This is a genomic window from Rhodococcus spelaei (genome assembly GCF_006704125.1).
In the GTDB taxonomy this organism is placed as follows: domain Bacteria; phylum Actinomycetota; class Actinomycetes; order Mycobacteriales; family Mycobacteriaceae; genus Rhodococcus_G; species Rhodococcus_G spelaei.
Genome location: NZ_VIGH01000012.1, coordinates 57,672 through 114,314, shown reverse-complemented (window position 1 = coordinate 114,314; position 56,643 = coordinate 57,672). Strand labels below are relative to the sequence as shown.

At 69.2% G+C, this 56,643-nt stretch carries 53 protein-coding genes (1 of these 53 cut by a window edge); 18 read left to right on the top strand and 35 right to left on the bottom strand.

Annotated features, from left to right (window positions below; genetic code table 11):
• Positions 1-385: 385 nt before the first annotated feature.
• Positions 386-1,660, bottom strand: coding sequence for a tyrosine--tRNA ligase (gene tyrS / locus FK531_RS21755; protein WP_142103214.1), 1,275 nt, complete (start codon positions 1,658-1,660; stop codon positions 386-388).
• A gap of 8 nt (positions 1,661-1,668) precedes the next feature.
• A complete protein-coding gene (locus FK531_RS21750; protein ID WP_435531086.1) occupies positions 1,669-2,316 on the bottom strand; it encodes a DNA-3-methyladenine glycosylase in 648 nt (215 codons plus the stop codon).
• Positions 2,317-2,508: 192 nt separating this feature from the next.
• On the opposite strand from FK531_RS21750, the gene FK531_RS21745 reads away from it, so the two are divergent.
• Positions 2,509-2,952 carry a hypothetical protein gene (locus FK531_RS21745; protein WP_142103212.1) on the top strand — a complete coding sequence of 148 codons (444 nt, stop codon included), beginning with the start codon at positions 2,509-2,511 and terminating at the stop codon, positions 2,950-2,952.
• On the opposite strand, the gene FK531_RS21740 is transcribed toward FK531_RS21745, so the two are convergent.
• From FK531_RS21740 to argC, 10 genes are all read right to left on the bottom strand, one after another.
• Positions 2,919-3,134 carry a Trm112 family protein gene (locus tag FK531_RS21740; protein ID WP_142103210.1) on the bottom strand — a complete coding sequence of 72 codons (216 nt, stop codon included), beginning with the start codon at positions 3,132-3,134 and terminating at the stop codon, positions 2,919-2,921. The genes FK531_RS21745 and FK531_RS21740 overlap by 34 nt on opposite strands.
• Positions 3,135-3,182: 48 nt before the next feature.
• Complete coding sequence (locus tag FK531_RS21735) at positions 3,183-6,158, bottom strand: AMP-binding protein (RefSeq protein ID WP_142103209.1); 2,976 nt, start codon at positions 6,156-6,158, stop codon at positions 3,183-3,185.
• Between the two features lie 71 nt (positions 6,159-6,229).
• Positions 6,230-7,681 (bottom strand): argininosuccinate lyase, encoded by a 1,452-nt coding sequence (gene argH / locus FK531_RS21730; RefSeq protein ID WP_142103207.1) that lies wholly within the window; start codon positions 7,679-7,681, stop codon positions 6,230-6,232.
• Between the two features lie 3 nt (positions 7,682-7,684).
• A complete protein-coding gene (locus FK531_RS21725) occupies positions 7,685-8,884 on the bottom strand; it encodes an argininosuccinate synthase (protein WP_142103205.1) in 1,200 nt (399 codons plus the stop codon).
• 89 nt (positions 8,885-8,973) lie between these two features.
• On the bottom strand, positions 8,974-9,525 hold the full coding sequence (locus tag FK531_RS21720) for an arginine repressor (protein WP_142103203.1): 552 nt from the start codon (positions 9,523-9,525) through the stop codon (positions 8,974-8,976).
• The gene (argF, locus tag FK531_RS21715) at positions 9,522-10,502 is read right to left on the bottom strand and encodes an ornithine carbamoyltransferase (protein WP_142103201.1); all 981 of its coding nucleotides are present in this window, start codon (positions 10,500-10,502) and stop codon (positions 9,522-9,524) included. The genes FK531_RS21720 and argF overlap by 4 nt, the downstream gene beginning before the upstream one ends.
• Before the next feature lie 5 nt (positions 10,503-10,507).
• Positions 10,508-11,698, bottom strand: a complete 1,191-nt coding sequence (locus FK531_RS21710) for an acetylornithine transaminase (RefSeq protein WP_142103199.1) — start codon at positions 11,696-11,698, stop codon at positions 10,508-10,510.
• 94 nt (positions 11,699-11,792) lie between these two features.
• Positions 11,793-12,710, bottom strand: coding sequence for an acetylglutamate kinase (argB, locus tag FK531_RS21705; protein WP_142103197.1), 918 nt, complete (start codon positions 12,708-12,710; stop codon positions 11,793-11,795).
• Complete coding sequence (argJ, locus tag FK531_RS21700) at positions 12,707-13,945, bottom strand: bifunctional glutamate N-acetyltransferase/amino-acid acetyltransferase ArgJ (RefSeq protein WP_142103195.1); 1,239 nt, start codon at positions 13,943-13,945, stop codon at positions 12,707-12,709. Before argJ ends, argB begins: the two co-directional genes overlap by 4 nt.
• Positions 13,942-15,012 carry an N-acetyl-gamma-glutamyl-phosphate reductase gene (gene argC / locus FK531_RS21695; RefSeq protein ID WP_142103193.1) on the bottom strand — a complete coding sequence of 357 codons (1,071 nt, stop codon included), beginning with the start codon at positions 15,010-15,012 and terminating at the stop codon, positions 13,942-13,944. The genes argJ and argC overlap by 4 nt, the downstream gene beginning before the upstream one ends.
• A gap of 155 nt (positions 15,013-15,167) precedes the next feature.
• On the opposite strand from argC, the gene FK531_RS21690 reads away from it, so the two are divergent.
• Positions 15,168-15,605 (top strand): nitroreductase/quinone reductase family protein, encoded by a 438-nt coding sequence (locus tag FK531_RS21690; protein WP_142103191.1) that lies wholly within the window; start codon positions 15,168-15,170, stop codon positions 15,603-15,605.
• Positions 15,606-15,681: 76 nt separating this feature from the next.
• On the opposite strand, the gene FK531_RS21685 is transcribed toward FK531_RS21690, so the two are convergent.
• On the bottom strand, positions 15,682-17,211 hold the full coding sequence (locus tag FK531_RS21685) for a class I adenylate-forming enzyme family protein (RefSeq protein WP_142103189.1): 1,530 nt from the start codon (positions 17,209-17,211) through the stop codon (positions 15,682-15,684).
• Between the two features lie 103 nt (positions 17,212-17,314).
• On the opposite strand from FK531_RS21685, the gene FK531_RS21680 reads away from it, so the two are divergent.
• Positions 17,315-17,989: a TetR/AcrR family transcriptional regulator gene (locus FK531_RS21680; RefSeq protein ID WP_142103187.1), complete on the top strand. Its 675-nt coding sequence runs from the start codon at positions 17,315-17,317 to the stop codon at positions 17,987-17,989.
• Complete coding sequence (locus tag FK531_RS21675; protein ID WP_142103185.1) at positions 17,986-19,674, top strand: acyl-CoA dehydrogenase family protein; 1,689 nt, start codon at positions 17,986-17,988, stop codon at positions 19,672-19,674. Before FK531_RS21680 ends, FK531_RS21675 begins: the two co-directional genes overlap by 4 nt.
• 79 nt (positions 19,675-19,753) lie before the next feature.
• On the opposite strand, the gene FK531_RS21670 is transcribed toward FK531_RS21675, so the two are convergent.
• The gene (locus FK531_RS21670) at positions 19,754-19,936 is read right to left on the bottom strand and encodes a hypothetical protein (RefSeq protein ID WP_142103183.1); all 183 of its coding nucleotides are present in this window, start codon (positions 19,934-19,936) and stop codon (positions 19,754-19,756) included.
• Between the two features lie 173 nt (positions 19,937-20,109).
• Between FK531_RS21670 and FK531_RS21665 the strand changes: the two genes are divergently transcribed.
• Complete coding sequence (locus tag FK531_RS21665; protein ID WP_142103181.1) at positions 20,110-21,009, top strand: CHRD domain-containing protein; 900 nt, start codon at positions 20,110-20,112, stop codon at positions 21,007-21,009.
• A 13-nt stretch (positions 21,010-21,022) separates the two neighbouring features.
• Here FK531_RS21665 and FK531_RS21660 read toward each other — a convergent pair whose 3' ends face one another.
• The 7 genes from FK531_RS21660 to infC form a co-directional block, all read right to left on the bottom strand.
• Entirely contained in the window at positions 21,023-21,385 is a 363-nt protein-coding gene (locus tag FK531_RS21660) for a PspA domain-containing protein (RefSeq protein WP_246098312.1), read from the bottom strand.
• A 137-nt stretch (positions 21,386-21,522) separates the two neighbouring features.
• Positions 21,523-24,009: a phenylalanine--tRNA ligase subunit beta gene (pheT, locus tag FK531_RS21655; protein ID WP_142103180.1), complete on the bottom strand. Its 2,487-nt coding sequence runs from the start codon at positions 24,007-24,009 to the stop codon at positions 21,523-21,525.
• A 40-nt stretch (positions 24,010-24,049) separates the two neighbouring features.
• The gene (gene pheS / locus FK531_RS21650) at positions 24,050-25,135 is read right to left on the bottom strand and encodes a phenylalanine--tRNA ligase subunit alpha (protein WP_142103178.1); all 1,086 of its coding nucleotides are present in this window, start codon (positions 25,133-25,135) and stop codon (positions 24,050-24,052) included.
• Positions 25,136-25,187: 52 nt separating this feature from the next.
• Positions 25,188-26,000 (bottom strand): TrmH family RNA methyltransferase, encoded by an 813-nt coding sequence (locus FK531_RS21645; protein WP_142103176.1) that lies wholly within the window; start codon positions 25,998-26,000, stop codon positions 25,188-25,190.
• Between the two features lie 23 nt (positions 26,001-26,023).
• Positions 26,024-26,413, bottom strand: coding sequence for a 50S ribosomal protein L20 (gene rplT / locus FK531_RS21640; RefSeq protein WP_142103174.1), 390 nt, complete (start codon positions 26,411-26,413; stop codon positions 26,024-26,026).
• A 68-nt stretch (positions 26,414-26,481) separates the two neighbouring features.
• The gene (gene rpmI / locus FK531_RS21635) at positions 26,482-26,676 is read right to left on the bottom strand and encodes a 50S ribosomal protein L35 (RefSeq protein ID WP_142103171.1); all 195 of its coding nucleotides are present in this window, start codon (positions 26,674-26,676) and stop codon (positions 26,482-26,484) included.
• A gap of 53 nt (positions 26,677-26,729) precedes the next feature.
• Complete coding sequence (gene infC / locus FK531_RS21630; RefSeq protein ID WP_246098316.1) at positions 26,730-27,473, bottom strand: translation initiation factor IF-3; 744 nt, start codon at positions 27,471-27,473, stop codon at positions 26,730-26,732.
• Between the two features lie 252 nt (positions 27,474-27,725).
• On the opposite strand from infC, the gene FK531_RS21625 reads away from it, so the two are divergent.
• Both FK531_RS21625 and FK531_RS22920 read left to right on the top strand, forming a co-directional pair.
• Complete coding sequence (locus FK531_RS21625) at positions 27,726-28,070, top strand: DUF1844 domain-containing protein (protein ID WP_142103169.1); 345 nt, start codon at positions 27,726-27,728, stop codon at positions 28,068-28,070.
• Between the two features lie 471 nt (positions 28,071-28,541).
• Entirely contained in the window at positions 28,542-28,676 is a 135-nt protein-coding gene (locus tag FK531_RS22920) for a hypothetical protein (RefSeq protein WP_290367644.1), read from the top strand.
• Positions 28,677-28,739: 63 nt separating this feature from the next.
• On the opposite strand, the gene uvrA is transcribed toward FK531_RS22920, so the two are convergent.
• The gene (gene uvrA / locus FK531_RS21615) at positions 28,740-31,682 is read right to left on the bottom strand and encodes an excinuclease ABC subunit UvrA (protein WP_142103167.1); all 2,943 of its coding nucleotides are present in this window, start codon (positions 31,680-31,682) and stop codon (positions 28,740-28,742) included.
• 146 nt (positions 31,683-31,828) lie between these two features.
• On the opposite strand from uvrA, the gene FK531_RS21610 reads away from it, so the two are divergent.
• Together FK531_RS21610 and FK531_RS21605 are read left to right on the top strand one after the other, a co-directional pair.
• Positions 31,829-32,518, top strand: coding sequence for an MBL fold metallo-hydrolase (locus FK531_RS21610; RefSeq protein WP_142103165.1), 690 nt, complete (start codon positions 31,829-31,831; stop codon positions 32,516-32,518).
• Between the two features lie 124 nt (positions 32,519-32,642).
• Positions 32,643-34,928 (top strand): HelD family protein, encoded by a 2,286-nt coding sequence (locus FK531_RS21605; RefSeq protein ID WP_435531085.1) that lies wholly within the window; start codon positions 32,643-32,645, stop codon positions 34,926-34,928.
• A 63-nt stretch (positions 34,929-34,991) separates the two neighbouring features.
• Here the strand turns inward: FK531_RS21605 and FK531_RS21600 are convergent, their stop codons facing one another.
• Positions 34,992-35,444, bottom strand: coding sequence for a universal stress protein (locus tag FK531_RS21600; RefSeq protein WP_142103163.1), 453 nt, complete (start codon positions 35,442-35,444; stop codon positions 34,992-34,994).
• A 182-nt stretch (positions 35,445-35,626) separates the two neighbouring features.
• Between FK531_RS21600 and FK531_RS21595 the strand changes: the two genes are divergently transcribed.
• Positions 35,627-38,431, top strand: a complete 2,805-nt coding sequence (locus FK531_RS21595; RefSeq protein WP_142103161.1) for an alpha/beta fold hydrolase — start codon at positions 35,627-35,629, stop codon at positions 38,429-38,431.
• A complete protein-coding gene (locus tag FK531_RS21590) occupies positions 38,428-39,309 on the top strand; it encodes an ABC transporter permease (RefSeq protein WP_142103159.1) in 882 nt (293 codons plus the stop codon). Before FK531_RS21595 ends, FK531_RS21590 begins: the two co-directional genes overlap by 4 nt.
• Positions 39,310-39,330: 21 nt before the next feature.
• On the opposite strand, the gene FK531_RS21585 is transcribed toward FK531_RS21590, so the two are convergent.
• Positions 39,331-40,197 carry an SCO6745 family protein gene (locus FK531_RS21585; RefSeq protein WP_142103157.1) on the bottom strand — a complete coding sequence of 289 codons (867 nt, stop codon included), beginning with the start codon at positions 40,195-40,197 and terminating at the stop codon, positions 39,331-39,333.
• Between the two features lie 57 nt (positions 40,198-40,254).
• Complete coding sequence (uvrB, locus tag FK531_RS21580) at positions 40,255-42,417, bottom strand: excinuclease ABC subunit UvrB (RefSeq protein WP_142103155.1); 2,163 nt, start codon at positions 42,415-42,417, stop codon at positions 40,255-40,257.
• Between the two features lie 79 nt (positions 42,418-42,496).
• Here uvrB and FK531_RS21575 point away from each other — a divergent pair, with 79 nt between their 5' ends.
• The gene (locus tag FK531_RS21575; protein ID WP_142103153.1) at positions 42,497-43,000 is read left to right on the top strand and encodes a ribonuclease FAU-1 family protein; all 504 of its coding nucleotides are present in this window, start codon (positions 42,497-42,499) and stop codon (positions 42,998-43,000) included.
• 14 nt (positions 43,001-43,014) lie between these two features.
• On the opposite strand, the gene coaE is transcribed toward FK531_RS21575, so the two are convergent.
• Entirely contained in the window at positions 43,015-44,232 is a 1,218-nt protein-coding gene (gene coaE, locus FK531_RS21570; RefSeq protein WP_142103151.1) for a dephospho-CoA kinase, read from the bottom strand.
• A 123-nt stretch (positions 44,233-44,355) separates the two neighbouring features.
• Between coaE and FK531_RS21565 the strand changes: the two genes are divergently transcribed.
• Both FK531_RS21565 and FK531_RS21560 read left to right on the top strand, forming a co-directional pair.
• Positions 44,356-44,574, top strand: a complete 219-nt coding sequence (locus FK531_RS21565) for a hypothetical protein (protein ID WP_142103149.1) — start codon at positions 44,356-44,358, stop codon at positions 44,572-44,574.
• A gap of 107 nt (positions 44,575-44,681) precedes the next feature.
• Positions 44,682-44,927: a hypothetical protein gene (locus FK531_RS21560; protein ID WP_142103147.1), complete on the top strand. Its 246-nt coding sequence runs from the start codon at positions 44,682-44,684 to the stop codon at positions 44,925-44,927.
• Positions 44,928-45,018: 91 nt separating this feature from the next.
• Here the strand turns inward: FK531_RS21560 and rpsA are convergent, their stop codons facing one another.
• The gene (rpsA, locus tag FK531_RS21555) at positions 45,019-46,494 is read right to left on the bottom strand and encodes a 30S ribosomal protein S1 (RefSeq protein ID WP_142103145.1); all 1,476 of its coding nucleotides are present in this window, start codon (positions 46,492-46,494) and stop codon (positions 45,019-45,021) included.
• Between the two features lie 249 nt (positions 46,495-46,743).
• Between rpsA and FK531_RS21550 the strand changes: the two genes are divergently transcribed.
• Positions 46,744-47,721 carry a VWA domain-containing protein gene (locus FK531_RS21550; RefSeq protein ID WP_142103143.1) on the top strand — a complete coding sequence of 326 codons (978 nt, stop codon included), beginning with the start codon at positions 46,744-46,746 and terminating at the stop codon, positions 47,719-47,721.
• Positions 47,722-47,763: 42 nt separating this feature from the next.
• Positions 47,764-48,627 (top strand): class I SAM-dependent methyltransferase, encoded by an 864-nt coding sequence (locus tag FK531_RS21545; RefSeq protein ID WP_142103141.1) that lies wholly within the window; start codon positions 47,764-47,766, stop codon positions 48,625-48,627.
• Positions 48,628-48,708: 81 nt separating this feature from the next.
• Here FK531_RS21545 and FK531_RS22520 read toward each other — a convergent pair whose 3' ends face one another.
• The 6 genes from FK531_RS22520 to FK531_RS21520 form a co-directional block, all read right to left on the bottom strand.
• A complete protein-coding gene (locus FK531_RS22520; protein WP_181763069.1) occupies positions 48,709-48,873 on the bottom strand; it encodes a type II toxin-antitoxin system antitoxin in 165 nt (54 codons plus the stop codon).
• 4 nt (positions 48,874-48,877) lie between these two features.
• Positions 48,878-49,726 carry an SPFH domain-containing protein gene (locus tag FK531_RS21540; protein ID WP_142103140.1) on the bottom strand — a complete coding sequence of 283 codons (849 nt, stop codon included), beginning with the start codon at positions 49,724-49,726 and terminating at the stop codon, positions 48,878-48,880.
• A 94-nt stretch (positions 49,727-49,820) separates the two neighbouring features.
• Complete coding sequence (locus tag FK531_RS21535; RefSeq protein ID WP_142103242.1) at positions 49,821-50,573, bottom strand: amino acid ABC transporter ATP-binding protein; 753 nt, start codon at positions 50,571-50,573, stop codon at positions 49,821-49,823.
• Positions 50,574-50,584: 11 nt separating this feature from the next.
• Positions 50,585-51,547 (bottom strand): amino acid ABC transporter permease, encoded by a 963-nt coding sequence (locus FK531_RS21530; protein ID WP_142103138.1) that lies wholly within the window; start codon positions 51,545-51,547, stop codon positions 50,585-50,587.
• A gap of 30 nt (positions 51,548-51,577) precedes the next feature.
• Positions 51,578-52,468 carry an ABC transporter substrate-binding protein gene (locus tag FK531_RS21525; RefSeq protein ID WP_142103240.1) on the bottom strand — a complete coding sequence of 297 codons (891 nt, stop codon included), beginning with the start codon at positions 52,466-52,468 and terminating at the stop codon, positions 51,578-51,580.
• A 58-nt stretch (positions 52,469-52,526) separates the two neighbouring features.
• Positions 52,527-53,618 carry an isocitrate/isopropylmalate dehydrogenase family protein gene (locus FK531_RS21520; protein WP_142103238.1) on the bottom strand — a complete coding sequence of 364 codons (1,092 nt, stop codon included), beginning with the start codon at positions 53,616-53,618 and terminating at the stop codon, positions 52,527-52,529.
• 24 nt (positions 53,619-53,642) lie between these two features.
• Here FK531_RS21520 and FK531_RS21515 point away from each other — a divergent pair, with 24 nt between their 5' ends.
• Both FK531_RS21515 and trxA read left to right on the top strand, forming a co-directional pair.
• Positions 53,643-54,155, top strand: coding sequence for a 2'-5' RNA ligase family protein (locus FK531_RS21515; protein WP_142103136.1), 513 nt, complete (start codon positions 53,643-53,645; stop codon positions 54,153-54,155).
• A 61-nt stretch (positions 54,156-54,216) separates the two neighbouring features.
• Entirely contained in the window at positions 54,217-54,582 is a 366-nt protein-coding gene (trxA, locus tag FK531_RS21510) for a thioredoxin (protein ID WP_142103134.1), read from the top strand.
• Positions 54,583-54,603: 21 nt separating this feature from the next.
• Here the strand turns inward: trxA and FK531_RS21505 are convergent, their stop codons facing one another.
• Entirely contained in the window at positions 54,604-55,377 is a 774-nt protein-coding gene (locus FK531_RS21505) for a PIG-L family deacetylase (protein WP_142103133.1), read from the bottom strand.
• Between the two features lie 24 nt (positions 55,378-55,401).
• Positions 55,402-56,643 carry the final stretch of a DNA polymerase I gene (gene polA, locus FK531_RS21500; RefSeq protein WP_142103131.1) on the bottom strand. Its footprint extends 1,494 nt past the window's final position, so the window shows 1,242 of its 2,736 coding nt (coding positions 1,495-2,736); its start codon lies off the right edge, out of view — the gene reads right to left on this strand; the stop codon is at positions 55,402-55,404.

The window sequence follows — 56,643 nt, the reverse complement described above, 5'->3', positions numbered from 1 at the left end:
GTACCAAAAACATTTGGCACTGACATTCATCGGCACACTGTTGAGTTCTCAAAGAACACGCACACACCATCAATTCCGAGTCATGCTCGGCCTCTCCGGGGCAACTGTTCCAGCCTAACCCAGTCGTTCATCGGGCGCAAACCCGGGGTCCTTCTGGGCGACTTTCGTCGAGCGGCGCCGCACTCCGTGTCCCGCGCCTCTCGGCCGGGTCGGTGTCCGTGTCGCTCTGACTCGACAAAAGTTACGCGGCGATGAACGCAGAGGCAAATCGCCAGGTGGGACCAAACTGCTGCGGGAAACTCACTGGTCACAGCCCCGCCGGTCGGCCCGGTGGTGCGAATCGACCCGAATTACATCGATGTGACCCGCACCACCGTGCCCTGACTCAGGCCGGCAGCACCTGAATACCTGCGAAGTTCCGCTTTCCACGTCGAACCACCAACCACTGGCCGTGCAGCAGGTCGGTCGCCGCCGGCTCCCAGTCCTCGGACCCGATTCGCGCGTTGTTCACCGAGGCGCCGCCCTCCTTGACCGTGCGACGGGCTGCTCCCTTGCTCTCGCACAGTCCGCTCGCGACCAGCAGGTCGACGATGGTGGTGGCCTCCCCCGGACGAACCTGCGCGACCGAGGCCTCGGTCAACGCCGCGGCGAGAGTCGCCTCGTCGAGATCGGTGAGCTCGGCGCGTCCGAACAGGGCCTGACTGGCGAGTTCGACGGCTGCGGTGTTGTGCGCGCCGTGTACCAGCGTCGTCATCTCCGCGGCCAGGCGCCGCTGCGCGACGCGAGCCTGCGGGCGCTCGGCGGTCTCCGCCTCGAGTTCGGCGAGTTCGGCCTGGTCGAGGAAGGTGAACCAGCGCAGGTACCGGATGACGTCGGCGTCACCGGTGTTCACGAAGTACTGGTACCAGGCGTACGGGCTGGTCATCTCCGGGTCCAGCCAGAGGCTGCCACCACCGGTCGACTTGCCGAACTTCTTGCCGTCCGACGAGGTCACCAGCGGCACCGTCATGGCGTGCACGGACTCGCCGTCCACCCGCCTGTTCAGCTCGACGCCGGCGATGATGTTGCCCCACTGGTCGGAACCGCCGATCTGCAGCGTGCAGCCGCGCTCGCGGCGCAACTGCAGGTAGTCATTGGCCTGCAGAAGCATGTAGCTGAACTCGGTGTACGAGATGCCGTCGGACTCGAGCCGCCGCTTGACAGTGTCACGGGCCAGCATCACGTTCACCGAGAAGTGCTTGCCGATGTCTCGGAGGAAGTCGATCGCGGACAGCTGGCCGGTCCAGTTCATGTTGTTCTCGATCACCGCGGCGTTCGAGCCGTCGAAGTCGACGAAGCGCTCGAGCTGCGCGCGGATCCGCCCGGCCCACTCCGCAACGGTGTCCGCGGAGTTCATGGTCCGCTCCCCCACGTCCCGCGGATCGCCGATCAGTCCGGTGGCGCCACCCGCCAGGACGATCGGCTTGTGCCCGGCCATCTGAAACCGCTTGAGTGCCAACAGCGGAACGAGGTGACCGGCATGCAGGCTCGGTCCGGTCGGATCGAAGCCGGCATAGAGGGTGACCGGACCGCCATCGGCATCCCGGCGCAGGGCGTCGAGGTCGGTGGATTGCGCGATCAGTCCGCGCCAGCTCAGTTCGTCGATAATGTTCACAGTCACGTCCTCGATCATCCCGCACTCGGGATACTCGGTGCACGCGGGCTGCGGCGGTAGGCAGAGACCGCCGGCGACGTCGGATCCCAGAGTCGCCACGGACGATCGGCCGCCCGCGAGATACCCACCCGCGGCCCCGAGACGAACGGCACCGCGGGCCCCGGCTCGAGCGTGATCGACGAAGCCGGGCCGAACAGATCGGTACCGTTGTCCCCCAGCGTGATTCCCAGTGTCTTTCCCAGATTGCCGGGCCCGCGAGCCAAATGGTGTCGGCCTCGGACGGGGCCGCGCCGCGCCCACGCGACGTCCTCACCGGAGACCACTTCGCCGGCCCGCACCAACACAGCACCGGCCGTCCCGTCGGGTGCGCAGGTCACGTTCATGCAGTGGTGCAGGCCGTGGCTGAGGTAGACGTAGAGCATGCCCGCGGGGCCGAACATCACCGCGTTGCGCAGGGTCGGACCCGGATAGGAGTGCGCGGCCGGATCGGGCCACGGGCCGGCCCGGTCACCGCCGTACGCCTCGACCTCGACGATCCGCACACGCACATCGCCCGCGACGAGCACCGCCCCGAGGACGAGCCGTGCCGCCGCGAGCGGGGTGGCGGTAGCCAGCGCCTGCGCGCTCACGCGCGGCGAGCGGGACTTCGACGGTACGGGCACATCCGCGATTGTGCACCGAGTGACTGACCGAAACGACAGGACCGCGAGTTGCCCGGGGCGATGATCGTCGAATCCAGTATCTGACCGGAGACCTCACACAGTCCATGCCGGGTTGGACGGCGCCGACGCGAATTCGGTTCCATGTCAACGATCTCTCCGCACGGCTGCGCCCGATGGCGCACAGTCTCTGCCATGACAACCCACTGGACTCAGCAGCCGCCCCTGGTCACCGCCGACGACGTCACGCGTCGGGTCGAAGAGCTCATCGGCGCGGCCGTCACCGAACAGATCTGGTACCTGATGACGGACGCCGACGGCCTCCAACTCCCCGTGCTCCCGTCGGTCGAGACGATCCCCGAACCCGAACCCGGACTCGTCGGCAACCTCGTGCACATCGTCGACGACATCCTGGACTCGAGCGCACCAGGGGGTCGGGTCGTGTTCGTCCTCGAACGCCCCGGCGCCGTGGTGCCCACCGACCGGGACGTGACCTGGGCCGACGCCCTGCGTCCGGAGTGCCTACGCCAGTCCGTGCATTGCGCCGGGATCTACTCCAGCACGGAGATCGGCGTCCGGCTGATTCCGCCGACCCCGGGTAGGGCTCAGTCTGTGGGACCGGTGCCGCGCGCGAGATAGTCCTCGTGCTCGGCCTCCCCGACGTCACGCGCCTCGTCGACGAGCAGCACCGGGATGCCGTCCTCGATCGGGTAGGCACGGCGCAGCCGCGGGTTGTAGAGCAGTTCGTCGGCGACCAGCAACAGCGGGCCCTTGTCCTGCGGGCAGGCCAGGATGCTCAGCAGGGTGGGATCAAGCGCCACAACGGGTCCTCTCACGGTCGGAACAACGAACTCGGTCAGGCTACCCGGCTAGCTGGTCAGCGCCCGACTGCCCCGCTCCCGCAGCTCGGTCAGCACCGCGCGGGTCAACCGCCGGTAGCCGTCCTTGTCGGGGTCGTAGAACCACGACCGGACGCTCGGCGCGGGCAGTCCCGCGGCGACCAGTTCGGAACGGCGCGGCCGGTACGAGTTGCTGATCGGAATCTCGGGCACGACGTGCACCAGGTCCGGGCGCGCGCCCGGCGCCAGGTCGGCGAAGCTGTCGGCCAGGTCGACCGCGGTGAGCGAGCTGCCGGGACGCAGGGTGATCGCCGCGACCGCGAGCTCCTCGTCCCCTGCCAGGACCCCGTAAACCACTGCCAGGTCGACCTGGTCCAGGCCGCCGAGCGCGTCGACGATCGGCTGCCCGTACACCGGACCGCGCAGCGCCCGGACCACGACGTTCTTGTCGTCCATCAGCCAGAAGTCGCCGTCGCCGTCGCGGCGGAACAGGTGCTCGGTCGGCACCCACGCATCGCCGGCACCGAACACCCCGCGCACGGCCCCGCTGATCGCCTCGCTGCCGGTCGCCTGTCCCAACAGGAGCCCGACCTCGTCGACGCCGCACTCGCGCACCAGCCCGCGTTCGTCCTCGAGGAACGTGCCCGAGATCGGGTCGTAGGCCGCGATCCGGACCGACGTACTGCCCGGCAGCGGCCGGCCCTTCGCACCGGGTTTGGCGCCCGAGACGTTCGCCAGCACGACGGCACCCTCGGTGGAGGCGTAGAACTCGAGCACCTGGGCGGGCTCGAATCGCTTCATGGTGCGCAGCCAGAGTCCCCGTGGCATGCCCGAGCCGACGAACAGTCGGATCGGATGCGAGGCGTCCAGTGCGAAGTCCGGGCTGTCGACCAGTTCCCGCAACATCGTCCAGGTGTAGGCGACGACAGTGACGCCGTAGCGGTGCACCTCGGTCGCGAACCGTTCCGGGTCCAGTCCGCGGGAGAGCGCGATCCGCGAACCGCCGGCGATGGCACCGCCGAGCGTGGCCAGCAGGACCGACGAATGGTAAAGCGGCGCAACGGAGTAGACAGTGTCGCCGCGTCCGAGATTCGCGGCGGTCGCGGTTCCGAAGGCGGACAGCGCCCAGCGGTGGTTGGTGACGTGCTTGGCCTCGACGTGACCGCCGAACCTGCCGAACAGCACGAACGCGAGTTCGTTCGCCCGGCCGGGGTTCGGCCGGTACCACGCGGGCAGGTGCACCCGGGACGGGTCGATCTGCTCGAGGTCGATCGTCTCCGAGCCCGGTTCGATGTCGAGCACGCGGGACTCGCCGCCGCCGAGCACCAGCACCTTGAGGTCCAGTGACTCGGCGGCACGCAGGTTGTCCGGATCGGTGATGACCATTTCCGCCTTGCCCAGGCGCGCCGCGGTGTCCATGTCACCGGTCGGCGGAATCAGCACGACCACCGCCCCGATCCGGGACAGCGCGGCAATTGCGGTCAGGGCGCTCGGTCGGGTCTCCATCAGCACTCCGACTCGCGCCGCGGGGCGCACCCCGGTCGAGATCAGACCCTTGACGACGTTGTCGATGCGGGTGTTGACGGCGTCGTTGGTGTACGCGCGGTCGTCGAACAGGAAGCACTCGGCCTTCGGCGACTTCGCGCCGGCCTCGGCCAGCAGCTTGCCGAGCGAGATGGTCGTGTGCGGCTGGATCTGGCCGAGCCGCACGAGGCGCGGAAGGGCCCGGACGGCCTCCGCGGACAGTTCCCGGCTGCCGCGTACCGCCTGCGTCGTGACGTCGAAGACTCCCTTCGTCACGCCGACGCCGACCTCCGCGATGGACGCGCCTGTGTGCAGCAGGCGGTCGCTCACCGAGACACCGGTCTCGGTGGCCGGTTGTTCCTCGTACGTCATCTCGTCGATGCTCTCCGGCCGCGGCCCGAGTCCGTCGCGCCAACGCACCCACTCACCGGTGATCGGCCATGTCTGCGAGGCCGCCAATGAACCGACCACCAGGCCGAAATGCCCGGCGCGCAGCGTCGTTTCGAAGATCTCGGCCTTCGGTGCGGCCTTGCGGATGCCGCGCACCGCGACCGGCTGACCGATGTCGTCGACCTCGCCGACGAACGCGAGGATCGGGCAGGTCAGTTCCGCGAGGGAAACCAACCGGTCGCCGATCACGAAACCGCCGGACATCATCCGGTTGTGCGCGATGAACTGTTTGAGCACGTCGGCCACGGCGGGCCCGGACCAGGCGACCCACCCGTCGGTGGCCAGGAATCGCCGCTGCTGCTCGCGCGGCAGCAGCGCCTCCCGATCGTGGAGTTGGCGCAGGAAGTCGAGCCGGGACTTGGCCGTCTTGACCGGGTCCAGCAACTGGAAGCCGGTGCGCGCCATCCATCCGGTGACCGCGAGCCGGTTGAACACGTGGTCGGCGAGGAAGTCCGCCGTCCGGGTGGCCACCCCCGCCGGGATTCCGAAGGGCAGCGCCGCGAGGGTGTCCACCGGGGCACCGAAGGTGATCAGCGTGGCGATGTTCTTGCACCGCCGGTAGGCCGCGGCCTGGTACGCGAACATTCCGCCCTGCGAGTACCCGGCGAGGTGCACGTCCCGACCGGTCTGTGCGTGGACCAGGTCGACGATCTCGTCGATCGCGACGATGTGGTCGGCGAGGGTGCGACGCCAGCCGCCGTCCTCCGTTGCGGGCGAACCGAAATCGACCACCCAGGGATCCAGGCCCATGCCGTGCAGCACACCGACCGCACCCTGGTCCTGGGCGACGTCGTAGACGTCGGCGGACATCATCATCGGGGGCACCAGCACCACCGGCGGGCGCGAGGTGTCCGCCGCCGCGTCGGAGAAGTAGCGCCGCAGCCGGTACATCGGCTTGCGCTCGACCACACGAAATTCCGACGGTCGCGCCTCGGTCTCGAGGCCGCCCAACCGGACGACCTCGAGACCGTTCTGTGCGGTCGCGACGACCCGTCGCACCGAACCGTTCAGAACCTCCGGATACCAACTCACTGCAGCGCCCCCATACGGATCAAGCCGGTGTGTACCGGCCACTATATTCCCGCGCTGCCGAGTCGAATCGCTTAGTTGTCGATCCAGTCCTGCAACACGCGCGCCGACTCCCGCACCCCGTCGAGTTGCCGTGCGACCTGTACACCGGCGGTCCCGCCCCTGGCGTTACGGGAGGAGATCGAGCCCTCCACCGTGAGCACCTCCCGAACCGCGGGTGTGAGCGCCGGATCGACCGCCGCGAGTTCCTCGTCGGTCAGGTCCTCGAGGCCCACACCCCTGGCCTCGGCGGCCCGCACACAGCCACCCGCGGCCTCGTGCGCCACACGGAACGGAACCCCCTGCCGCACCATCCATTCGGCGATGTCCGTGGCAAGGGTGAACCCGGCGGGGGCCAGTTCGGCCATCCGCTCGGTATGGAACTCGAGCGTCGCCACGAGCCCGGTGATCGCGGGCAGCAGCAACTCCAACTGGGCGACGGAGTCGAAGACCGGCTCCTTGTCCTCCTGCAGGTCCCGGTTGTACGCGAGCGGCTGAGCCTTGAGCGTCGCGAGCAGACCGGTCAGGTTGCCGATCAGGCGTCCGGACTTGCCGCGGGTGAGCTCGGAGACGTCCGGGTTCTTCTTCTGCGGCATGATCGACGACCCGGTCGACCACGCGTCGGCGAGGGTGATGTAGCCGAATTCCGGTGTGCTCCAGATGATCACCTCTTCGGCCATCCGGGACAGGTCGACCCCGATCATCGCCAGCACGAAGGCCGCCTCGGCGGCGAAGTCGCGCGAGGAGGTGGCGTCGATCGAGTTGTCCGCAGCCGAGTCGAACTTCAACTCGGCTGCGATCGCGTCGGGGTTCAGTCCCAGCGACGATCCCGCCAGTGCACCCGATCCGTACGGCGAGATCGCGGCGCGCCTGTCGAAGTCGACGAGCCGCTGCACGTCCCGCAGCAACGGGTGCGCGTGCGCGAGCAGGTGGTGCGCGAGCAACACCGGCTGCGCGGCCTGCAGGTGGGTCTTGCCGGGCATGACCGCGGCCGGATGGGCCGCCGCCTGCGTGGCGAGCGCGTCCACGACACCCAGCACCCCGGCCGCGACCCGGCGCACCGCATCGCGAAGCCACATCCGGAACAGCGTGGCCACCTGGTCGTTTCGGGACCGTCCGGCGCGCAACCTGCCGCCCACCTCGGGCCCGACCCGCTCGATCAAGCCGCGCTCGAGCGCGCCGTGCACGTCCTCGTCGGAGTCCGCAGGCACGAACGCGCCGCTGGCCACGTCGGCACCGAGACGCTCGAGGCCTTCCAGCATCGTGGCCAGGTCGGCGTCACCGAGCAGGCCGGCCGCGTGCAGCACCTTCGCGTGCGCCTTCGATGCGCGGACGTCGTAGGGAGCGAGCACCCAGTCGAAGTGGGTGGACTTGCTCAACGCCGCCATGGCGGCGGCCGGTCCGGACTCGAACCGGCCGCCCCAGAGGGCACCCTCGTTGGTGCCCTGGTGCGCAGCACCCCCGGTGTTACTCGGTGCGTCCGTCATGACCTAGAGGCCCAGGTCGCGCTTCGCCGCGACCTTGGAGGACAGGCCGTGGATGTTGACGAAGCCCTTCGCGTACGACTGGTCGAACGAGTCGCCCTCGTCGTAGGTGGCGAGGTTGAAGTCGTACAGCGACTCCGGGCTGCGACGGCCGTTGACGGTGATCGCGCCGCCGTGCAGGAACAGGCGGATGTCGCCGGTGACCCGCTCCTGGGTCTTGGCGACGAAGGAGTCCAGCGCGTCCTTGAGCGGGGAGAACCACAGGCCGTCGTAGACCAGCTCGGACCAGCGCTGCTCCATCTGACGCTTGTACCGGCCGAGCTCGCGCTCGAGGGTGACGTGCTCGAGCTCCTGGTGCGCGGTGATGAGCACCATCGCGCCGGGGGCCTCGTAGATCTCGCGGCTCTTGATGCCGACGAGACGGTCCTCGACCACGTCGAGGCGGCCGACACCCTGGGCGCCGGCGCGCTTGTTGAGCTCCTGGATGGCCTCGAGCACGGTGACCGGCTTGCCGTCGATCGCGACCGGCTTGCCGGCCTCGAAGCTGATGATCAGCTCGTCGGGGGCGTTCCAGTTGACCGTGGGGTCCTGGGTGTAGTCGTAGACGTCCTTGGTCGGCGCGTTCCACAGGTCCTCGAGGAACCCGGTCTCCACCGCGCGGCCCCACACGTTCTGGTCGATCGAGAACGGCGAACGCTTGCTGACGTTGATCGGGATGTTGTTCTCCTCGGCGAAGGCGATGGCCTTCTCCCTGGTCCAGGCGTAGTCGCGGACCGGCGCGATGACCTCGAGGTCGGGCGCGAGCGCACCGAAGCCGACCTCGAAGCGGACCTGGTCGTTGCCCTTGCCGGTGCAGCCGTGCGAGACGACGGTGCCACCGTGCGCGCGGGCAGCCTCGACGATGTGCTTGACGATCAGCGGACGGCTGATGGCCGAGACCAGCGGGTAGCGGTCCATGTACAGCGCGTTGGCCTGGATGGTCGGCAGGCAGTACTCGTTCGCGAACTCGTCGCGGGCGTCGACCACGACCGACTCGACGGCGCCGCAGTCGAGGGCACGCTGACGCACGACCTCCATGTCCTCGCCGCCCTGGCCGAGATCGATGGCGACGGCGACGACCTCTTTGCCGGTCTCCTTGCCGATCCAGCTGATGGCTACCGAGGTGTCCAGCCCGCCCGAGTAGGCGAGTACGACGCGTTCAGCCATGGTCTGTGTGCTCCTTCAGGTTGAAATTCTTCGCGAGATGGTGAAGTTGTTCGATCGCGCATCGCGCCTGACGAGGCGAAATGCACTGGTCAGGCCAGTTTCTCGATCATGTCGGCGAGCTGGCTGCCCGTCAGGGGTTCGCGGGCGATAACTGCAATGGTGTCATCCCCCGCGATGGTCCCGACAACCTCCGGCAGCGACGCCCGGTCGAGGGCGCTCGCGAGGTAGTGGGCCGCGCCCGGCGGCGTGCGCAGGACGGCGAGGTTTCCGCTCGCGTCCGTGGAGACGAGCAGCTCGCCGAGCAGCCGCGAGAGCCGGTCGGTGCCGCCCGAGACCCCGCGCACCGGACTGCCGTCCTCGGGGACGACGTAGACGCCCGCTCCCCCGTCGGCGGCGCGCAGCTTCACCGCACCCAGCTCCTCGAGGTCGCGCGAGAGCGTCGCGTTGGAGACCTCGATGCCTTCGGCCGCGAGCAGCGCGGACAGCTCCGGCTGGCTCCGCACCTCGTGGACGGCGAGCAGCGCGGTGATGCGGGACTGCCGCCCGGCCCGGGTGTGCGCGACCGAAACTCGACCCGAGGCTTCGCCCGAAGGGTCGACGGCCTGCGGCCGAGCCGAGGCGACGGAACGGGCGGTGGTCACGGCCGTCCCTCGTCGGCACCGCGCTGTTCGAGCAGCCAGACCAGCAGCGCCTTCTGGGCGTGCAGCCGGTTCTCCGCCTCGTCCCACACCGCGCTCTGCGGTCCGTCGAGCACCTCGTCGGTGATCTCCTCGCCACGGTGTGCGGGCAGGCAGTGCAGGACGACGGCGTCGGGCGCGGCCTTCGACAGGAGGTCGGCGTTGATCTGGAACGGCCGGAACGGGCCGACCCGGTCCAGGCCGTCGTTCTCCTGACCCATCGACGTCCAGGTGTCGGTGACCAACGCGTCGGCCCCCGCGACGGCGGCGACCGGGTCGTCGGTGAGCGTGATGGTCGCGCCGGTCTGCTGGGCACGGGCGGTCGCCGCCTCCACGACGTAGCCCAGCGGCGCGAAGCCGGCGGGCGCCGCGACGGTCACGTCGATGCCGGCGGTGACGCCGCCGAGCAGCAGCGAGTGCGCCATGTTGTTGGCACCGTCGCCGAGGTAGGTGAGCTTGAGGCCCTTCAGCGCGCCCTTGCGTTCGGCGAGCGTCTGCAGGTCGGCGAGCACCTGGCAGGGATGGAACTCGTCCGAGAGCGCATTGACGATCGGCACCGTTGCGCCCGCGGCCATCTGCTCGAGCCGCTTCTGCCCGAACGTGCGCCAGACGACGGCGTCGACGTACCGCGAGAGCACCCGACCGGTGTCCTGCAGCGTCTCCTCGCGGCCGAGCTGTGTGCTGCGCCCGTCGACGACGACCGCGTGCCCGCCGAGTTGGGCGATGCCCATCTCGAACGAGAAGCGGGTGCGGGTGGAGTTCTTCTCGAAGATGACCCCGACGCCGCGCGGGCCCGCGAGGGTCTGCTTGGCGAACGGGTCCTTCTTCAGCTCGGCGGCCAGCGCCAGGACCTCCGCCTGCTGCTCGGGGGTCAGGTCGTCGTCGCGCAGGTAGTGTTGGATGCTCGCTCCGCGGGCTCCGCTCGAGTGCTTGACGGTCATGGTGTCTACTTCCCCTCCGCCGCAGCGGTGTCGAGGATCGCCGGCAGTGCGGCCACGAAGCCGTCCGCCTGAGCCTCGGTGAGGATCAGCGGAGGCGCCAACCGGATCACGCCCGGCTGTGCCGCATTGACGAGGTACCCGGCCTCGCGGGCCGCGGCCTCCACTCCGGGCGCGAGGTCCGACGTGAGCACGATGCCCAGCAGCAGGCCCGCGCCCCGGACATGGTCGACCAGCGGATGTCGGAGGCCCTCGATCTCCTCGATCAGGTGCTTGCCGAGGCTGTCGGCGTGACTGATCAGGTCCAGGTCGGTGACCGTGCGCAGCACCGCGAGCGCCGCGGCCGCGCTCACCGGGTTGCCGCCGAAGGTGGTGCCGTGCTTGCCCGGGCTGAGCAGGTCGGCCGCGGCACCGGTGGCGACGCACGCGCCGATCGGCATCCCACCGCCGAGCCCCTTGGCGAGCGTGATCACGTCCGGCACGATCCCGACCGCCTGGTGGGCGTAGAACCAGCCGGTCCGGCCGATCCCGGTCTGCACCTCGTCGAGGATCAGCAGCGCGCCCCGCTCGGCGGTGATCCGCCGGGCCTCGGCGAGGTATCCCGCCGGCGGCACCACGACGCCCGCCTCGCCCATGATCGGCTCCAGGAACACCGCGGCGGTGTCGGAGTCGACGGCCGCGTCGAGGGCGGCGATGTCGCCGTACGGCACGTGCTCGACGCCGGCCGGCATCGGCTCGAACGGTGCCCGCTTGTCGGGTTGCCCGGTGAGCGCGAGGGCACCCATGGTGCGGCCGTGGAACGCCCGCTCCGCGGCGATGATCTTGCGCCGTCCGGTCAGCCGGGCCAGCTTGAATGCCGCCTCGTTGGCCTCGGTTCCCGAGTTGCACAAGAACACTCGGCCGGTGACGTCGCTGCCTCCGAGATGCGCGAGCAGCTGCTCGGCGAGCGCGATCGGCGGCTCGGTGGCGTACAGGTTGGAGGTGTGCCCGAGGGTGGAGAGCTGGGCAGTGACCGCGTCCACGATCGCCGGGTGCGCGTGACCGAGGATGTTCACCGCGATACCCGCGAGCAGGTCGAGGTACTGCTTGCCGTCGGCGTCGGTGACCACCGCGCCCTCGCCGCGGACCAGGGCCACCCGGGGGACGCCGTAGGTGTTCATCAGCGAGTGGGACCAGCGCTGCTGCAGCGGTTCGGTCATGAGTCGGAGTCCTTCCGGAGCATCGTAGTGAGTACCGCAGCGGAGCGAGGAACGGAGCGAGGAGCGGACGGAAGGACGGAGACGGGGAACGCGGTCATGAGTCGGAGTCCTTCCGGGCTGACGAGGAAGTGGGCGTGACCATCGTGCCGATGCCCTCGCCGGTGAGCAGTTCGAGCAGTACCGAGTGCGCGACGCGGCCGTCGATCACGTGCGCGGACGGGACCCCGCCGCGCACCGCCCGCAGGCAGGCCTCCATCTTCGGCACCATGCCCGCGTCGAGTCGGGGCAGCAGTTGTTCCAGTGTGGCCGCATCGATCTCGGTGGCGAGCGAGGAACGGTCCGGCCAGTCGGTGTACAGACCCTCGACGTCGGTGAGCATCACCAGCCGCTCGGCGCCGATCGCCTCGGCCAGCGCCGCGGCGGCGGTGTCCGCGTTGATGTTGTGCACCACGCCGTCCGCGTCGGGCGCAATGGTGGAGACCACCGGAATACGCCCGGCCGCAACGAGATCGAGCACCGCGTCCGGGTTGACGGTGGTGACGTCGCCGACCAGCCCGATGTCGGTGGGCTCGCCGTCGACCTGCACCGTGCGCCGAGTGGCGGTGAACAGGTGGGCGTCCTCACCCGAGATGCCGACGGCGTACGGTCCGTGCGCGTTGATCAGGCCGACCAGCTCGCGACCGACCTGACCGAAGAGCACCATCCGCACCACGTCCATCACCTCGGGCGTGGTGACGCGGAAGCCGCCGCGGAACTCACCCTCCATCCCGAGCCGTTTCAGCATCGCGTTGATCTGCGGTCCGCCGCCGTGCACGACGACCGGGTGCACCCCGACGGTCCGAAGGAATGCCATGTCCTGGGCGAACGCGGCCTTGAGCCCGTCGTCGACCATCGCGTTGCCGCCGTACTTGACCACGACGGTCTTGCCGTGGAAGCGCTGCAGCCACGGCAGCGCCTCGGCCAGGACGTACGCCTTCTGGCTGGACGTCAGGTCCAGGATGCTGTCAGTCATGACGAGTACGCCGAGTTCTCTTCGACGTACGCGTGCGAGAGGTCGGTGGTGCGGATGGAGACCTCCGCGTCACCGATCCCGAGCTCGATGCGCAACGCGATGTCGATGCCGGACAGGTCGACGTCGCGGGCGCCGGGCGCACCTGCACCGTCGATGCAGACCGGGTTTCCGTTGAAGGACACCGAGATCCGGTTCGGGTCGAGCTCGATCGGCGCGATACCGATGGCGGCGAGGACCCGGCCCCAGTTGGGGTCGGAACCGAACAGCGCGGTCTTGACGAGACTGTCGCGGGCGACCGTGCGAGCGCCGACGAGCGCATCCTGCTCCGACGCCGCACCGGACACCGTGACGGTGACCCGCTTGGTCACACCCTCGGCGTCGGCCATCAACTGGTCGGCGAGGTCGTCGCACACCGCGAGCACGGCAGCATTGAGTTCGTCCTGGCTCGGCGCAACGGAACTCGCCCCGGAGGCGAGCAGCAGCACCGTGTCGTTGGTGGACGTGGCGCCGTCGACGTCGAGCCGGTCGAACGAGAGCCGGGTGGCGTTCCGCAGTGCCTCGTCGAGCTGCTCGGCGGTGGCGACCGCGTCGGTGGTGATCACGCAGAGCATCGTGGCCAATGCGGGCGCGAGCATGCCGGCGCCCTTGGCCATGCCGCCGACGTTCCACTTGTTCGCGTGGTGCAGCGCGGCCTGCTTGGGCACCGTGTCGGTGGTCATGATCGCGTAGGCCGCGTCGGTGCCGCCGGAGATGCCACCCGCCAGCTCGTGCACGATCTCGGTGACGCCGGCGAGGAGTTTGTCCATCGGCAGCCGGTCGCCGATCAGTCCGGTCGAACAAACCGCGACCTCGCCTGCGCCGGTCTCGGTGCCCCAGTCGCTGAGGGTGGCGGCCACGTGCTCGGCTGTCTGGTGGGTGTCCTGGAACCCGGGCGCTCCGGTGCACGCGTTCGCGCCGCCGGAATTGAGCACCACCGCGCGCAGCTTGCCGCCGGTCAACACCTGCTGGGACCACAGCACCGGCGCGGCCTTGACCTTGTTGGTGGTGAACACGCCGGCAGCGGCGGTGTCCGGGCCCTCGTTGAAGACCAGGGCCAGGTCCTGGCGTCCGCTGACCTTGATGCCCGCGGCGATGCCCGCCCCCCGGAACCCGGCGGGCGCAGTGACGCCCTGGGTCCGCACCAGGCGACCGCCGGCGACCTCGACGGAGTCCGGGATGACGGGGACAGCGTTCACGGGGCAACTCCAACGGTCGAGAGACCAGCGGTCTCGGGCAGGCCAAGGGCGAGGTTCATGGACTGGACGGCGCCGCCGGCCGTGCCCTTGGTGAGGTTGTCGATGGCGGCGATCACGACGAGCAGGCCGGCGGCCTCGTCGACGGTCACACCGATCTGCGCGGCGTTCGAACCGATCACCGCACCGGTCTGGGGGTAGACGTTCTCGGGCAACACGTGGACGAACGGCTCGTCGGCGTACGCCTTCTCGTAGATCGCGCGGGCCTCGGCGGTGGTCGCGGTGGTCACCGCCGTGCACGTCGCGAGGATGCCGCGCGGCATCGGCGCGAGCACCGGAGTGAAGGAGACGGTGACCTCGGTACCGGCGATGGCGGACAGGTTCTGGGTGATCTCCGGGGTGTGCCGGTGCACGCCGCCGACGCCGTAGGCCTTCGCCGAACCCATCACCTCGGAGCCGAGCAGGTCGGCCTTCGGCGCGCGGCCCGCGCCGGAGGTGCCGCTGACGGCGACGACCGTGACCCGAGGCTCGACGATGCCCGCGGCAACGGCCGGCGCGAGAGCCAGGCTGGCGGCGGTCGGGTAGCAGCCCGGCACCGCGATACGGGTGGCGCCCGCGAGCTTCTCCCGGTGGCCGGGCAGTTCGGGCAGTCCGTACGGCCAGGTGCCCGCGTGCTCGCTCTTGTAGTAGCGCTCCCACTCGGCGGCGCTCTGCAGTCGGAAGTCGGCGCCGCAGTCGATGATCACCGTCTGCTCGGGCAACTGCGTGGCGATCTCCGCCGAGTTGCCGTGCGGCAGTCCGAGGAACACCACGTCGTGCCCGGCGAGCCGGTCGATGGTGGTGGGCTCGAGGACACGGCCGGCGAGCGGCAGCAGGTGCGGGTGGAACTCGCCGAGCGTCGCGCCGGCGTTGCCGCCCGCGGTGAGCGCGCCGATCGTCAGGGATCCGTCGAGGTAGGCGGGGTGACCGAGCAGCAGGCGCAGGATCTCGCCGCCCGCATAGCCGCTCGCCCCCGCGATGGCGACCCGGATCGGCGTCGACGCCGAGTCAGAAGCTGCAGAAGTGACCATACGATTGATTATGCATCATCATGCAAGCCCATTCATAGTCGCGTGCGTCCAAGTCCGGCCTCGGAGCCGTCCTCGCCGTTACGGTGGACACGAACGGCGTTCCCCAGTGCTCGAGTGTCCCAGCGCCGCCGCTGCCGAGAAAGGAGGAATCTCCGTTGACCACGAACCCGAACGACTGGAATGCGAGCATCATTGCCGAATTCCGCGCCAACGAGGGACGAGTGGGCGGACAGTTCGAAGGCGCTCCGCTGGTGTTGGTGCATCACCAAGGCCGCAAGTCCGGACGAGCCATGGTGAGTCCGATGATGTACCTGGCGGACGAGGACGATCCGGACAGGATCTACGTCTTCGCCTCGAAGGCAGGCGCACCCACCAATCCCGACTGGTACTACAACCTCCTCGCCGCCGGAGTGGCAGAGGTCGAGCGCGGCACCGAGAGATTTTCGGTATCCGTCAGCGAGGTCGTGGGCGACGACCGCGACCGAATCTTCAACGAACAGGCCGGCCGCTATCCGGGATTCGCCGGTTACGCGGAGCAGACGGTCGGGGTCCGCACCATCCCCGTCGTGGCGCTGACCCGCACACGAGGCTGACGAGCCGACGGGACACCCCGACCCGAGGGGAGCGGAGGATCACCCCGCCCGACCGCGTCACCGCATCCGTCCGCGGCTACAGCACCGAGTCTCGCAGCACGTGCTTGGTCAGCTTGCCGGAGGGATTCCTCGGCAGCGTGTCCACCAGCACCAGTTCCCGCGGGATCTTGTAGCGGGCCAGCTTGTCGGCCAGGTACGAGCGCAGCTCGTCGAGTTCGAGGTGCGCGTCCGGGGTGGTCGCGATCACCGCGACGACCGTCTCGCCCCACTCGGGGTGCGGACGGCCGATCACCGCGACGTCGAGCACGTCCGCGCGCGGCCGGATCGCCTCCTCGACCTCCTGCGAGTAGACGTTCTCGCCGCCGGTGATGATGACGTCCTTGGTGCGGTCGACGATGTAGATGTAGCCGTCCTCGTCGAGTCGCGCCACGTCGCCGCTGCGGTACCAGCGCCCCTCGAACACCTCGTCCGTCGCCTCGTCGTTGTCGAGGTAGCCGATCATCCGGGTGTCGCCGGCGAGCCAGATCTCGCCGGTCTCCCCCGGTCCCGCGTCGACGCCGTCGGGGCGCACGACCCGCAGGTCGACACCCGGCATGCCGCCGCGCCCGATCGACCCGGCCTTGGCGATCTGCTCGTGCGGGTAGAGCGCGGTACCGGTCGGACCCATCTCGCTCATGCCGTACACCTGGTAGAAGTCCTCGGACCGGTACGCCTGCTGCAGCTGCCGCGCGACCTCGGCACCGATCGGGGCGCCGCCGTAGGTCCAGCGTCGCATCGTCGAGAAGTCGTACGCGGACAGGTCGACGCCGGCGGCCCGCGCGGCCTGCAGCGGCGCCAGGTACGCGATCGGGGCGCCGAAGAACGCGGTGACCTTCTCGGCTCCGATTATCTCGAGGAACGGCAGCGGGGCGTACTCGCGCATCAGCACGATCGTCCCGCCGAGGAACATCGTGGTGACGAACCAGACGTTGAGTGGGGCCGCATGCCAGATCGGCATCGCGATCAGCACCCGCTCGTCGCGGTCGAGCCCGAGGGTGGTCGCGATGTAGGGCGCGACCGTCGAGATCGAGCGATGGGTGTGCAGGCAGCCCTTCGGCGCACTGGTGGTCCCCGACGTGTAGAGCACCTGGGCGATCTCGGTCTCGTCGACATCGATCCCGTCCCACTCGTCGGCGACGTCGACGAGTGCATCGAAGTCCCGGTCGGCATGCCCGGCTGCGTCGGCACCGAGCTCGGTGAGAAGCCAGTCCACCTGTGGCGCACCGGCTTCCGCGTTCGATCGAAGGTCCGCGGACACCACACCGACGGTCGCGCCGCAGTGCCCGAGGGTGTACCCGACCTCGGGCGGCGCCAACTTGTGGTTGACCGGCACCAACGCGGCACCGGCCCGCCAGGCACCGAAGGCGGCGATCGCGAATCCCGGACTGTTGTAGGTCATCACGGCCACCCGGTCGCCGCGCCCGACCCCTCGACTGCGCAGCACCTCGGCGGCGCGTTTCGACGCGGCGAGGAGTTCGGCGTAGGTGATCCGCTGATCCCCGTAGACCAGAGCGTCCTTGTCGGGAAACTTGCGCGCCGTGCTCTCGAGCATCGTGGTCAGGTTCATGGATGTGGCTCCTCGGATGGGGCGTTGCCGCCGCCCGTGATTCGTTCTACAGTTACCAAGGATTGAATCATGATTCATAGTTTCCGGAAAGGGTGCCCGCGTCATGGCCTACCGAGCGACGGAGAAAACCCGGGCCGCGCAGGCCCAGCGTCGGGCCGCTCTGCTCGACGAGGCCACCGCGCTCGTCGCGAAGGGCGGGTTCGCCGCGGCGACGGTCAAGGCGATCGCGGAAAGGTGCGAGGTCAGCGTCGGTTCGGTCTACTCGTACTTCGACGGCAGCGGCGAACTGCTCGCAGCCGTGTTCCGCGTCGGTGCCGACCAGGAACTCGCGGCGGTGCGCGACGCGGTCGATGCCGCCGCCGGACCGGTGGACCGCCTGCGCGCGCTGGTCGAGACGTTCGCGCTGCGCGCCATCAAGGGCCGCCAACTCGCGTGGTCCCTGCTGTTCGAGCCGGTCGACCCGCGCATCGATGCCGAACGCCTCGACTACCGCGCCGCCTACCACGCCCTGACCACCGAGATCCTGCGCGAGGGCATGTCCACCGGAGTCTTCCCCCAGCAACATCTCGAGGTCACCGCGGCCGCACTGATCGGCGCCATCAGCGAGTCGCTGACCGGCCGGCTGTCCCCCGCCCACGCCGTCGCGACGACCGACTCGGACGACGCCCGGACGGTCGAGGCCATCCTCCGGTTCTGCCTGCACGGCGTCGGCTACGAGCCGACCGTCCCCGGCCGCCCCACTACCGAAGCAACACCGATCGAAGGAACACGCTCATGACGACCATCGCCCCGTCCGGATTCCGCACCCACGAGGTGTTCAACCAGGCGCCGCCGCGCGTGGACGTCAACGAGTACACCTCGAACATTCCGCTGGTCGAGGGCGTGGCACACTACGACGCCGACTGGGCGCAGCCAGAGCTGACCGAGGTCGGCGCACTGGTTGGCACCGAGTCGTTCCAGCACGACGCCGAACTGGCGAACACGATCACCCCCGAGTTCCACTCGCACGACAAGTGGGGCAACCGGATCGACGAGGTGGAGTTCCACCCCGCGTACCACCGGATCATCGGCGCCGCCGTCGAGCACGGCGCGCACACGTCCGCGTGGGCCGACCCCAAGCCGGGAGCGAACGTCGCCCGCGCGGCGTCGTTCATGATGTTCGCCCAGATCGAGCCCGGCCACTCCTGCCCGATCTCGATGACCCACTCGGTCGTCCCCGCCCTCGCCGAGTTCTCCCCCGAACTGTCCGAGTTGTGGCTGCCCCGGCTGTACTCCCGCGGATACGACGGCCGGCTCGCGGCGCCGGGCGAGAAGCCGGGCGTGCTGTTCGGCATGGCGATGACCGAGAAGCAGGGCGGCTCGGACGTGCGAGCGAACACCACCCGCGCCGTGCAGAACTCGGACGGCACCTGGTCGCTGACCGGGCACAAGTGGTTCTGCTCGGCGCCGATGTCGGACGGCTTCCTGATCCTCGCGCAGACCGGGCCGGGAGCGGAGCCTGCGGAGCGACTCAGCGGCGCCAGCCTGTCCTGCTTCCTGGTTCCGCGGGTGCTCGAGGACGGGACGCGCAACGTCTTCCGGATCCAGCGACTCAAGGACAAGCTCGGCAACAAGTCCAACGCCTCGTCCGAGATCGAGCTCGACGGCACGATCGGCCACCTGGTCGGCGAGCCGGGCCGCGGCGTCCGCACCATCATCGAAATGGTCTCGCGCACCCGGCTGGACTGCGTCTACGGCTCGACCGCCGGTATGCGACAGTCCGTCGCGGAAGCGCTCTGGCACACCCGGAACCGGGCCGCGTTCGGCGCGACGCTGATCGACCAGCCCGCGATGACCGCGGTGGCCGCGGACCTCGCGCTCGAGTCGGAGGCTGCCACCGCGACCGCGCTGCGACTGGCGCGTGCCCACGACGAGGACGCCGACGACACCGAGAAGGCGTTCCGTCGCCTCGCGACCGCGGTCGCGAAGTACTGGATCTGCAAGCGCGGACCGCACCACGCGTACGAGGCGCTCGAATGCCTCGGCGGTAACGGCTACACCGAGGCGTTCCCCGTCGCTCGCCGGTACCGGGAGCAGCCGGTGATGGCCGTGTGGGAGGGCTCGGGGAACGTGATCGCCCTGGACGTGCTGCGTGCGATGACGCGGGAGCCGGAGTCGGTCGCGGCGTTCGACGCCGAACTCACCAAGGCTCGCGGCGCATCGGCGCTGTTCGACGCGCACCAGGACCGCATGCGTGCCTCGCTCGCCGAGCTTGCGACGCTCGACCCGGCGCAGGCTCAGTTCCGGGCCCGCGCGGTCGCGGCGTCGATGGCGCTCGGCCTGCAGGGCTCACTCCTGCTGCGCACCGCGCCGACCGCGGTCGCCGAGGCGTTCCTGGCCGCTCGCCTGGGCGAGGACCGCGACCTCGAGTACGGCTCGCTGCCCGCGGGCACCGACTTCGCGGCCATCCTCGACCGCCACTGATCACCGCCACCGTTCCCGAATGGCCCATTCGGTCGGTTGGGCCGACCGAATGGGCCATTCGGGAAGGCGCCGAGGTGGGTCAGCCGGCGTCGTCCGCTCGGTGCTGGCCACCGGTCGGCTCGAGAACATTTCGCGGCTTGCGTTGCCCGAAGTTGTCGTTGATGGAGACGATGAACATCATCAGCACGCCTATCGTCACCACCACGATCGCGACGCACACCACCACGTAACCGAACACGACACCGATCTCCGACCACACCACGGCATTGCCTCCTGGTTGGTTCGAGCTCCAGTTGGGTTGGTAGGCAACGCTACGCCTGCAAGACCTGGTTGACAGCCCGTCTCGGGCGCGGGCCTCGTTGACAGCGCTTCCGACGTGCGCCTAGCGTCGGACGCACGCAGCCGTCACGCCCACCGTCGAGGGGGTCGTCGCCCATGCTTCGCTGGAATCGCCGTCAGGCAGCAGTCGCGTGTCTCGCCGGTGCGGCGCTCGTCGTGGCCGGGTGTTCGAGTTCCTCGCCCCCGTCCTCCGAGTCGGCCTCCCCGCCGCCGACGGGTGCGACGCTGCCCGGACCCGCCTCGATCGCCCTCTCGGAGATGCCCTCCGGCAACGCGACGCTGACCTGGGACTCGAACACCTCGCTGGTCACCGTGCAGGTCCAGGCCCACGGCTTCACTCCCGGCAGCAGTCACGCGATGCACATCCATCCGGGTACCTGCGCGGACCAGAGCGGGCCGCCGTCCATCCCGTTCCCCGACCTCACGGCGGGCGCGGGCGGCAACGTCCTGCAGACGGCGGTCAGCGGGAAGGTTCCCGCCGGCATCCCCCCGCATTCGTACCTGAACATCCACCTGGCGCCGAACGCGCAACTCGGCTCGCCGACCGACGTCAGCTTCACCCCGATCGCCTGCGCCGACATTCCCTCGGGAACCCCCGCGGCCGGTCCGGTCGTCGTGCACCTGCAAGTGCCCCCGCAACACGGGAACTCCCCCAACGGCACCGCGAACATCGGCTACGACGCGGCGACGCACACCGTCCACGCGGAGGTCCGAGCCAGCGGTCTACCGCCGAACAGCGCCCACGCCGCGCACATCCACGCCGGCAGCTGCGACGCCCAGGGTCCGGTGGTCTACTCGCTGCCCGACCTGCAGTCCGACGACATGGGCAACGCGACCTCGACCACCACGATCGACGACGTGCAGTCCGCGCCGCCGGCCGCCGGCTGGTACGTCAACGTGCACATGGGCTCGTCGAGTCAGATCATGGGCAACGACAACTCCCCCACCCTGCTGTTCGCACCAATCCTGTGCGGCGACGTCCGGGCAGGTGGCTGACGGACCGAAACCGCTAGCGGCCCATCGACTTCCGGATCTCGTCGAGCTTGCGCCGGGCCGCCTCCTGGCGGTCCTCCCACTGCTCCTCCAGCGTCCGGCCGGCCGCGGAGTCCGCGTCGAGTTCGGCGGCGCCGGTGGCGGTGCCCGCCCGCTTCTCGATCTTGTCGCGTACCGACTCGAACGTCGGCACGCCGGACTCGGTGTAGTCGGGCGGTGGGACGGCGACCCCACCGGACGCAGCGCCGGTCGGGGCGGGTGGTTCGGGTACGACGGTCGCGTCGATCACATGCTCGTCGGGATCGGGCTGTTGCGACGGATCGGGCTGTTGCGACGGATCGGGCTGTTGCGACGGTACGGACTGTGGGCTGTCGGTCATCGCGCGTCACTCCTTCGGGCCGGTGACCCCAGGCTACGTCGCGGCGGCCGTCCACCCCACAGCGACGAGTTCCCCGATGTCACACTGATGCCCACGTGGGGAACCAATGTGACATCGGGGAACCGTCGAGAGAGGGATCAGCCGCGCAGCTGTGCTCCGACCGCCGCGGACGCAGCGGCGACCGCTGCGTCGCGGGCGGCGCTGGCCTCGTCCTCGGTGAGGGTGCGGTCGCCGGCCCGGAAGCGCAGCGCGAACGCCAGCGACTTGCGCCCCGCACCGACCTGCTCACCCTCGAAGACGTCGAACAGTCGGATGTCCTCGAGCAGCTCGCCGCCGCCGGCGCGCAACGCCGACTCGACGGCAGCCGCGGGCACCGTCGCCTCGACCACGACGGCCACGTCCTGCAGCACCGCCGGGAACGGCGAGACCCGCGGCGCGGGCAGCGACTCGGCGACCGGCAGGCCCGACAGGTCGAGTTCCAGCGCGCAGGTCCGCGGCGGCAGACCGGCGCGTTCGAGCACCGCCGGATGCAACTCGCCCGCATGCCCGACCACGACGCCGTCGACGAGCAGCTCGGCACACCGGCCCGGGTGCCACGGCAGGTACTGCGCCGCGCGACGCTCGAGCACCACCCCGGCGGCCGCCGCGACGGTCTGCGCGGCCGCGAAGGCATCGGTGGCGTCAGCGGCGCGACCGCCACCCCAGGGACCGCTCGGCTCGCGCTGACCGGTCAGCACCGCACCGACGTGCACCGGCTGCGCCGGCAGCGACCGCAGCAGGTCGTCGATCTGCTCGTCGGTGGGCCGACGGTCCACCGGAAGCGCCTGCACCGGCTTGGTGTCCGGGCCGGGCTGCACGACCTGCGCGATGCCGAACAGCGCGAGGTCACGCTGGCCGCGGGAGGTGTTGCGGGACAAGATCTCCAACAGTCCCGGCAGCAGCGTGGTGGCCAGTTCCGGACGGTCCGACTCGAGCGGGTTGAGCACCTTGCTGGTGTTGCGGCGCGGGTCGTCGGCCGCGAGCCCCCAGGAGTCGAACACCCCCGCAGGCAGGAACACCGTGGGCAGCACCTCGACGTAGCCGTCGAACGCGAGCGCCTTGCCCACTGCGCGGCGGCGGCGCTGCTGCGGGGTCAGGCCACGGCCGGCGGGGGCTGCGGGCAGCACGGACGGAATCTGCTCGAGTCCCTCCAAACGCAGCACCTCCTCGACCAGGTCGGCGGGCTGCGTCAGGTCGGGCCGCCAGGTCGGCGGCGAGACGACGAGCTGGCCGTGGCCGGTGTCGCTGACGGCCACGTCGACGCCGCACCCGATCTGGGTGAGCCGCCGGGCCGCTGCGCCGTTGGGGTAACTGACGCCCGCGACCCGGTCCGGAAGGTCGATGTCCATCCGGACATCGTCCGCCGCCGCGACCGACCCGAGGTCGGTCAGCACGGGTTCGACGGTGCCACCGGTGATCTCGGCGAGCAGTCCCGCGGCACGGTCGAGTGCGGCAGCGGGCAGCGCCGGGTCCACGACGCGCTCGTAGCGCTTGCTCGCCTCGCTGATCAGCTTGTGGCGTCGCGAGGTCCGGAACACCGCGAGCGGGTTCCAGATCGCGGCCTCGAGCAGGACGTCGGTGGTGTCGGAGCCGACCTCGGTGCTGGCCCCGCCCATCACGCCGGCGAGGGAGATGACGCCGGAGTCGTCGCAGATCACCACGTCCTCGGCGTCGAGTGTGCGCTCGACGTCGTCGAGGGTGGTCAGCTTCTCGCCCGCGCTCGCGCGGCGCACCACCAAGCCACCGCTGACCTTGGCCGCGTCGAACGCGTGCAGCGGCTGGCCGAGCTCGAGCATGACGTAGTTGGTGACGTCGACGGCCGGCGAGATCGGCCGCACCCCGGAGAGCAGCAGGCGTCGCTGCATCCACCAGGGCGTCACCGCCGACGGGTTCACGCCGGTGACGCGGCGCAGCGCGAAACGCGGGCAGCCGGACTCGGGCTGCACCTGCAACGGCCAGGCCTCACCGTTCGCTCCGTGCGCGGGCAGGACCGCCGGGTCGGCGAACTCGAGGTCGAATCCGCAGGCCAGCTCGCGGGTGAGGCCGCGCACCGAGAAGCAGTAGCCGCGGTCGGGGGTGATGTTCAGCTCGATGATGGTGTCCCCGAGGCCCAGCAGCTCGTTCGCGTCGGTGCCGGGCTCCGCGGTGCCCGGCTCGAGCACCAGGATGCCGGAGTGGTCCTTGCCGATGCCCAGTTCGGCGACCGAGCAGATCATGCCGTCGGACACCTGGCCGTAGGTCTTGCGCGCGGCGATCTTGAAGTCGCCGGGCAGCACCGCGCCGGGTAGCGCCGCGACGACCAGGTCACCCTCGGCGAAGTTGCGTGCGCCGCACACGATCCCGCGGGGCTCGTCCTCCCCCACGTCGACCTGGCACATGCGGATCGGCTTCTTGAACTCGGTGAGCTCGGTGATCGACACGACCCTGCCGACCACCAGGGGTCCCGGCACGGTGTGCAGGACGTCGACCTCTTCGACCTCGAGGCCGACCCTGACGAAGCCCGCGTCCAACTCCTCGGCGCTCACCTGCCATTCCGGGGTCGCCCGCTGCAGGATCTCGGTCAGCCACGATTGCGCTACTCGCACGTCTTCTCAGCTCTCTCGCTCTGAATGTTCTGCCTGTGACCTACGCCTGCACACCGAAGGGCAACGTGAACCGCACGTCGCCCTCGACGATGTCGCGCATGTCGGGGATGCCGTTGCGGAACTGCAGGGTCCGCTCGAGACCCATGCCGAACGCGAACCCGGTGTACTCGTCCGGGTCGATTCCGCTGGCACGCAACACGTTCGGGTTGACCATGCCGCAACCGCCCCACTCGACCCAGCCCGCGCCACCCTTCTTGCCGGGGAACCACACGTCCACCTCGGCGGACGGCTCGGTGAACGGGAAGTAGTTGGGGCGCATCCGGGTCCGGGTGTCGGGGCCGAACAGCGCGCGCGCGAAAGCGTCGAGGGTGCCACGCAGGTTCGCCATCGTCAGGCCCTTGTCCACGGCGAGGCCCTCGATCTGGGAGAACACCGGAGTGTGGGTGGAGTCGAGTTCGTCGGTCCGGAAGGTGCGCCCCGGGCACACCACGTAGATCGGGACCTCACGGGAGAGCATCGTGCGCACCTGCACTGGGGAGGTGTGCGTGCGCAGCACCTGCCGCGAACCCTCCGGCGCGATGTGGAAGGTGTCCTGCATCGTCCTCGCGGGATGGTCGGGCAGGAAGTTGAGCGCGTCGAAGTTGAAGTGTTCGGTCTCGACCTCGGGCCCCTCGGCCACCTCCCAGCCCATCGCGACGAACACGTCGCTGACCTGCTCGGAGATGATCGTGATCGGGTGCCGCGCCCCCGACGGACGCCGGCCTGCAGGCAGCGTCACATCGATGGACTCGGCGACGAGCACCTCGGCATCCCGCTCGGCCAACAGCACCTCACGTCGGGCGTCGAACGCGGTCGTGGCCCGGGTGCGGGCGGCGTTCACCCGCTTGCCGGCGTCGGCCTTCTCCTTGCCCGGCAGCGAACCGAGCGCACGCCGAACCAACGAGAGCGGGGCCTTGTCGCCGAGGTGGTCGGTCTTCGCCTTCGCGAGCGCGTCCAGGTCCGTGGCGGCGGCGAACGCCTGCTCAGCAGCCGCGGCCACAGCTGCGAGGGCCACCTCGGAGAGTGCCCCATCGTTCTGTGTCGCGGCGTCGATGGTCGCTGAACTGTCGCCCTCGTTCTTAGCCACGGCTTGTGAAACTCCTCGTCGGTGATCGGGTGTCGCGGGTTCGCAACGAATTCTAGGTTGTCGGCCCCGGGCGTCGATGCTGCACCCGCGAGCTGGAGTACAGACAGATCGCCGCCGCGGTGGCCAGGTTCAGGCTCTCCGCGCGGCCGTGGATGGGAATGCGCACCCGGTGGTCGGCTCGCCGTGCGATCGCCGGGTCCAGTCCGTGCGCCTCGTTGCCGAACAGCCAGGCGGTCGGGCGGGCCAGCAACTCGTCCGCGTCGTCGAGGTCGACCTCGCCGTCCGCGGCGGTCGCCAGCACCTGCACGCCGGCCGCGGCGATGGCCGCGAGCACCAGGTCCACGTTCCGTTCGCGCGCGATCGGGAGGTGGAACAGGCTGCCCGCGGACGCGCGGACGCACTTGCCGTTGTGCGGGTCGACGCTGTCGCCCGCCAGGATCGCCGCGTCCGCACCGACCGCGTCCGCGACCCGGATCACCGTGCCGGCGTTGCCTGGCTCGGACACCGCCACGGGAACCGCGAGCAGGGACGGCGAGTCGCCGAGCGCCGCCTCGAGCGGGACGTCGAGCAGCCCGCAGACCGCGACCAGTCCGGGCGGGGTGACCGTGTCGCCGAGCGCCTTGGCCGCCCGTTCGGTGATCGGCGAGACGCGCACGCCCGACGAGACCGCACTGTCGACGAGGTCCTGGTGCCGCAGGGCTGCATCCTCCGTGACGAAGAGCTCGTCGACACGGCCGGTCGCGAGCGCTTCGGTCACCGAGTTCGCACCCTCGGCCAGGAACTTGCCGGTCTTCCGGCGCTCGGCGCCGCGCAGCAGCTTGACAGCAGAAACGACCCGTGGCGTCCGCTCGGTGAACGGGTCCACGGGTCGTTCCTGGAACAACTTGCTCAGGCCGCGTCCCCGGCAGGAGCGTTCACGTCGGCCGGCAACGCGGCCTTCGCGACGGCGACCAGGCCGGCGAACGCCTCGGCGTCGGAGACAGCGAGCTCGGCGAGGATCTTGCGGTCGACCTCGACGCCCGCCAGGTTCAGGCCCTGGATGAAGCGGTTGTAGGTCATGTCGTTCGCGCGCGCTGCGGCGTTGATACGCGAGATCCACAGCTTGCGGAAGTCACCCTTGCGCGCACGGCGGTCGCGGTAGGCGTAGGTCAGCGAGTGGAGCTGCTGCTCCTTGGCCTTGCGGTACAGCCGCGAGCGCTGCCCGCGGTAGCCGCTGGACGCCTCGAGGATAGAACGGCGCTTCTTCTGGGCGTTGACCGCCCTTTTTACGCGTGCCACTGGGAAATCCTGTCGATCTCGGGGTGCGAGCGGCACCCCTGGTTGGTCAAATAGTGCAGGTCAACGAATCAGATGCCGAGCAGGCGCTTGATGCGGGGGACGTCCGACTTGGCGACAACGGCAACGCCGTCGAGGCGGCGGGTGACCTTCGTGGCCTTGTGCTCGAGCAGGTGGCGACGGCCGGCCTTCTGGCGCAGGATCTTCCCGCTGCCGGACACCTTGAATCGCTTCGCGGTGCCGCTGTGCGTCTTCATCTTGGGCATGGAGTCCTCAGTTCTGTGTTTCTTCGGTACTGCGTTCGGTCGAAATGGTCTGACTAGCTGGTCGGCGCCTGGGGCGCGTCACCCTCGGCCGGAGCCGGGGCGGCGGGCGCCTCGGGGGCGGGAGCCGAGGCCGGCCGCGGAACCACCGGCACCGGCGCCTGCGCGCTCTCCTGCGCCTTGACGCGGGTCTTCGCACCCTTGTGGGGGGCGAGCACCATCGTCATGTTGCGGCCGTCCTGCTTCGCCGAGGTCTCGATGAAGCCCAGATCGGCGACATCGGCGCCGAGGCGCTGCAGCAGACGGAAGCCCAGCTCGGGGCGGGACTGCTCGCGTCCACGGAACATGATCGTGACCTTGACCTTGGACCCGGCTTCGAGGAAGCGAACTACGTTGCGCTTCTTGGTCTCGTAGTCGTGGTCGTCGATCTTCGGCCGGAGCTTCTGCTCCTTGATGACGGTCAACTGCTGGTTCTTGCGCGATTCGCGCGCCTTCTGCGCGGCCTCGTACTTGAACTTGCCGTAGTCCATGATCTTGCACACCGGCGGACGGGCGTCGGGCGCCACCTCGACCAGGTCGAGATCGGCCTCGAGGGCCAAGCGGAGTGCATCTTCAACACGCACGATCCCCACCTGCTCACCACCAGGTCCGACAAGTCGGACCTCGGGTACGCGAATGCGGTCGTTGATGCGGGTCTCAGTGCTGATGGGGCCTCCTAGGTTGAGCGGCGTGGTCTTCGTGACCGCCGGCAGCCCGTCTGCCCGTACCCCAACAAAAGAACCCCGCCGGTGAGTCACCATGCGGGGTCCGATGTCGACCGATCCGATGCATGCCGCGACCGTGTCCCGAGAAACGAACTCTCGAGAGGACGGGCCACAACCAGCATCCCCCTCCATCGGAGGGAGCCGGGCCAGCCGCGCGAACGCGACGTCGAACCCGGCGACCGGAACCGTTGACCAGCGAATATACTGCGCCGAACAGCGGTGGGAGTCGGACTCCACTTGCTGCCCCCGACGTCGTCAGGGGCGGTCGTCTGTGAAAGTCTAGCAGCCATGACAGAGGAACCACACACGGGTGACGTTCGCGAGCTGGCCGAGGTTCCGGCGGTCGAGGTCATCAGTCGCGCAGCGGTGATGCTGATGAGCTCCGCCGCCGAGAAGCTCGGACTGTCCGATCCCAACCCCGAAGAGAGTGCGCACCTCGACCTCGACGAGGCCCGCCGGGTGATCACCGCCCTCGCCGGTCTCGTCACCGCATCGGTCGAGTACCTGGGCCCGCACGCCGGACCGATCCGCGAGGGACTGCAGGCGCTGCAGCGCGCGTTCCGGGAGGCCTCCTCCTACCCGGACGAGCCGGGCAAGGGCCCGGGCGAGAAGTACACCGGCCCCGTCCACTGACCCGGACCGACACACCGGCCGGGCGGCGGTCACCGGCCCCGCGGCCACGAGGGCAACACCGCCCTGATCGGGTTCTCGCCGCGCGCCGCGGCACTGACGATGTACCTGAGCCTGGACTTCGAGGGAGCACGCCGACTCCCTGGCGCGCCTGGGCAGACACCGACTCGGACATGTGACTCAGGTCACCCGCTCTCGCGGAAATAGGCGTGCGAATACTGGACGTCCAACCTGACCGCTCGTGTACAAAGGACCGCGGATGCAGTGATTGGCACCACACCGTGATCGAAACCCGGGGTGCAGCACGGGAATCGACACGGGGGAAGTCACTGCGATCGGGGGATCTTTCGTCCTGCCGCCGTCGGACACTCGCATGCCAGCGAGGGCGTGGCAACAGCTCGATTCCGTCTTCCGGCCATCGGCGCGCCTCGGCGCTCCGGCTTGCCACGTACATCAACTACCAAGGAGACAAACATGCCCGCTCCCGGCGATATCAACAGCCTGTTCGCGTCGCTCGCCAACATCATCAACTCGATGCTCGGCAGCGGCTCTTCCTCCGTCCCGGGCGCCGGCACCGGCACCGGAACGGGCACCAAGACCACCGTCTGATCATGGACAAGTGATGGCCGGGATCGCGACAGCGATCCCGGCCATCACTGCATTCACACCAGGTCAGACCGTCGCAGCGGCCTTCCGCGGGGCACGCTTGCGCTTCGGTGCGGGCTTCTCGCCCGAACCGTTGGCTCCCGTGGCCGTCGCGGCGGCCAGAACCTCCTTCAGGAACCGTCCCGTGTAGCTCGCCGGTGCCGCGGCGATGTCCTCGGGAGTGCCGTCGGCCACCACGGTGCCACCCCCGGAACCGCCCTCGGGACCCATGTCGACCACCCAGTCCGACGTCTTGATCACGTCCAGGTTGTGCTCGATGACGATGACCGTGTTGCCCTTCTCGACGAGACCGTTCACCACGCCGAGCAGCTTGCGGATGTCCTCGAAGTGCAGGCCGGTGGTCGGCTCGTCCAGCACGTAGACCGTGCGACCGGTGGAGCGCTTCTGCAGTTCCGCGGCCAACTTGACCCGCTGCGCCTCGCCGCCCGACAGCGTCGGCGCCGGCTGGCCGAGTCGGACGTACCCGAGACCGACCTCGACGAGGGTCTTCAGGTACCGGTGAATCGAGGTGATCGCCTCGAAGAACTCCGCGGCCTCCTCGATCGACATGTCGAGCACCTCGGCGATGGTCTTGCCCTTGTAGTGCACCTCGAGGGTTTCCCGGTTGTACCGAGCGCCGTGGCAGACCTCGCACGGCACGTAGACGTCGGGCAGGAAGTTCATCTCGATCTTGAGCGTGCCGTCGCCGGAGCAGGCCTCGCAGCGACCGCCCTTGACGTTGAAGGAGAACCGGCCCGGCTGGTAGCCGCGGACCTTCGCCTCGGTGGTCGAGGCGAACAGCGTGCGGATCTTGTCGAAGACGCCGGTGTATGTCGCGGCGTTCGACCGCGGGGTGCGACCGATCGGTGACTGGTCCACCTGGACCAGCTTGTCCAACTGGTCGAGTCCGTTGACCCGTGTGTGCCTGCCGGGCACCTGCCGAGCACCGTTGAGCTTGTTCGCCATCACCGTCGCCAGGATGTCGTTGACGAGCGTCGACTTGCCGGACCCGGAGACACCTGTCACCGACGTGAGCACGCCGAGGGGGAAGCTCACGTCGATGTCCTTGAGGTTGTGCTCCTTCGCACCGACGACCGTGACCTGACGCTTCTTGTCCACCGGGCGGCGGATCGCGGGCACCGGAATGCTCGACCGTCCGGAAAGGTAAGCGCCGGTGAGGGATTCCTCGCACGTCAGCAGTTCCTGGTACGGACCGCTGTGCACGACCTTGCCGCCGTGCTCGCCGGCCAGCGGACCGATGTCGACCACCCAGTCGGAGGTACGGATGGTGTCCTCGTCGTGTTCGACCACGATCAACGTATTGCCGAGGTCACGCAGTCGGGTGAGGGTCTCGATCAGGCGCCGGTTGTCGCGCTGGTGCAATCCGATCGACGGCTCGTCCAGGACGTAGAGCACCCCGACGAGTCCGGAGCCGATCTGGGTGGCCAACCGGATGCGCTGCGCCTCCCCGCCGGACAGGGTTCCTGCCGCACGGGCCAGCGACAGGTACTCCAGACCGACGTCGAGCAGGAAGCCGAGCCGTGCCTGGACCTCCTTGAGTACCTGGCCGGCGATGGCCTCCTCACGAGCACCGAGGGTGAGGCTGTTCAGGAAGTCCGCGCACTCCGAGATCGACAGGTCGGCGACGTCGGCGATCGACTTCTTGCCGTACTCACCCGCCGCGATGGTGACCGAGAGGATCTCGGGCCGCAGCCGGGCGCCGTCGCATGCGGGGCAGGGCACGTCGCGCATGTACCCGTCGTAGCGTTCCTTCATCTGCTCGGACTCGGTCTGTTCGAGCCTGCGATGCAGGAAGGGCATCACGCCCTCGAACTCGGCGTAGTACGAGCGGGTGCGCCCGTACCGGTTCTTGTACTTGACATGAACCTGATGCTCGCTGCCCTCGAGGACCGCCTTGCGGGCCTTGGCGGGCAGCTTGTTCCACGGCGTCGCGATGTCGAAGCCCATCGCGTCGGCGAGGCCGGACAGCAGTCGACCGAAGTACTCCGAGGTCTGCCCCATGGACCACGGGGCGATCGCGCCCTCCTCGAGGCTCAGTTCCGGGTCCGGGACCACCAGGTCCGGGTCGACCTCCTTGCGGATGCCGAGTCCGGTGCACTCCGGGCAGGCGCCGTACGGGGAGTTGAAGGAGAACGAGCGCGGCTCGAGGTCGTCGATCGCCAGCGCGTGCCCGTTCGGGCAGGCCAGCGACTCGGAGAACCGCCGCTCGCGGTCGGAGGCGTTCTCCTCGCGGTCCACGAAGTCGAGTACCACGATGCCGTCCGCCAGCCGCAGCGCAGTCTCCACCGAATCGGTGAGCCGCTGCTTCGAACTCGCCTTCACCGTGAGGCGGTCGACCACGACCTCGATGTCGTGCTTCTCCTGCTTCTTGAGCTTCGGCGGGTCGGTGAGTTGGTGCACCACCCCGTCCACGCGCACACGGGCATAGCCCTGCGTGTTCAGCTGCTCGAACAGGTCGACGAACTCGCCCTTACGGGTGCGGACCACCGGGGCGAGCACCTGGAAGCGGGTGCCCTCCTCCATCGCGAGGACCTGGTCGACGATCTGCTGCGGACTCTGCTTGGCGATCTGCTCGCCACAGACCGGGCAGTGCGGTGTTCCGGCGCGCGCGTACAGCAGGCGCAGGTAGTCGTACACCTCGGTGATGGTGCCGACGGTCGAGCGGGGGTTTCGGTTGGTCGACTTCTGGTCGATCGACACCGCCGGCGAGAGCCCCTCGATGAAGTCGACGTCGGGCTTGTCCATCTGTCCGAGGAACTGCCGGGCGTAGGCCGACAGTGACTCGACGTAGCGCCGCTGCCCCTCCGCGAAGATGGTGTCGAACGCGAGCGACGACTTGCCGGATCCCGACAACCCGGTGAAGACGATGAGGCTGTCCCGCGGCAGGTCGATGTCGATGCCCCGAAGGTTGTGCTCACGCGCTCCTCGCACGATCAGGCGGTCCGCCACTCGATGTCCCTTCTTCCCTGGTCCGGTGCATGTGCACTGGTTGCACGCATGAGTCCGCAGCCGTTGCACATGGTAGGCCGACGCTCCGACACGCTTCGCCTCGTCCGACCCGTCACGGTCACGCTTCGGACGGTAGCGTCCCCGACATGGACGGGCAGCAGATGACAATCGACGACAACTACACCGGCGAGCTGGCTCCGGGTTCGGACCCGCAACGCCGCACCATCGCCGGTGCCACGATCACCAAGATCTCGGTCGGCCCCATGGACAACAACGCCTACCTGGTGGTGTGTTCCGCGACCGGCGACGCTCTGCTCATCGACGCCGCGAACGAGGCGGACCGGCTGGCCCGACTGATCGAGGCCGGCGCCCCGACTCTGTCCTCGATCGTCACCACACACCAGCATCCCGACCACTGGCTCGCGCTGGCCGAGGTGGTGCAACTCACCGGTGTGCCGACCGTCGCACACGCCCTCGACGCCGCCACGCTCCCGGTCACGCCCGACCGCACGGTCACGGACGGCGACCTGGTGGAGGTGGGCTCGCTCGCACTCGAGGTCATCCATCTGGCCGGTCACACCCCGGGTTCGATCGCCCTCGCCCTCACCGACCCGGCGAGCGGAACGGTGCACCTGTTCACCGGCGACTCGCTGTTCCCGGGCGGCGTCGGCAAGACCCCCGACTCGGATCATTTCGACTCCCTGTACCGGGACGTCACGACGAAGATCTTCGAGCGGTTCCCGGACGACACCGTGATCTATCCCGGGCACGGCAAGGACACCACGCTCGGCGCCGAGCGTCCGTTCCTCGCCGAGTGGCAGGAGCGCGGCTGGTAGCCGACCGCACCGCACGCCACGCGACCTTCCGCACCCACTCGGACCTGCCGGTTCTGCGGTGCCCCGATCGGACCCACTAGACTTCCTTGGCCCTTTTCCCACCCTTTCCGGCCGAGGAGATCACTTGCCCGACGAGGCACTGCAGCACGGCGAACACGACAGCGAGCAGCAGTACGTGTCCATGCTGTACGACCGACTGGATGCGTTGCGTGCCTACGCGTCCACCCGGCTCAGCAAGGCGCTCCTGCAAACCGGCGGTACCCCGCAGGCCCGCAGCGAGCGTGAGTCGTTCACGCAGATGTACACCGAGGACATCGCGAAGTACGACGCCGCCGAGAACGGCCTGTGCTTCGGCCGCATCGACCTCGATCCCGAGGTCGACGGCGACGACCCGCTCCGCTACATCGGCCGCGTCGGCATCCTGGACGAGGCCAACGACTTCGAGACCCTGCTGCTGGACTGGCGTGCCCCGCTGGCCCGGCCGTTCTACCTGGCCACGCCCGCCGCACCGGAAGGCGTCACCCGGCGCCGCCACATCCGCACCCGCAGCCGCAAGGTCACCGGCCTCGGAGACGAGTACCTGGACCTGGCCGCTGCCCGGCAGGCTGGGGCAGTGGACGGAGCGGGCGGCGTCGCCGGCGAGAGCGCGCTGCTGACCGCGCTCAACGCGGCCCGGACCGGCCAGATGAACGACATCGTCGAGACCATCCAGTCCGAGCAGGACGCCATCATCCGGTCCGAACACAAGTCGGTGATGGTGGTCCAGGGCGGCCCGGGCACCGGCAAGACCGCCGTCGCCCTGCACCGTGCGGCCTACCTGCTCTACACCTACCGCCAGCAGCTCGCGAAGGCCGGCGTGCTCATCGTCGGGCCGAACGCGACCTTCCTCGACTACATCGGCCAGGTGCTGCCCTCGCTGGGCGAGACCGGTGTGCTGCTGTCCACGATCGGCGACCTGTATCCGGGAGTGACCGCGACGCACCAGGATTCGCTCGAGACGGGCAAGGTGAAGGGGTCGCTCGACATGGTCGAGGTCCTCAAGCAGGCCGTCCGCGACCGACAGCTGGTCCCTTCCGAACCCGTGACGCTCAGCTTCGACACGTACACGGTCACACTCGACCGCAAGACCGTCACCCGGGCCCGTGGACGCGCTCGTTCGTCGCGGCGACCGCACAACCTCGCGCGACCGATCTTCGTGTCCGCGGTGATCGAGTCGCTCGCCGACCAGTACGTCGCGACCCTCGGGGCCGGCATCGACGGCGGCCCGAGCCTGTTCAGCCGCGACGACGTGGCCGACATCCGCGACGAGATGCGCTCGGACCCGGACCTGATGACGGCGGTCAACGACCTGTGGCCGCTGCTGTCGCCGCAGCAGGTGCTGGCCGACCTGCTCTCGTCCCGGTCCCGGCTCGACACCGCCGCCCGTGACCTACCCGCCGAGCAGCGCGCACTCCTGCACCGCGTCGGGGTGGCGGGTTTCAGTGCGGCGGACGCGCCCCTGCTCGACGAGCTCGCGGAACTGCTCGGGGTGGACGACGCCGCCGAACGGGAGCGGGCGACCCGTGAATGGCGCGCGCAGATTGCCGACGCGCAGGGCGCGCTCGACATCCTCACCGGCTCCGCGCCGCAGGACCTCGAGGACGAACTGGACCCCGAGATCCTGATGGCCTACGACCTGATCGACGCCAGCCAGTTGGCGCAGCGTCAGGACCTGCGGCAGCGGCTCACCGCGGCGGAGCGGGCGGCCGCGGACCGCACCTGGACCTACGGGCACGTGATCGTGGACGAGGCGCAGGAACTGTCCGCGATGGCGTGGCGAATGTTGATGCGCCGCATCCCTAATCGATGGATGACGCTGGTCGGGGACACCGCGCAGACCGGCGATCCGGCGGGCAGTTCGTCGTGGCAGACGGTGCTCGAACCGTACGTCGCACGCCGGTGGAAGCTGACCGAACTCACCGTCAACTACCGCACCCCGTCGGAGATCATGGCCGTCGCTCAGGACGTGCTGGCGCAGATCGATCCGGCGCAGTCCGTCCCCCGTTCGGTCCGCGACTCCGGCACCGCGCCCTGGGCGCGTCGGGTTCCCGAGGACGAGGTCGCGGCCGTGGTTCGGGCCAGCGTCGCCGCCGAGACGGGGCCCGGTCTGGTCGCGGTGCTCACCAGTGAGGACGGCGTGGACGAGTTCCGCGACCTGACGGCGGACTCGGTGAGCGTGCTGTCGGTTCGCGAGGCGAAGGGGCTCGAGTTCGACGTGGTCCTGATCGTGGAACCGAAACGAATCCTGGACGAGTCACCGCGCGGCATGAACGACCTCTACGTCGCGCTCACCCGGGCAACCCAGCGGCTCGGCGTGGTGCACGCCCGGGAACTTCCCGAAGTGCTCGCGAAACTCACTCCCGTGCACTAGCTTCCGAAAAAGGCCACGGCTGCGGCGGGAGTACCCGCCGCGGCCGTGGCCTTCTCGGTGACGTCAGCGAACGGTGTGCACGATCAGCACGTCGGAGGTCGACTTGCGGGCGGCGTCCGAGGGCACCGAGCCGAGCAGTCGACCGGTCAGGGTGTTCAGACCGCGGTTGCCGATCACCAGCAGGTCTGCCGAGACCTCGTCGATGAGGGTGAGCAGCGAGTCGACAGGGGCTCCGACCACCGCGCGCTCGACGATGTCCGTCGCGCCCGCTGCCTGGGCCCGCTCCCGCGCGGTCCGGAGGATCTCGAACGTCGGCGCGGAACCGGTGATCTGGTAGGCGTCTTCACGCAGGGTATCCTGCGCCGCCTCGATGTCCTTGGGGTCGGCCGGATAGTAGGCACAGGCGATGACGAGCTGCGCGCCTGCGTCGGACGCCAGCGTCGCAGCCTTGTCGACTGCCTTCAGCGACGAGTCCGAGCCATCGGTTCCAACGACGATGGTGCGGTAGGCACTCATTCATTCCTCCGGTATCTCGATCGCGCCCGCGGCGCGGTGGTGCGCGGGCCGTCCCCGATGCGCAGCGCCGATACAGCACGCTCCGACACCCGGCCGCTGCGATGACCCTAGCCGGATCGCCATCCGGTTAGTGGGAATTGCGGTACAACGCACATCCGCTGTGTCTCGCTACATTGGGTCTCATGCACCTTCGTCGGCCCCGCGGTATCACGTCGTGGATCGCCGTTGCCGCGGCGGTGATTCTCCTCGCGACGCTGGCCGTGGTGACGACCTCGAACCTTCGCAGCCCTCCCGCGGTGAGCGCGACCGACGTGCTGGTCACCCTGCCGGCCGGTCCGGGGCGTGCCGACGAGGTCAAAATCGATGCCCGGCTGTACCTTCCGGAGCACACACCCGCTCCCGCGGTACTGCTGGCGCACGGATTCGGCGGCAGCAAGGACTCGCTGTCCGACCAGGCCCGCGATCTCGCCGAGTCCGGGTTCGTCGTACTCACCTACAGCGCCCGCGGATTCGGCCGCAGCACCGGTCAGATCTCACTCGACGATCCCGATCGCGAGGTCGCGGATGCGCGCGGGCTCGTCGACTGGCTGGCCGCCAGAACGGACGTCCAGCAGGACGGTCCCGGGGACCCGCGGGTCGGGGTCGCGGGCGGAAGCTACGGCGGCGCACTGGCACTGATGCTCGCGGGCACCGACCCCCGGATCGACGCGGTCGCCGCCTCGATCACCTGGAACGATCTCGGCCAGGCCCTGTTCCCGAACTACGGCACGACGACGGCCCCGGACGCGGTGACCCCGGCCGCGGCCGGCTACGGCGGGCCGGGCGTCCTCAAACGCGGGTGGGCCGGAATCTTCTTCGGTGCAGGCGTTTCCGGTGCCTCCGAGAACGGGGACGCCACCGGGCCCACTGAGCCGGGACCGAACGCGGGCCCCTGCGGCCGGTTCGCGCCCGAGATCTGCCGGGCCTACGCCCCCGCTGCCGAAACCGGCAGACCCACACCGGAACTGCTCGCCCTGCTACGCGCGCACTCCCCCGCCGCCGTCGCCGACCACATCACCGCGCCGACCCTGCTCGTCCAGGGTCAGCAGGACACCCTCTTCGGTCTGGACCAGGCCGACGCGACTGCGCGTCAGATCGCCGCCAACGGAACCCCCGTCCAGGTCCGCTGGTTCGCCGGTGGACACGACGCCGGCGGCGAGTCCGACCGCAGTCGCGCCGCGGTCGCCGCGTTCCTGTCCGACCGCCTGCACGACGGAACCGGCGCCGCCACGTTCGACTTCTCACTGCCCGGCACCCCGACCGACCAGGGCCAGCCGTCGAACCGCCGGATGACCGCTGCCGACTACCCGGGACTGGTCGCGGCGGACGCGCCCACCCCACGGATCCCGGTCGGGCTGATCGGAGACCCGCAGACGGTGGTGCGACCGCCGGGGGCCTCACCCGCCGCCCTGTCCTCGATCCCCGGGCTCGGTTCGACGGTCGCGGGACTCGGCGGCGCCGCGGGTGGTGCGCTCGACCTGGCCGCCGACCCACCCGGGCAGTCCGCCCGGTTCTCCAGTGCGCCGCTGGAGAGGCCACTGACCCTGACCGGCACCAGTTCGGTACGGCTCGTGGTCTCCGCACTCGCCGCGCCCGGCGACGGCGTGCTGTTCGCCAAGCTCTACGACGTCAGCGCGCAGGGTCGACGCACCCTGACCGGCGGCGCGGTGTCCGCAATCCGCCTGCCGGACTCACCTGCGGGACAACCGATTCCACTGACCGTCACGCTGCCCGGAGTCGCCTTCCAGGTTTCCGAGAGCCACCACCTCGAGCTGGTGGTGACGGCTACCGACCAGGCGTACGCCAATCCGCTGACTCCCGCCCAGTTCTCGGTGGCACTCGCCGATCCCACCCTGTCCGTTCCCAGCGTTCCCGCCGAGACCACCAGCCGCGCTGTTCCGGTCGCGCCACTGGTCGGCATCGGCGCCATCGCCGCGGCACTCGCCGCTCTCGTCATCGTCACCACCGTGCGATCGCGACGACGCGTGGTCGCGCAAGTGGACCCGGACCTCGTCGACGTCCCGCTCGTCATCTCCGACCTGCGCAAGACCTACACGAACGGATTCCGGGCGGTCGACGGGGTGAGCTTCACCGTCCGGCGTGGCCAGGTGCTCGGACTGCTCGGCCCGAACGGGGCGGGCAAGACGACCACGCTACGAATGCTGATGGGGCTGATCACGCCGACCGCGGGCGAGATCCGGGTCTTCGGGCACACCGTGACCCCGGGAGCGCCGGTCCTCTCGCGTCTCGGTTCGTTCGTCGAGGGGTCGGGCCTGCTCCCGCACCTGAGTGGGATCGACAACCTGCGGCTGTACTGGGAGGCCACCGGCAGGCCCGCCGCGGAGGCCCGGATGGACGAGGCCCTCGAGATCGCCGACCTCGGCGACGCGGTGCACCGCAAGGTCCGCTCGTACAGCCAAGGCATGCGACAACGACTCGCGCTCGCTCAGGCCATGCTCGGCCTGCCCGACCTGATGGTGCTCGACGAACCGACCAACGGGCTCGACCCGCCGCAGATCCGCACCATGCGGGAGGTGCTCGTCAACTACGCACGCACCGGCCGGACCGTGCTCGTCTCGAGTCACCTGCTGGCCGAGGTCGAGCAGACCTGCACCGACGTGGTGGTCATGAACCACGGCCGGGTCATCGCGACGGGCACGGTCGAGGAGCTCACCTCATCCGAAGGCGCCACCGAGCTGCACGTCGACGACCCCGAGCACGCCGCGCGCGTGTTGGCGACCGTCGACGGGCTCGGGCCGGTGCAGGTCCAGGGCGACGAGAACCCGGCGGTACGAGTCGATCTCGGCGACCTCGACCCCTCCGTCCTGGTGCGGACCCTGGTCGAGGCAGGGATCGGTGTCCGGGGACTGTCGCGGTCGACGCGGCTCGAGGACGTGTTCCTTCGACTCGTGCACGTGTCGGACCATCGCGAACGGGAGACCTTGTGAGCACACGGGACGGGCAGGCACCGGAGCCGTACACGGACGGTCGGGCCGCGGGCTACCACGCGCGCCGGACGCTGCCGCTGCGCACCGAACTGGTTCGGCAGTTCAAGCGTCGACGCACCCACCTGGCGCTCGGCTTCCTCGCCGTGCTGCCGGTGATCCTGGCGGTGGCCTTCGCGATCGGCGGCGGGTCGGGATCGAGCTCGGGAACAATCGACCTGATCGACCTCGGCACCCGGGGCGGCGTGAACTTCACGGTGTTCAGCCTGTTCATGTCGGTCGGGTTCCTGCTGATCGTGGTGGTCGCCCTGTTCTTCGGCGACTCGGTGGCCAGCGAGGCCTCGTGGTCGTCCCTGCGGTACCTGCTGGCGATTCCGGTGCCGCGTAGCCGGTTGCTGCAGCAGAAGGCGATCGTCTCGGCGGTGCTGTCGGTGCTGGCCCTGCTGCTGCTGTTCGCGGTTGCGCTCGCGCTCGGCACGGCGCTGTACGGGACCGGTCCGCTGGTCACCCCGTTCGGCGACTCGCTCGGCTACGGCGAGGCGGTCGGACGGCTGGCGTTGGCACTGACCTACATCGCGGTGAACCTCACCTGGGTCGCGGGTCTGGCGATGCTGCTGTCGGTGCTCACCGACGCGCCGCTCGGCGCGGTCGGCGGGACGGTGATGGTGTCGATCCTGGTGCAGATCCTCGACCAGATCACCGCGCTCGGACACTGGCGCGACGTCCTGCCGGGCCACTTCTCGTTCGCGTGGACCCGTTTCCTGGCCCCCACCGTCGACTGGCACGACGTGGTGGTCGGCTCGTTCTCCGCGCTGGCCTGCGCGGCGGTGTTCGGGGTCTGTGCCTGGCAACGGTTCTCGGCGAAGGACATCACGAGCTGAGCGTCACCGGCCGACGGGGACTCACACCCGCACGCCCGGACCGAACATGTCTGCCGGAAAGGTGCCCTCCGCGACGATCCGTGCGCGTATCGCGGTCCCGACCTCCAGCAGTCGCGCGGCGCCGTCGGCGCCGAGGGCGGCCCAAGGAGCGAATGACAACTCGTCGGTGACGGCCTCGACGCGCTCCCTCAGCGCGAGACCGGCCGCGGTCAACTCCCCCGAACCGGCCAGCAGACCGCGGGTGGAGAGTCGGTCGCGCGCGTGCGCCCACTGCTCCTCGGACCAGCCGCGGCGCGTCCGCGCGAACTCCTCCTGGAAACCGGCACCGGTCGCCGTGTGCGAGACCAGCGCCTCGACGCCCGACAATCCGGCGGTCTGCAGCGCCGCGACGTGGCCGTCGCCGCGGTACTCACGCAGCAGGGTCAGCGCATGCCACAGCACCAGATGCGGCGCAGTGGGCCAGGACGTTTCGGCGTGCGCGGCGTAGAGGGGTCTGCCGTCCGCGGCGGGGATGGCCCGGGCGGCGGTCGCGGCCAACTCCGAGGCCTCCACGAGGTCGGCGGAGTCGAGGAGGTCGCGGCCGAGCAGCCGGCGCAGGGCCGCATCGACGCCCCGGTAGCGCGCGGCGACGATCTGCACCGGGGAAGCAAGTGACCAGGCGGCGGGGATGTACTTGGCGACCAGCTGCGGGTTGAAGTTGTAGAAGGTCGCGGCCACGACGGCGCCGGTCACCGCACCCATCGCCGCCGAACGCGCTGCGAAGTAACACATTCGGCCGGGATGCAGGCCCGCGACCACGAGGGCTTCGTTCGCCTCGGGCGCGAAGTAGGACATACCGTGGATGAGGTCGAGGGTGCGAGCGGCCTGACCGGCCGACTGGGCGTCCATGCCGCTCACAGTAGCCGTGGCAGGTGAACGACGCCTTTCCTGCAGCGAGACTCGGTGCTACTGCAGCCCGGCCGCGTCCATCCCGCGGAGTTCCTTCTTGAGGTCCTGGATCTCGTCGCGAAGTCGACCGGCCAGCTCGAACTGAAGCTCCCGTGCGGCGTTCATCATCTGGTCGGTGAGTTCCTTGACCAGATCGGCCAATTCGGCCCGTGGCATGGCCTTGACGTCACGGCCCTCGTACACGCCCGCGCTGACCGCACGGCCCGCCTCGCCCTGCGCCCGCCTGCCGCGGCTGGCGTTGCGGCCCGACCCGCCGATGTCCACCCCGGCTGCGGTGTCGTCGGCTTCCTCGTAGACCTGGTCGAGAATGTCGGCGATCTTCTTGCGCAGCGGCTGCGGATCGACGCCCCTCTCCTTGTTGTAGGCGATCTGCTTCTCACGGCGTCGGTCCGTCTCCTCGATCGCCTGGGCCATCGAGTCGGTGATCTTGTCCGCGTACATGTGCACCTGCCCGGACACGTTGCGGGCGGCGCGACCGATGGTCTGGATGAGGCTGGTCGAGCTGCGCAGGAAGCCTTCCTTGTCGGCATCGAGGATCGCGACCAGCGACACCTCGGGCAGGTCGAGGCCCTCGCGTAGCAGGTTGATGCCGACCAGCACGTCGTACTCGCCCAGGCGTAGTTGGCGCAGCAACTCCACCCGGCGGAGGGTGTCGATGTCCGAGTGCAGGTACCGGACCCGGATCCCGAGTTCGAGCAGGTAGTCGGTGAGGTCCTCGGCCATCTTCTTGGTCAGCGTGGTGACCAGCACGCGCTCGTCCTTCTCGGTGCGCTGCCGGATCTCGTGGACCAGGTCGTCGATCTGACCCTTCGTCGGCTTGACCACCACCTCCGGGTCCACCAGTCCGGTGGGGCGGATGACCTGTTCGACGAACTCGCCGCCGGCCTGGCCCAGCTCGTACTTGCCGGGCGTGGCGGACAGGTACACGGTCTGGCCGATGCGCTGGGTGAACTCCTCCCAGGTCAGTGGGCGGTTGTCGGTGGCAGAGGGCAGCCGGAACCCGTACTCGACGAGGTTGCGCTTGCGGGACATGTCGCCCTCGTACATGGCGCCGATCTGCGGGACCGTCACGTGCGACTCGTCGATGACGAGCAGGAAGTCCTCCGGGAAGTAGTCGATGAGGGTGGCCGGCGCAGTGCCGGCGCCGCGCCCGTCGATGTGCCGCGAGTAGTTCTCGATGCCGGAGCAGAAGCCGACCTGCTTGATCATCTCGATGTCGTAGTTGGTGCGCATCCGCAGCCGCTGCGCCTCGAGCAGCTTTCCGCGTCCCTCGAGGTCCGCGAGCCGCTCCTCGAGTTCCGCCTCGATGTCCTTGACGGCGCGCTCCATCCGCTCCGGTCCCGCGACGTAGTGGGTAGCGGGGAAGATGCGCACCGTATTCACCTGGCGCACCACCTCACCGGTCAGCGGGTGCAGGTAGTACAGGGCCTCGATCTCGTCGCCGAAGAACTCGATCCGGACGGCGAGTTCCTCGTAGGACGGGATGATCTCGACGGTGTCCCCGCGCACCCGGAAGGAGCCGCGGGTGAACGCCACGTCGTTGCGGTTGTACTGCACGTCGACGAGCAGTCGCAGCAGCCCGTCGCGCGGCACCTCCAGCCCGACGTCGAGCTGGATGGACCGGTCCAGGTAGGACTGCGGGGTACCGAGACCGTAGATGCACGAGACCGAGGCGACCACCACGACGTCCCGACGCGAGAGCAGGCTCGAGGTCGCCGAGTGCCGCAGCCGCTCGACGTCGTCGTTGATCGACGAGTCCTTCTCGATGTAGGTGTCCGTCTGGGCGATGTACGCCTCGGGCTGGTAGTAGTCGTAGTACGAGACGAAGTACTCGACCGCGTTGTTCGGCAGCATCTCGCGCAGCTCGTTCGCCAACTGGGCGGCAAGGGTCTTGTTCGGCGCCATCAGCAGTGTGGGTCGCTGCAGCTTCTCGATCAGCCACGCCGTGGTCGCCGACTTGCCGGTGCCGGTCGCACCGAGCAGTACGACGTCCTTCTCGTCGGCCCGGATGCGCCGCTCGAGCTCGGCGAGCGCTGCGGGCTGGTCACCCGCGGGCCGATGCTCGCTCACCACCTCGAAACGGGCCTCCGACCGCTCGATGTCTCCGACCGGCCGGAACTCGGACTGCGCCACCACGGGATGCTCGGATGCAAACGCCATGGCACCAGGGTAGGCCGCGGGTCCGACAGGTTCCCGGCGCAGCCGTGCCGGCCCCGCCCGACCGGTAGGTTCAGCAGCTATGGACGTGCACGCCCCGAAAGTCGAGGCCTTCAACCTCGTGGACCGGACCAACACCGATCCCAAGGGATTCGTCCGCCCGGTCGACCACTTCCGGGTGGAACCGTGGGGGCTCTACATGGCCCGGCCCGCCGACCATCCGCATTTCCACTACCTGGAGTCGTGGCTGCTGCCGTCGCTCGGCCTGCGGGCGTCGATCTTCCACTACCACCCGTTCCATGCCCGCGACCAGGACCGGTACGTCGACATCGGAGACTTCACCGCCGGCGAGCACGTGTGGCGCTCGGAGGACCACTACCTGGACCTGGTGGTGCGGACCGGGCGCGACACCCAACTGCTCGACGTCGACGAACTCATCGCCGCGCATTCCGCGGGCCATCTCGCCGCCGCCGCCGCCGAACGGGCCGTCCTCGTCGCGACGGCGGCCGTGGACGGCATTGCCGCGCACGGCCACGACCTCGACGCCTGGCTCGCCGAACGGGGCATGCCGATCAGCTGGCGCTGACCCGGGCGCCCGGGTCAAGCCGGCGACCAGCCGGTCTCCTGCGCCCACGCCGAAGCCCGCTGGTACGCGGCGTCGAACCACGGCGTCTTCGCGTCGACGTACGCCTCCGTTGCGGCCTCGACGTCCGGTTCGCCGGCCACCGACGCCGCAGCGCGACGCTTCACCTCGAGGTACTCGGCGGCCACCTGCGGGTCGGCGCGAAGCCAGTCACGGAACAGCAGGGCGAAACGCTGCCCGGGCCAGCCGTCCACCCGGAGATGGACGTTCACCGGCCTGCCGGGATCCGCGCCGGCATGAAACCGCTTGTCCCACAGCGCGAGGTCGGCTTCTCCGCCGATGCCGTACTCGGGCTTCGGGTCGTCGCGGGTGACCGACGCGACGCACGGGAACCCGGCGTCGGCCAGCGCGTCGGCCAGCGCGTCCGCGGCGGCAAGACTCGTCACCGTCACCTGCACGTCGAGGACGTCCTTCGCGTCGAGTCCGGGCACCGCGGTCGACCCGATGTGATCGATCCGCAGTGCGGCCTCGCCGCAGACAAGTTGGAGTCGGGCCACGAGCCTGCGTGCCTGCTCGGGCCACGTCGGATCCGCCGGCACCAGCACCGGGGCTGTCCGCACGACCGTCCCGGACTCGATGTTGTGCGCGTACCCGAGCAACCGTTCCCACAACGCCTTGACCGGTGCGTCCAGACTGCCCTGCGGGCCGCTGTTGTCGAGCCAGACGTCGGCCGCGGCGCGACGCTGATCGTCGTTGGCCTGGGCCGACATTCGGGCCCGTGCGTCCTCCTCGGGCATCCCGCGCAGCTCGACCAGTCGTCGCACACGTTCCTCGGCAGCGACGTAGACGACCACGACAAGATTGAACAGTGCACCCATTCGCCCCTCGACGAGAAGCGGGATATCCTGCAGCACAACCGAATCCGATGGCGCCGAGTCGACCAGCTCTGAGGTGCGCGCACCGATCAGCGGATGCACCACCGCGTTGAGCCTGCCCCGGGCCTCGTCGTCGCCGAATACGGTGGCCGCCAATGCCGGTCGGTCGAGCTGACCGTCCGGCTGGAGGATTCCCGTACCGAACTCGTCGACCAACGCGGCCAGGCCCGGCGTTCCGGGTTCGACGACCTCCCGCGCGATCAGGTCGGCGTCGACGACAACTGCCCCGAGATCGCCGAGGATCCGTGACACGGTGGACTTTCCCGCTCCAATGCCTCCGGTGAGGCCGATTCGCAACACGCGCTCCAGTCTGTCACCAAACACGCCGCAGCACACATGGCCTAAATACACCAGGTTTGAGCATTTCTCGGTTATCTTCTAGCGGACGCGCCAGGCCGCCCAAATCTCAGACGAAGGATCATCATGCGAAGCACTGTCAATTTCCCCGGTCGGCACCGTCTTGGCATGGTCGACGGGGTGCATTGCATCCTGATCCCGGAAGTGGCAGCGGCACTGCACGAGCACCACCGCAACTGGTTCACCCAGATGATCAGCCCGGCCCGGCACAGCTTCGCGACGATGCGCAAGCGCACCGCCGAGATGCAGGGCGCCTGGGGCGCGGGCGCGGTCGCCACGAGCTGATCCGCAGCGCCTGGTAACAATCCGGCTATCGACAGTGACCCCGCCCGAATCTCGGGCGGGGTCACTGTCGTCTGGCGAGCCGGCCGCCACGGTTCTACCGTGAGGACATGACTGTCACAGCGGACGATTTGCGAAAGCTCCTCGACAGCTCCGTCGACGCTCCGACGTTGGTGCTCGAGGAAGGCTCGATCAAGGTACTGGCGGGCGGCGATGCGTCTGAGCGCTCGTCCTGGGTCGTCACCACGCGCGACGACCTGCGGCAGGAACTTCCCGACGGCGACAATCCCACCGAGCACGACCTGGTGGAGAAGGCCGCGATGCTCGACGAACTGATATCCAGTCCGGGAGCGTGAACCGACACCAACCGTTCCGATGACAAAGAACCCCGGCCCTGCAGGTGCAGGACCGGGGTTCTTCTGTCGACCCGGCTAGCGGGTCGTCACGTCACGCGTTGCCGGACAGCTTCTCCCGCAGCGCAGCGAGCTGAGCATCGCTGGCCAGGGATCCGCTCGCCTCGGTCGACGAGGTGCTGGCGGACTCGCCACCCTCGGCGGAACCGGACTCCGAGGAGTAGCCGGCGGCAGCGTTGGCAGCCTCGGCGGCCTCGTCTGCGGCGGTCTTCTCCATCTGAGCGGTGTGCATCTTGTGGCGACGCTCGGCCTCGGCGTAGCGGCCTTCCCACTCTTCACGCTGCTTGTCGAAGCCCTCGAGCCATTCGTTGGTCTCGGGATCGAAGCCCTCGGGGAAGATGTAGTTGCCCTGCTCGTCGTACGAGTCGGCCATGCCGTACTTGGACGGGTCGAACTCGGCGTTGTAGTCCTCGTTCGCCTGCTTGAGCGAGAGCGAGATACGGCGACGCTCGAGGTCGATGTCGATGACCTTGACGAGCGCATCGTCGCCGACGCCGACAACCTGGTCCGGGACCTCCACGTGGCGCTCGGCCAGCTCGGAGATGTGGACGAGGCCTTCGATTCCCTCTTCGACGCGCACGAAGGCACCGAACGGAACCAGCTTGGTGACCTTGCCGGGCACGATCTGGCCGATGGCGTGCGTGCGGGCGAACTGACGCCACGGATCTTCCTGGGTCGCCTTCAGCGACAGGGAGACACGCTCGCGGTCCAGGTCGACGTCGAGGACCTCGACGGTGACCTCGTTGCCGACCTCGACAACCTCGGACGGGTGGTCGATGTGCTTCCAGGACAGCTCGGAGACGTGCACCAGGCCGTCGACGCCACCCAGGTCCACGAAGGCACCGAAGTTGACGATGGAGGACACGACGCCCTTGCGGACCTGGCCCTTCTGCAGCTGGTGCAGGAACTCGCTGCGGACCTCGGACTGGGTCTGCTCGAGCCATGCGCGACGCGACAGGACCACGTTGTTGCGGTTCTTGTCGAGCTCGATGATCTTGGCCTCGATCTCCTTGCCGACGTACGGCTGGAGGTCGCGGACGCGACGCATCTCGACGAGCGAGGCGGGGAGGAAGCCACGGAGGCCGATGTCGAGGATCAGGCCGCCCTTGACGACCTCGATGACGGTGCCCTTGACGGCCTCGTCCTTCTCCTTGAGCTCCTCGATGGTGCCCCAGGCGCGCTCGTACTGTGCGCGCTTCTTCGACAGGATCAGTCGACCTTCCTTGTCCTCCTTGGTGAGGACCAGGGCTTCGACCTCATCGCCCACGGAGACGACCTCGTTGGGGTCGACGTCGTGCTTGATGGAGAGCTCGCGGGAAGGGATGACACCTTCGGTCTTGTAACCGATGTCGAGCAGGACCTCGTCGCGGTCGACCTTGACGATGGTGCCTTCGACGATGTCGCCATCGTTGAAGTACTTGATCGTGGCGTCGATGGCGGCGAGGAAGTCCTCGGCAGAGCCGATGTCGTTGACGGCTACCTGCGGCGAGGTGGTGGTTGTGGAGGGCATTAGGTGAGTTGCTCCGGAGGGATAGATAGTCGGTTGATGGTGTTCTGTCGGACTCACGAACATCCCCGCGCCGCGCCGGATTCGATGCGGCATTGTGGACACTCGCGTGGATTAGGGTACGCGACCGGTAGTTAGCTGGGCAAACCCGGGCGGAAGCGCGGCGAGAACTCAGCGTCTCCTCAGCACCGAATCGGTACGGTCGAAGTGACTCATCTCATACAGGAGTGCCACGATGACAACCGAAACCGCGTGAGCGCGACCCAGTTCGCATCGCCGTGGTGGCTACTGCTGCTGCTCGCCCCTGTCGGGCTGCTCGTCGGCTACCTGGTCGTGCAACGGCTGCGCCGGCGCCACTTCCTGCGGTTCACCAACCTCGCACTGCTCGAGAAGGTGGCGCCGCGGCGCCGCAGCGCGTCCCGACACGTTCCGACCGCCCTGTTCCTGGCCGGAACCGTGCTCCTGATCGTCGCGCTGGCCGGCCCGACCGCCGCGCAACGGATCCCCCGCAACCGGGCCACCGTGATGCTGGTCATCGACGTGTCGCTGTCCATGAAGTCCACGGACGTCACGCCCTCGCGCATCGCGGCAGCGCAGGAGGCGGCCAAGGCGTTCGCGGACGACCTCACCCCGGGCATCAACCTCGGACTGGAGGCCTTCGCGGGAACCGCTTCGGTGCTGGTGTCGCCGACCCGCGACCGGACCGCGGTCAAGGCCGCGATCGACCACCTGCAACTCGCCGAACGCACCGCCACCGGGGAGGCGATCTTCACCGCCCTCCAGGCGATCGACGCGTTCGGCGCAGTGGTCAGCGGCGAGGGCGCCCCACCCGCGCGGATCGTCGTCGAGTCGGACGGCAAGGAGACCGTGCCGGAGGACCTCGACGACCGCCGCGGCGCATTCACCGCGGCGCGCCAGGCGAAGGACAAGGGTGTGCCGGTGTCGACGATTTCCTTCGGGACCACCACCGGGACGGTCACGATCGAGAATCAGCAGATCCCGGTCCCCGTCGACGACGCCTCGCTCGCCGAGATCGCCCGACTCTCGGGCGGCTCGTCGTTCACCGCGACCAGTGGCACGGAACTACGCAAGAGCTACCAGAGCCTGCAGGAACAGATCGGCTACGAGACCACCCGCTCCGACGCGAGCCGGCCGTGGCTGGTCGCCGGCACACTGACGCTGATCGTCTCGGCCGGAGCGGCGCTGGTGCTCACCCGCAGGCTGCCCTGACCCGCGGCCGCCGGACGAGACCGGACGGTGGATGATCCCTGCATGACGCAACCCCCCACTCCCGATGATCGCCACGCCGCGGCCAACGCAGCCCTCGGTACCGCGGGCGTGAGCCGCACCCGGGTCGGCTCCGCCGACAGCGAGCGGGCGAGCCGGGCCTGGTGGGACGCCGACGCCGACGACTACCACCGCACCCACGGGGAGTTCCTCGGCGTGGCGTCCGCCGGCGGCGAATTCGTCTGGTGCCCCGAGGGTCTGCACGAGGGCGACGTGCACCTGCTCGGCGACGTCGCGGGCAAGGACATCCTCGAGGTCGGGTGTGGGTCCGCACCGTGCGCACGCTGGCTCGCCGGGCAGGGCGCCCGCGCGGTCGGGCTCGACCTCTCGCGCGGGATGCTGACCCGCGGCGTCGACGCGATGGCAGCCGGCGGGCCGAAGGTGCCGCTGGTGCAGGCGGGCGCGGAGGCCCTGCCGTTCGCCGACGAGTCGTTCGACATCGCGTGCTCGGCGTTCGGCGCAGTCCCGTTCGTCGCCGACTCCGCGTTGGTGATGCGGGAGGTCGCGCGGGTGCTGCGTCCTGGTGGTCGGTGGGTGTTCTCGGTCAATCACCCGGTGCGCTGGATCTTCCCGGACGACCCGGGGCCCAAGGGACTCACCGCGACGATCCCGTACTTCGACCGGACGCCCTACGTCGAGGTGGACGACGACGGGACGCCGACGTACGTCGAGCATCACCGCACCATCGGCGACCGGGTCCGCGAGATCGTCGCCGCCGGACTGGAACTGCGCGACATCGTCGAACCCGACTGGCCGGAGTGGCTCGATCGCGAGTGGGGCCAGTGGAGTCCGTTGCGGGGCCAACTGTTCCCCGGAACCGCGATCTTCGTCTGCCACAAGCCCTCCTGACGTCCCCCACCCGCCGGCGTGAACGGACCGTTCGGGTTCGTGGTGAACCCGAACGGTCCGCTCACGCCCGCGGAGGTGGAGTCAATCGTGGGGGGAGCGCGGCGGACGGCCCGCGGCGTCGAGCGCCCGCCGCAGCGCGTACTCGAGTTGCGCGTTCACGCTGCGCAGGTCGTCGGCCGCCCACTTCGCGATCGCGTCGTAGACGGCCGGATCCAGCCGCAACAGCACCTTCTTGCGTTCGACCATGGGTCTACGAGTACAGCGAGCCCGCGTTGACGATCGGCTGCGTCGCCTTGTCCCCGCAAAGCACGACCAGCAGGTTGGACACCATGTTGGCCTTGCGCTCCTCGTCGAGCTCGACGACGCCCTGCTCCCCCAGCCGGTCCAGCGCGAGCCCGACCATGCCGACTGCGCCCTCGACGATCATGGTGCGGGCGGCGACCACCTGGGCGGCCTGCTGGCGCACCAGCATCGCCTGCGCGATCTCCGGTGCATAGGCCAGGTGGGTGATCCGGGCCTCGATCACCTCCACGCCCGCGAGGTCGGTCCGCTCGCGAAGTTCCGCTGTCAGCTCGGCCGCCACCTCCGCGCCGTCCCGCAGGCTGGTGCGGTCGTCCTGATGGGAGTCGTAGGGGTGAGTGGTCGCGAGGTGCCGCACCGCCGCCTCCGACTGGATGGCGACGTACTCCTCGTAGTCGTCGACGGCGAAGGTTGCCTTGCCACTGTCGACGACCTTGTAGACGACCACCGCGGCGATCTCGACGGGGTTGCCCGCTGCGTCGTTCACCTTGAGCTTGGCGGTCTCGAAGTTGCGTACCCGCAACGTGACTCGACGTCTGGTGGTCAGCGGGATCACCCACTGGAAGCCGGCGTCGTCGACGGATCCGACGTATCGGCCGAAGAACTGGACCACCTTGGCCTCGTTCGGGTTGATCACCGTGAACCCGGTGATCCCGACGACCACGACAACCGCCAGCACGACCCCCACCGCGACACCTGCGCCGCTGCCCGTCGCGGCCAGTGCTGCGGCGCCCGCCGCCAGCACCACCAGCGCCAGCAGTACCCCGAATCCGTTCAGCCGAAATGCCCGATGCTCCATGTCTGCCCCTCGATCGCTATCAAAGTGATATCACTACGATACCACCCCAGAGGCGGATCAGGCAGCGGCGGACAGGTGGAGGTGCGTGCAAGCGTCAGAGCAGCCTGGACAGGAACGCCTTGGTCCGGTCCTGCTGCGGATTCGCCAACATCTCCCGCGGCTCACCCGACTCGACGACCACGCCGCCGTCCATGAACACCAACTGGTCCGCGACCTCGCGGGCGAAGCCCATCTCGTGGGTCACCACGACCATCGTCATGCCCTCCTTGGCGAGGGTTTTCATGACCCCGAGCACCTCCCCCACCAGTTCGGGGTCGAGTGCGGAGGTCGGCTCGTCGAAGAGCATCAGCTTGGGGTCCATCGCCAGCGCCCGCGCGATCGCGACGCGCTGCTGCTGCCCGCCGGACAGTTGGGCCGGATACGCGTCGATCTTCTCGCTGAGCCCCACCTGGTCCAGGAGGTCGCGCGCCCGGACCACCGCGTCCTTCTTGCGCACCTTCTTGACCTGGGTGGGCGCCTCGATGATGTTCTCCAACGCGGTCCTGTGGGGGAACAGGTTGAAGTGCTGGAACACCATGCCGATGTCGCGGCGCTGCCGGGCCGCGACGCGGGGGCGCAGCTCGTATAGTTTGTCGCCTCGCTCCTCGTAGCCGACGAGGTCACCGTCGACGTAGAGCCGACCGGCGCTGACCTGCTCGAGGTGGTTGATGCACCGCAGGAACGTCGACTTTCCCGATCCCGACGGCCCGACCATGCAGAGCACCTGACCACGCTCGATCTCCAGCGATACCCCGTTGAGCACCTTGAGCGCCCCGAAGCTCTTGCAGACGCGGTCTGCCTTCACCATCGGCGTCGTCGTCACAGCGGACCTCCCGCGTCGGGTGCGGCCGCCGGCGGCACCGGTTTGTGCTGCGCATCGGCGAGCGCCTGCAACTGTCGCGCGGTGAGGACCCGGGACAGTCCCTTCGAGTAGTGCCGCTCGAGGTAGAACTGCCCGACCATCAGCACACTCGTGATCGCCAGGTACCAGGTCGCGGCGACCAGCAGCAGTGGGATCGGCTGGAAGTTGGCGCCGGAGATGTCCCGAGTCCGGCCGTAGAGTTCGCCGGTGTACGGCACGGCGAGCACCAACGAGGTGGTCTTGAGCATGCTGATCAGCTCGTTGCCGGTCGGCGGGATGATCACCCGCATCGCCTGCGGCAGTACGGTCCGGCGCATCGTCTGCGCCCAGGACATGCCGAGCGCGGTCGACGCCTCAGTCTGCCCCTCACCGACGGAACCGACTCCCGCGCGGACGATCTCGGCCATGTACGCGGCCTCGTTGAGGCCCAGCCCGATCACGGCGAACAGGAATGCCGCCTGCAGGTCCTTCAGGTCGAAGTGCGCGAACTGCGGACCGAACGGGATCCCGAGCGCCACGGTCTTGTAGATCGACGGGAACAGTCCCCAGAACACCAGCTGCACGTACACCGGCGTGCCGCGAAAGACCCACAGGTACACCCACGCCGCGGTGCGGAGCACCGGATTCGGCGACAACCGCATCACCGCCAGCATCACACCGAGTACCACCGCGATGACCATCGCGAGGACGGTCAGCGTGATGGTGCGCCAGGCACCCTCCGTGATTCGCGCGTCGAAAAGGTACCGGCCGTACACGTCCCAGCCGAAGGCCTCGTTGGTGGCGGCGCCGTAGACGAACAGCGCGACCAGGACCACGACCACGACGGCGGCGATCCACCGCCCGGGCCGGCGCAGCGGCACCGCCCGAATCGGTTCCGGCTCGTCCGCACGTTCGGCTTCGCGTGCCGTGTCCTGCGTCATCGCCCTCCGCCTTCCTGCCGTGACCGAAAGTCAGCTCGTCGCACTGTTGATCTGCGCGGTGGTGACCGTGCCGGTCCCCACACCCCAGTTGTCGGCGATCTGCTGGTAGGCGCCGGTGTCGATCAGGTGCTGCAGGGACTGCTGCAGCACGGGCGCCAACGGGGAGCCCTTCTTCACGGGCCAGCCGTACGGCGCCGAGTCGAACTGCGGGCCCGCGTTCTCGAGCCGGCCGTTGCTGCGTTTGATCGCGTACGCGGTGACCGGGGAGTCCGCCGACATCGCATCGATCCGGCCGAGGATCAGCGCGTTGGACACGTCGTCCTGGCTGTCGTACTTGATCTTCGCGATCGGGTCCTTCCCTGCCGCGACGCAGGCGTCGCTCTTGGCGGGGACCTCGTCGATGTCCTCGGTGGTGGTCGTCTGCACTCCGACCCGCAGCCCGCAGGCGTCGTTCGGGTCGACCGGCTCACCGGCGCGCTGCGCCCACTGGATGCCGGCCTGGTAGTAGTCGACGAAGTCCACCGTCTTCTGCCGTTCGAGGGTGTCCGTGAACGAGGACATCCCCACGTCGTAGGTGCCGGCCTGCACCGCGGGGATGATCTTGTCGAAGTCCGCCTGGTTGAACTCGGCCCGCAGACCCATCACCGCGGCGACCGCATCCATCAGGTCGACGTCGAACCCGACGATGTTCCCGGATTCGTCCTTGAACTCGTTGGGCGCGTACGGGACGTTCACCCCGATCTTCAACCGGCCGCTCGCCGCGACCGCCGGCGGCACCTGCGCGGCGATCTCCTCGACCCGGTCCACGTGCACGGTCGCCGGGGGCACCAGGCCCTCACTGTTGTGGACGCACCCGGTCACGGCGAGAACAACGGCCGCCAGCACACCGAAATATCGGGCGCGCCGCGGGAATCGACGCACCGACGGGGTGACTCCAGCCGGCGTGGACCGCACCCTTCGCAGCGTACTGGCAGCGCGGTCACCACCGCAGGATTCGCGCCCCCACGGTTTCGGTGAACTCCGCGGTGGACGCGAGACCGCCGAGGTCCGCGGTCGCGACGCCGGCCTCGAGCGTGTGCACTATCGCACCGCGAATCCGCTCCGCGGCCGATCCGAGCTCGTCCGATTCCCGCCGACCGGACAGCCAGTCGAGCAGCATCGCGGCGGAGAGCATCAGCGCGGTCGGGTTCGCCCGGTTGCGGCCCGCGATGTCCGGGGCGGCGCCGTGCGCCGCTTGCGCCATCGCCTGGGTCTGCGAGGCGTTGATCGACGGCGCGATGCCGAGCGAACCGGACAGCTCGCCCGCGAGGTCGGAGAGGATGTCGCCGAACATGTTCTCCGTGACCACGACGTCGAACTCGGCACCGCGCCGGACCAGGTGTGCGGCCATGGCGTCCACGTGCTCGGTGCGCACCTCCACCCCGGGGTACTGCGCGCCGACCTCGAGGCACACGTCACGGAAGAGCCCGGTGGTCAGCGACAGCACATTCGCCTTGTGCACCACCGTCACTCGACGACGGCGCCGCGACGCCAGATCGAACGCGGCGTGCGCGATGCGTTCGCACGCCCGCCGAGTGAACACCGCGACCGCCAGTGCCACGTCGGGCGTCGGCATGAATTCGCCACTACCCGTGTGCATGTTGCGGTCGGCGTAGAAGCCTTCGGTGTTCTCCCGGACGATCACCAGGTCCATCCCCGGGACCGTGGCGCGCACACCGGCGAAGGCGCGGGCCGGCCGGATGTTCGCGAACAGGTCGAACCGTTTGCGAATCGTGCCGCCCGGCGTCAGTTGTCCGCGGAACGCGGCCGGATAGGCGGCGCTGTCGTGCGGGCCCAGGACCCAGCCATCGAGGTCGCCGAGCGCATCCAGGGTCTGGTCCGGGATCGGGGAACCGTGCGCGGCGATCGCGTCGAGACCGACGGGGAGGTCGACCCACTCGATCGGCGGCGCACCGACCGCGGACATCGCGGTGTCCACGATGCGCTGCGTGGCGGGCACGATCTCGTGCCCGATCCCGTCGCCGACCAGCAGGCCCAACCGGGCGGACTCGGGTGTTGTTGCGCGCGGCAGGTTCACCCGACCATCATTGCTCAGATGGTCCAGTCCGTGGAACTGCTGCTCGACTCCGACCTCGACGCCGCGGTACGCCGGGAGTGGCGGCGACTGTCCGACGCCAAGCTGCCGAGCCAGGACATCGTGCGCAAGTCGACGAACCGGCCGCACGTCACGCTCGCGGTCGCCCAGCACATCGAGCCGGAAACCGAACTACTGCTTCAGCAGGAACTGCTCGCCCCGAAGCTCCACCTGTCACTGGGCGGGCTGGTTGTCTTCGGTGGGCACCGGAAGACGCTGGCGTACCTGGTCATTCCCACGTCGGGTCTGCTCTCGTTGCAGCGGACCGTCTTTCGACTGCTGCACACCAGTCCGGGCATCCCCGCACACATTCATCCCGGGGACTGGACGCCGCACATCACGCTGGCCAGGCGGGTGTTCCCCGACGAGGTCGGTCCCGCGATAAACCTGCTGAACCCGCGGGAACGCTCGGGGGCCGCCAGCGGGATCCGGCGCTGGGACAGCGACGCGAAGCGGGAGTGGCTGATCGCGTGAGGGAAGATTTCCCGTGGTCGCGCTGTTGAATCGCAGCACAAGGCCCAACGAGAGGATTCGCATGGCTACCCAGACCCTGACCCAGCAGAACTTCGACGACATCGTCGGCGGCAACGACGTGGTGCTCGTCGACTTCTGGGCGTCGTGGTGCGGACCGTGCCGCGCCTTCGCACCCACCTTCGAGGCGTCCTCCGAACAGCACACCGACGTGGTGCACGCCAAGGTCGACACCGAGGCGGAGCAGGGGCTCGCGGCCGCCGCGAACATCCGCTCGATCCCGACCATCATGGCGTTCCGCGAGGGCATCCTCGTGTTCTCGCAGCCCGGGGCACTCCCCCCGGCCGCGCTCGAGGACCTCGTCACCCAGGTCAAGGCCCTGGACATGGACAAGGTCCGCGAGCAGGTCGCGGCGCAGCAGGAAGCCTGACGGGGCGCCTCTGTTCGAACGCTAGAGCGGCAGCGCGGTCTCCAGTGATGCGGGGGCCGCGCCGCGCCGACGGAACCACTCCAGCCCGAAGGCGGCCGCCAGCATCTCCTCGGGCATCTCCAGGAACGGCCCGAAGTCGCCGACCTGCGTGGCGTGCGCGCGCATCGCGGCCCGCTTGGCCGCGATCTGACCGCTCACGTCCACCGCGGTGGTGATCTCCGACTCGGGCAGGCCGAGGGTGTCGACGTCCGGCGGCTGCGCCTCATCGGTCCACGCCGGGTTCGCCGCGATCAGCCGCTTCATGTGGTCGCGGTTCACGGCCGCCTCGTACACGTGCGGCACGCCGGCGAGCTCCGCCGCCCGCACGCCGACCCGGTGCACCTGCACGTGATCCGGGTGCCCGTAGCCGCCGTTGGAGTCGTAGATTGTCACCACGTCCGCGGACTCCTCGGCGAGGATCTCGGCGAGCCGCTTGGCCGCGAGGTCCACGTCCACGTTGCAGAACGCGTCGGGATTGTCGTTGTCCGGCGTCCCGGCCATACCGGAGTCCGGGTAGTGCAACATGACCACTCGATGCGCACCGAGCGCACTCGTCGACTCCTCGAGCTCGCGCCGACGCCGCTGCGCCAACGACTCGCCGGGATCGAGCAGCCCCTCCGGAACCTCGCCCAGCGCGCCGTCCGTCGCGGTGACCACCACGACGCGGTGGCCGGCATCGGACGCCTGCCGCATCACCCCGCCGGTGGTGAACACCTCGTCGTCGGGATGCGCGTGGAAACACACCAGAACACTCATGCCAGCGATGCTTCCACAGTGCCGTCAGTGAGCTGCACTGTCCCAGCTTCGTCCGGTGCCCACCGACACGTCCAGCGGGACCGACAACTCGATGGCGCCAGCCATCTTCTCCCGGACCAGCGCCTCCACCGCGTCACGCTCCTCGGCGACCACCTCGAGCACCAGTTCGTCGTGGACCTGCAGCAGCATCCGCGAGCGCAGGCCCGACCCGGCCAACGCGTTCTGCACGTCGATCATCGCGACCTTGATGATGTCCGCGGCCGTGCCCTGGATCGGCGCGTTGAGGGCGGCCCGCTCGGCCACCTCGCGGCGCTGGCGGTTGTCGGAGTTCAGGTCGGGCAGGTAACGCCGCCGGCCGAACAGCGTCGAGGTGTAGCCGTCCTTGCGGGCCTGCTCGACCACCTCGCGCAGGTAGTCGCGGACGCCGCCGAAGCGGGCGAAGTAGGCGTCCATCTGCCCCTTCGCCTCCTCTGTGGAGATCTTCAGCTGAGCGGCGAGACCAAATGCGCTGAGCCCGTATGCCAGTCCGTACGACATCGCCTTGACCCGGCGCCGCAGTTCCGCCGTGACCTCCTCGATCGGCACCCCGAACGCGCGGGAGCCGACGAAGCTGTGCAGGTCCTCGCCGGTGTTGAAGGCCTCGATCAGGCCCTCGTCCCGGGACAGGTGCGCCATGATCCGCATCTCGATCTGGCTGTAGTCGGCCGTCATCAGGAAGTCGAAGCCCGCGCCGACGACGAAGCCGTCGCGAATCTCCCGGCCCGCGTCGGTGCGCACCGGAATGTTCTGCAGGTTCGGCTCGGTCGAGGACAGCCGGCCGGTGGCCGCGACCGTCTGGTTGAAGGTGGTGTGGATCCGGCCGTCGTCGGCCACGGACTTGAGCAGTCCGTCCACGGTGACCTTGAGTCGGGTGGCGTCACGGTGCGCGAGCAAATGCTCGAGGAAGGGATGCTGCGTCTTCTCGAACAGCGACTCGAGCGCGGCCGCGTCGGTGGTGTACCCGGTCTTGGTCTTCTTCGTCTTCGGCATGCCGAGGTCGTCGAAGAGCACCACCTGCAACTGCTTGGGCGAGCCCAGGTTGATCTGCTTGCCGATCACCTCGTACGCCGCGTCGGCGGCGTCACCGATCTGCTCGGCGAACCGGGACTGCAGGTCGTGCAGGTGCGCGGTGTCCACGGCGATGCCGGTGGCCTCGACGTCGGCGAGCACCGCGAGCAGCGGCAACTCCATCTCGGTGAGCAGTCGCTCCGATTCGATGGCCGCGAG

What these genes read in the sequence shown, in the direction of transcription:
- FK531_RS21625 (WP_142103169.1), top strand. Translation starts at nt 27,726, where the DNA reads ATGACAGAGGAACCACACACGGGTGACGTTCGCGAGCTGGCCGAGGTT.
- FK531_RS21565 (WP_142103149.1), top strand. Translation starts at nt 44,356, where the DNA reads ATGCGAAGCACTGTCAATTTCCCCGGTCGGCACCGTCTTGGCATGGTC.
- rpsA (WP_142103145.1), bottom strand. Translation starts at nt 46,494, where the DNA reads ATGCCCTCCACAACCACCACCTCGCCGCAGGTAGCCGTCAACGACATC.
- trxA (WP_142103134.1), top strand. Translation starts at nt 54,217, where the DNA reads ATGGCTACCCAGACCCTGACCCAGCAGAACTTCGACGACATCGTCGGC.
- argB (WP_142103197.1), bottom strand. Translation starts at nt 12,710, where the DNA reads ATGACTGACAGCATCCTGGACCTGACGTCCAGCCAGAAGGCGTACGTC.
- FK531_RS21685 (WP_142103189.1), bottom strand. Translation starts at nt 17,211, where the DNA reads ATGAACCTGACCACGATGCTCGAGAGCACGGCGCGCAAGTTTCCCGAC.
- FK531_RS21660 (WP_246098312.1), bottom strand. Translation starts at nt 21,385, where the DNA reads ATGACCGACAGCCCACAGTCCGTACCGTCGCAACAGCCCGATCCGTCG.
- FK531_RS21560 (WP_142103147.1), top strand. Translation starts at nt 44,682, where the DNA reads ATGACTGTCACAGCGGACGATTTGCGAAAGCTCCTCGACAGCTCCGTC.
- rpmI (WP_142103171.1), bottom strand. Translation starts at nt 26,676, where the DNA reads ATGCCCAAGATGAAGACGCACAGCGGCACCGCGAAGCGATTCAAGGTG.
- infC (WP_246098316.1), bottom strand. Translation starts at nt 27,473, where the DNA reads ATGGTGACTCACCGGCGGGGTTCTTTTGTTGGGGTACGGGCAGACGGG.
- argF (WP_142103201.1), bottom strand. Translation starts at nt 10,502, where the DNA reads ATGACCGTCAAGCACTCGAGCGGAGCCCGCGGAGCGAGCATCCAACAC.
- argH (WP_142103207.1), bottom strand. Translation starts at nt 7,681, where the DNA reads ATGACGGACGCACCGAGTAACACCGGGGGTGCTGCGCACCAGGGCACC.
- FK531_RS21540 (WP_142103140.1), bottom strand. Translation starts at nt 49,726, where the DNA reads ATGGAGCATCGGGCATTTCGGCTGAACGGATTCGGGGTACTGCTGGCG.
- FK531_RS21505 (WP_142103133.1), bottom strand. Translation starts at nt 55,377, where the DNA reads ATGAGTGTTCTGGTGTGTTTCCACGCGCATCCCGACGACGAGGTGTTC.
- FK531_RS21610 (WP_142103165.1), top strand. Translation starts at nt 31,829, where the DNA reads ATGGACGGGCAGCAGATGACAATCGACGACAACTACACCGGCGAGCTG.
- FK531_RS21545 (WP_142103141.1), top strand. Translation starts at nt 47,764, where the DNA reads ATGACGCAACCCCCCACTCCCGATGATCGCCACGCCGCGGCCAACGCA.
- FK531_RS21535 (WP_142103242.1), bottom strand. Translation starts at nt 50,573, where the DNA reads ATGGTGAAGGCAGACCGCGTCTGCAAGAGCTTCGGGGCGCTCAAGGTG.
- uvrB (WP_142103155.1), bottom strand. Translation starts at nt 42,417, where the DNA reads ATGGCGTTTGCATCCGAGCATCCCGTGGTGGCGCAGTCCGAGTTCCGG.
- FK531_RS21600 (WP_142103163.1), bottom strand. Translation starts at nt 35,444, where the DNA reads ATGAGTGCCTACCGCACCATCGTCGTTGGAACCGATGGCTCGGACTCG.
- FK531_RS21515 (WP_142103136.1), top strand. Translation starts at nt 53,643, where the DNA reads ATGGTCCAGTCCGTGGAACTGCTGCTCGACTCCGACCTCGACGCCGCG.
- FK531_RS22520 (WP_181763069.1), bottom strand. Translation starts at nt 48,873, where the DNA reads ATGGTCGAACGCAAGAAGGTGCTGTTGCGGCTGGATCCGGCCGTCTAC.
- FK531_RS21680 (WP_142103187.1), top strand. Translation starts at nt 17,315, where the DNA reads ATGGCCTACCGAGCGACGGAGAAAACCCGGGCCGCGCAGGCCCAGCGT.
- FK531_RS21675 (WP_142103185.1), top strand. Translation starts at nt 17,986, where the DNA reads ATGACGACCATCGCCCCGTCCGGATTCCGCACCCACGAGGTGTTCAAC.
- FK531_RS21575 (WP_142103153.1), top strand. Translation starts at nt 42,497, where the DNA reads ATGGACGTGCACGCCCCGAAAGTCGAGGCCTTCAACCTCGTGGACCGG.
- FK531_RS21725 (WP_142103205.1), bottom strand. Translation starts at nt 8,884, where the DNA reads ATGGCTGAACGCGTCGTACTCGCCTACTCGGGCGGGCTGGACACCTCG.
- FK531_RS21710 (WP_142103199.1), bottom strand. Translation starts at nt 11,698, where the DNA reads ATGACCGAACCGCTGCAGCAGCGCTGGTCCCACTCGCTGATGAACACC.
- FK531_RS21585 (WP_142103157.1), bottom strand. Translation starts at nt 40,197, where the DNA reads ATGGACGCCCAGTCGGCCGGTCAGGCCGCTCGCACCCTCGACCTCATC.
- FK531_RS21595 (WP_142103161.1), top strand. Translation starts at nt 35,627, where the DNA reads ATGCACCTTCGTCGGCCCCGCGGTATCACGTCGTGGATCGCCGTTGCC.
- argC (WP_142103193.1), bottom strand. Translation starts at nt 15,012, where the DNA reads ATGGTCACTTCTGCAGCTTCTGACTCGGCGTCGACGCCGATCCGGGTC.
- FK531_RS21745 (WP_142103212.1), top strand. Translation starts at nt 2,509, where the DNA reads ATGACAACCCACTGGACTCAGCAGCCGCCCCTGGTCACCGCCGACGAC.
- FK531_RS22920 (WP_290367644.1), top strand. Translation starts at nt 28,542, where the DNA reads ATGCCCGCTCCCGGCGATATCAACAGCCTGTTCGCGTCGCTCGCCAAC.
- FK531_RS21530 (WP_142103138.1), bottom strand. Translation starts at nt 51,547, where the DNA reads ATGACGCAGGACACGGCACGCGAAGCCGAACGTGCGGACGAGCCGGAA.
- FK531_RS21665 (WP_142103181.1), top strand. Translation starts at nt 20,110, where the DNA reads ATGCTTCGCTGGAATCGCCGTCAGGCAGCAGTCGCGTGTCTCGCCGGT.